The sequence below is a fragment of the Marinobacter sp. MDS2 genome (assembly GCF_030718085.1).
GTDB lineage: Bacteria > Pseudomonadota > Gammaproteobacteria > Pseudomonadales > Oleiphilaceae > Marinobacter.
On record NZ_JAVAJF010000001.1, the window covers coordinates 401,035 to 453,262 of the forward strand.

The following is a 52,228-nucleotide window of genomic DNA, read 5'->3' on the forward strand; positions in this document are numbered from 1 at the left end:
ATAGAGGGCAGCGTTGCTCTCTCGGCGGGTGTGGCGACGACGGTGCGCGTCCTGAATGATGCCGTTCAGTTGCTTGAACAGCCCTTGCACGCACTCCACCGGCGCGGCTTCAAACTCTCTCAAGCTCACGTTCAAGGTCACACCGTAACCGCCGCGAATCGCAAACTGCAGGCGCACGCCGGGGTGCCGGTCGGTGACCTTGGCCTCGAACAGAATCGGGTCGATCTGGATGCCGTTTACGTCGTTCCGGAACCGCTCACCCACCTCGACCAGTCCGCTTTTGGAGACGGCCTGCGCCAGCACAACCGCCACCTCTCGTTGCGTCAGACTGACCGGCTTGTTGGTTTCGAGAATTGCCATGCGTGCTCCTACGTGTGTGCGGCCCAGTTGCCTCGACGGGCGACTGGGCGGGCCATTCGATTGGGGCGAACGACCGAATCAATCGGGTGAAACGTCAATGCCAGACTGTCCGCCTTATCGGGCGACGGTATGCCGCGCGATTTCATATCCTTTTTGGACTCCATCTGAATGCGCAGCTTCTTGTCGTAGCCGTACTCGATGCTGGTGAGGTCGTCCTTGAGTTCGCGGTCGCCGGCGGGCAGGTCGGCGTCCTTGAGCCAGATTTTGATTTGCCCCCACAGCCACGCGCGAATGTTGACGAACTCCGCCGGTGCCGGAGCGGTGCCAGCGGGCTGAACGTCGATCACCGGCAACTTAAACCGCTTGAGCTGATCGACCACGCCGCCGCCCACACCGGGGCCGTCAACACAGATTGCGGCCACGCCGCCTTTGTCGAGGTACAGGTCGCGCACTTTGTCCGCCACCTCGATGGTGTCCAGCCCTCGATAGGCGTACTGATAGTGAATCTTTGGCCCTTGGCGCAGCGTAATCACCGACTGGTCGTTGCCGAATCGCGCCACGTCCACGCCCATAATCAGCGGGTAATGCGCAAACACCCGAGGGTCCTGGGTGCGCTCTTGCGCCTCCGTCACCTCTTCGTCTGAAATGAACTGGCTTTCAGATACCCTCGGGAACTCGCCGCGCACCCGCACTCGGAAGAAATCCGAGTCTTCGCCATAGTCTTCGCGCCACTGCTCAATCTCGGTTTTGTTGGTCATGCGACAAGTGCGCGAATCCACCTGTCGCGTATTCCAGCGATGGCGCATGCCTCGGAAGCATTCGCGGAAACGGCCGGTGTTGCGCACCGGGTTGCCGTACACGAACCAGAACGCCCCCGGGGTCGTCATGGCTCCTTCGGTGACCTCCCAGATCACGTCCGCCACGGTACTGGCTTCGTCGTAGATCACCAGCACGTCTTCGGCGTGCAAGCCGGCGAACGAATCCGAATTGTTCTCACTCCACGCAATCGCCGTCACGCCCCACGTTTCAGGGCTCTCAATGGCGTAGAAACGGGTGGCCGTCCAGTTGAACCAGTGCTTGTTGATCGCGCGCTGATGCCAGACCGACAACTCCCGCCAGGTCGTGCTGTTCAGCTGCGCCTGCGTACCGGCCGTGATGCGTCCGGCACAGTGCGGGCGGGTGCTGCAGAACCAGAGAATGATCCACGCGGTTTCGGCCGATTTGCCGATGCCGTGACCGGACGTGGTGGCGTCTCGCATCGCAAGCGGCTTGCCGCTCAGGATGTGGTCGCGTATGTCGTTGAGCTGATTTCGCTGCCACGCATCGGGGCCGTCGGGGTATTTTTCCAGCGGCGTGCCCGGTACACCCCACGGGAACGCCAGCAACACATACCGTAGCGGGTCGTCCCAGCACTTCGCGATTTCTTCGCGCAGCCGGCGCTCGTTCAGATCACTCATCCAGCTCTCGAACGCGGTTGATGCCCGCTAGAAGCGCCTCGGCCAGCGATTCGTTCTTCTGGCGGTTGTCCTTCTCGTAAGAGCCCAAGAACTTCATGAGCTTGTCCAGCGCGCTGCCCTTGTCCGAAATCTTGTACTCGGTCACGGTCACCAATTTGCCGTCGTCACCCATCGGCATTTCCCGCACCTTGATGCCGGCAATGGCCGCTGCCACGTCATCATCCAGCTCCTGAATCGGGATCGGGTGGCCGCTGTTGGTGAACAGGCGGCGCGCATCGAACAGGCCAATGCGGATGATTTCTTTCAGTACCCGCTCCTGCGTGATGTCCGCCTTCTCGGCCACCTTGTCCGTTTTTTCGCGCAGGTACGATTGCGTGTACGGGTGGTTGAAATACTCGCACCCCATGGCCTCGCACACTTTCTGGCTGGCCCGTGGGTGCAGTGCGCCGTAACACTTGGTCGCATCGCCGCGCACTTCGTCCGGGCCGCCCCGGTACAGGTCGCCAAACTCCCGCATCTTGGCCTTGGTGGATTCTCTGGGGTTCGCGGAAAGAGCCATTAGTGCATCCGGTTAATCAGGATCATCAGAACCTGGAAGACGGCGGTTCGATACCCGGTGGTGGTGACTTGCAGTTGCAGTGGCACGGCCTCGCCCTCTTCCGTCGGGTTGGCCGTCAGCCACACCTTGACGCGATCCTGATTGGCCACTTGCCCTATCGCTTGAACGTCCAAGGACGCGGAGTGCTCGGTGACCGCCCACGAATCCTGCGCAATGCCGTCGCCTTCCAGCGCCAGCCAGTCGGTCAGGTCAAAATCAAAATCCATGACCTCGCCCGCCTGCAACACAAACGTCTTGGCAAATCCTGACGGGGTAGCGGGCCGGCGCACGGCTGCGGTTCGGCGCGCCGGTGCCGGCTTGTCGAACGGGTAATTGGTGGCCGGCAGCACCGTAACAATGCGCGTAGCGGTGCCGACGTTGCCGGTGTTGTCGGAGACGCTGTAGGTTATCGGGTAGCTGCCGGAGCGGGTGGTGTCCACCGTGCCCGTAGCCACAACCTGCCCGGTCAGAACGCCGTCCACGTTGTCGGTGGCGGCGTAGCCCGGCTCGGACCATGTGTCGCCCACGGTCAGCGTGATGTTGCCGCCCACCAGCGTGATGACCGGAGCCGTGGTGTCGTCCGGCACGTACTCGACGACGGTCACCGTTCGCGTGGTGCTGGCGCTGTTGCCAGCGTCGTCTGCAACCGTGTAGGCCAGGGTCTGCGCGCCCAGTTGGTTCTCGTCAATCGTGCCGGTGACCTGCACTGACATCGTGAGGTCGCCGTCGGCGTTGTCGGTGGCGGTGTAACCGGGCTCCACATACGGCGTACCCTGCACCAGCGTGACGTTGCCGCCGACCAAGGAGATGGTTGGCTTAACCGTATCCGCCAACGTGGTGGAGCGGAACGTGCCGCTTTGGCGGTTGCCCACCGGGCCGATGTGCAGCGTGGTGGTGACCGCCGTGCCGTAGGTGTCCGCCGAGGTGTGCTGAACCTGGATGCGGTCGTTCAACCGCACCGTGCCCGGGTCGGCGGTGAACACGCTCCAGTCGTTGCCCGCGTTGGTCGATTTTGACCACAAACCGTTGACGACCTCCACCGGGATGTCCACCCCGGCATCGACCTCGGTCACCGTGATGACGTTGGACGTTTGCGCCAGACTGCGCGCCACCGAGTTTTTGGCCGTGAAGGTGAACGGGGCCGGCTGCAAATCCGCCACGCTTTCGAGGCCGGTGGTGTCGATGGTGAGGTAGTGGATTACCCCGTCCGTCGCGACGAACCAGACCGGGAAAATGGCCTCCAGGTCGGTTTGGAAATTGCCGTGCTGATCGAAACTGCCCGAGGATTTCTGCGCAATCAGTTGCTCGGTCGCCACCGGCAAGCGGCTCCACTGTTCGAACAGATATGGCTCAATCGGATCGACCAACGTGGCCAGATTGCGGTTGCTGCCGACCACCAGCTGCGCGGTCGTGGACGCCAATTGTTGCGTGATGACCGGGCCAGCGGTTTGCACCGCCGAGGGGTTGCCGGACGCGTCCTGATGCACAAAATGCGCGTAGTAGGTGGTCGAGAGTGGCAGGCCGGTGTAACTGCGCGTCTGCGCTCCGGTGGCGCTGACGGCCTGACTGTCGCCGTTGGCGATCACGTCGCCCTGGGTTTCGGTGGCGTTGGACGTTAGCCAGATGAACAGCGTCCCGCCCGACTCGTCGGTGTCCACCCCGGTATCCACCGCGTCCGGGCCAGCCAGCACGAGGCTTGGGTTGGACAGGATTGGGGCCGTTTGGTCGGCGGGGCCGATCTGATAGCTGATGGTTTCGTTGTTGCCGTTGGCCTGAACGTGGCGCAGGGTGTGCAGCCCGTTCGGGCCGGTGGTCACACCGTCCGCGCCCACCGTCAACTCGCCCGGGTATTCCAGCTGGTCGCCGGCCACCGGCGTGGCGGTAAACGCGGCATCCCCGGCCCAGCTCGTCAGGTCAATGAACAGCCGCCCGGTTTCCGGGATGAGGCTTGCCGACACGCTCGCCATTACACGGTCCCCAACTCAATCGTCACGGTGCCAAACAGCAAGCCCGTGGCGGTGCCGGACGATGGCAGCGCGGGCATGGTGCCGGTCGCTGTGCCGCCGTGCTTACTGCTACCGTCCACCGTGTCGCTGATCGTGACTGCCACCGTGATGCTGTTGCCGTTGCTGTCGGTGATGGTGACCGGGCTGACCGGGGCGCTGTCGTAGTCGCTGTAGGTCAGCGTGAAGCTGGCGCCGGGCTGGAGGTCGGCGGAGAGGGTGACTGTCGGTGTTGGAACTGGATCACCGGTATAGCCAAACAGCAGAATTTGCGGTGACGCATCGCCGGCCTCGACATATGTCTCAAATTCGCCAGCGGCATTAACGGGCGTTGACATGAAGGGCGACGTAGTGCTGCTCTTGATTCGTCCGCCATCGTTGTTTGGCGTCCAGGCGCTGCCTTTTGCTCGCAGTTCGATCTTGGTATCGGAAGCGCTCGTCTCGCCCCAGCCAAATACGAAGGACGCCCCCGGGAACGAAACGTTTGCGTCCGCCCACAACCCGTCAGAGGTCACGCTTACCGCCGTTCCCGGCAGAGCCGTCACCGGTGAGGTGTCATATCCGAGGATTGTTCCTGAGATCGAGTCGGTGCTATAAAACTCGTTGGCCTCGTTCAGGGGGGTTAGGTGAATCCCCGCCGAGTTGTACGGCCTTGATAAAGCCCCACCTGCCTCGGCGGGCGCCCAGGTGTTTTGGCCCTTGCCGATTATGAGCGTGGCGCTAAGTGGCACCGAAGCGTTTGCCACCGTAAGTTGCTCAACTCCGGCCACGTGCGCCTGCGTTGGTAGGGCCCCATCAACATCAAAGGGGATAAAGTCTGAGTCGGTGTATGCCAAAACAAAGAACCGAACGCCGGCCTCGAAATACAAATCCACCAGGCCGCCAGTGAGGCTAACGAAACTCGGATAACTGTATCGGCCAAGCGCATCCTGATGGATATGCGCGTTCGCTTTTCCGTTATCCCGAAGACCGACCCAGCGGTTTGACGAGCTTGTGTTTTCGATAAGGATGATCGCGCCGGTTGCGCCCGCCGCGACACCAAAAGAGGCGAGGTCGATGCCGGTATTCCACGCACCAGAGCCGTCGGTGGCTCCCGTGGCGGTAAGCCCCGTGATTTCCGTGTAATCTACGCCAACAATGCTCATTGAACTGTCCCCAAAACTAAGCCGGCTGTATTGATGAGGTTATCCTCACCGTCGAAAATGAACGCCGAAACCGTCTCGCCCGCGCCGAAGTCGCCGTAATTCAGTTGGATTCGGATGGAATCGCTCGCCCACTCTTTAATTAGGCAGTCTTGGACTTTCGAGCACTGATCCCAGCTCGCGGCGTTTCCGAGCATAACCCTTGCCGGGTAGTCGTCGTAGACCCCGTTACAGTGTCGGAATTGGTGGCCACCCGGACTGCGGGCGGCATAGTCGGAGACGTGAGGACCAAGCCCAATACCAGCGGTGATTTCTGAGCGGGGTTTGCCGAGAGGTTGCGGGCCGTACACGTCCAGCACCCCATTGAGGCGCATCTTGCCGACCAAGGTATCGTCGTCTTTGCACACCAATGAGGCCGCCATATGCTCCCACGTGGCAACTTTTTGTCGGAGCCCAGCGATGATCGCTGCTCGGCTTCCGTTCGGCCGCCATTCGCCGGCATCTGTTCCGATGATGACGTTATTGCCAACCGTCATGCGGGCTTGGGCAGGCACGCCGGCGTTCGTCTCGAATCGCCACCGCTTGCTCGCAGCCCACACCAAATACGTTACACCGTCGCCGGTCGCAATCGCGCCAGATTGGACGCCTTGAATCGTGCAGCCGGCTTGAAAGTCGGTACTTGAAAACCCTTCTTTTTCGAGTGAGATAATCTTGTTAACGGTATCTACGAAGGTAATCCGACCACCGACAGTATTGCCGGTAGCAGAGGACGTAATAATTACGTCTTCGCCAATCTCTGGGCCGTTGCCACCGATGAAAGGCCCGTTGGTGATTGACTCGTAGGATGTAGATACCAATTTCATAATGTCGGACGACTGCCAGCTCTTATAGGAGATATAGGCTCGGTCGGTCGTCTTGGGTGCGGGCGAGCCGCCCTGACCTACCGGTGCGGTCACTGGGTGACCGTCCGCCGAAGCGACATACGCAAACCCCGCTCGGGGGAAGACAACATCTTCGCGGTCGGCGGTGTGACCAGTATCGGACATGTCATACGCACCGGAGTTTGTAACCAGCTCACCATGCGCAAGGGACTGCTCTTGGATGGTTTGCAGCACCCCGTTTAACCAAAGGCGGTCGCCTTCTTGGTATTGCAACTGAGAAGCATGAGGTCGCGTACCGAAATTGAACGTGCCGTCCGTCAGTATGCGAATGTCCGCTCCGTGGTCTACGCTGCCACCCACGGCAGACCACGAGAGAGCTTCGCCGCCGCCCCCACCGCCCCCGCCTGAACCTGCGCGGCTGCCATCGCGCAACCCGGCCTTGGTCGCAATGATCGGCGCGGAATTGGCCTTGACGGTCTTCGGCGTGAGGTTGCGCAGTACGATGTTACTGGGCATTCGGGCCTCCCTCGGGCAGTTGCAGGCTGGCCAGTCGGGCGCGGTGGTATTCGTCCTCGCGCTGCTCGGCGCGGCGGGCGCGGGCGTCTCGCTTGCGAGCGAAATAATAGTTCACGCCAAACGTCGCGATCCCAAGCGCCAGCGTGCCGGCCATCATCCATTGGTTGAACGTCAGCACGCCGAAGGCGAAGCCGAATCCGTTGGCGCTGTACGATGCGGCCGGGGCCAGCGTTTCGGCTTTCAGTTGGACGCCGTGGGCGTTTTCAAACAGACTTCTCAAACTCATCGGCCGAGCCCCTTCAGGAGCCCGCGCTTGTCCACGCTGCGCGCGGTGTTGTAGCCAAGGTAGCCGGCCCCGAACAACCACCACAATTCCTCGGGCAGTGCGGCGAGCCAGGCTTGCATACCAGCGGCGATGTGCTGCGCCAGCTCCGGCTGGAACGCGTGCAGAATGCCCATCGGGATGGCCGATAAAATCATCGCGTACATGACGTACAAGAACGACGGTCGGGCGCGGCTGGTCCAGCCGTCCTTGCTGTTGGCTTCGGCCAGAATGGCGCTCATGCGCGTTTCCAGCTCTTTCAGCTCGCCGTTTTGTTGCATCTGCAACAATTGGGCTTTGGCCTTCTCCCGTTCAGCGGGGTCGGGCCAAATTTTGTCGATGAGCTTGCCGCCCACGTCCAGCAGGCCGTCGATGACGGGAATGGAAATGGCCATGTGCGCTCCTAAAGGCTAATGCGGTGATCCAGCCAGCCGAATACGAACGCTTCGTTGCGCTCACGAGCCTCTGCAATCTCAATGTATCGGGCGCCCTGAAGGCAGTTCAGGGCTTTGAGCAGAACCGACTCGCCGTGGTGTTGGCGGTGGTCGAGGTAATCTTTCAGTGCGCCGAGGGTGCCGTTACCAACCAAGCCGTCCACCACCACATCGTCGTAGTGCTTCGCCTGGTTGTTCAGGGCGTTCAGGCTGCGCTGCAAAAACAGGCCGGCGCGGGCGACACCCATGTTGACGCCGGTATCCAGCAGCTCGTGCGCCACTTTCGGGCTGAGCTGCGCCACGCGGTCGAAGTTGGGGGCGGACCAGTATTGATCTTTGTAGATCGCCACCGCCAAGGTGCGCGGCATGTACTGCATGGGGCCGTCGTAATGATGCAGCCGGGCCACCTTCTCGGTGATGCCGTACATCGTCGCGCCGCCCAGGTCGTTCGGGTCATCGACAAAGCCGCCTTCGCGGTCAATCAGCTCGTCAATCACAACGTCTAAACGGCTCATGGCGGCCTCCAAACCAAAAACCCCGGCGTGCGATGCAGTGGCCGGGGTCGTGTTGATCGGAAAAAGGGCCGCACTTACTGCGTCGGCCAAGGGTCCCAGGTAGGGGATCGAGCACAAAAAAACCCGCACGGCGTAAGCCTGCGGGCTTTTCGGGGGAACTTTCTGACTCTACGAGGCAAGCTACCTCACAATCCGAAACGCGTCAAGCCCTTTACGCCGCCTTGGTGAACGGGGCGGTGTCGCTCAGGGCCGCCTCCAGACTTTGATAGCCGTCGTACACCCGTTTCTGGAACGTCGATACCGTGCAGCGCAGGGCTTGGGCGCACGCCGCGTCGTCCCAGTGAATCTCTACACGCCGCTCGCTGAACGGGTCCACGGCCACTTTCGTGCGGTTGCGGTAGAAACGGTCGAACACCAACGCGTCCCGCTGTCGGTCGCTCAGATTGCGCAGCAACACGCAGGCCATCAGGTGCAGGTCGCTGAACCGCTGCATCCGGTCCACCTTGGCCGCCAGGGTGCAGACCTCGCTGTACCCGGACGACTTCGGGATTTGCCCTTTGAACTCCACCAGCGCCCCGATGACGCTGCGACTCTCCCGCGCCACCGCGTCGTTGTCAGACAACAGCACGTCCAGAAACATATCCACTGCCAGTTCGGCTTGCCTGCGCAACGCTCGTGTACTGTCCGTTCGTTTTTGCATCGCCATCGTGTTTAGCCTCGCATCGCGTTAAAGATTGCCCGTAATGTCCGCTCGTCCATCTCGCTTTGTTGTTTTAGCCAGCCCTCCAATGTCTGTCGTGTGATCCGTTTGCGTCGATACTGCGCCCAGCGTTGTCGGGCTTCGGCTTCCAGCGCTTGCCAGCGGGCCAGGCACTCGGCCTTATGCTGCTCCACGCCGGATTCGGTCATGCGCGCCGCTCTTCCAGCGCAAACACTTCATCCGTCAGCACCCGGCGCACCGGCGTCTCCGGCACCCACTCGTCGGGCAGGTCTTTGGGGCGAATGGGCGCGTGAAATTGATCCTGACGCTTCAGGTGCAGCACGTACCAGCGAAAGCCAATGGCTCGGCACAGCGTTCGGTCCAGCCAGTCTTGCGTCAGGCGTTCCAGCTTGCGCGAGCCCAGCCACGCCGCTCGACTGCCGGAGCCCCACGCCATGGTGACTTTCAGCACCGCATACGACTCGCCTTTGAGCCGGTCGATCTGTATCCACACGCCAATCACGCCGGTATCAATCCGTTTTTGGGGGCCGCGTGCCGTGGGCGGAATCGACAAATCGCCGTTGCGGCGGCGGTTCAGGTTGCGCCAGGCTCCGGTCAGCGTCTTCTGGTACTCCTGCTTGTTGTAGACGGTCACCCGCCACAGGTTGTTGACGTAGCTGATCCCGCGCGGCAGGTACAGCACCTCGCCGTTCACGACGGTGCGGCGCCAGCCGGGGCGGGGCTGGGTAAAATCGGGCGTCATGGCAAAATCCCTTGCGATAGAAAGGATGCTATCGTTACCGATTCCGCGCGCGGGTTCAACGGCGTTCACGCTGCCTCCCGCTGCTTCTGCAGCTCTTTGGTCATGGCTCGATACTTCGCCTTGATCGCCTTCAGGTCGTCGATGGTGTAGTGCTTCGCCGCGTGCGGGCCTTCCAGCCACGCCACCGTTTCCGCACCAAGGCGCTGCACCAGTCGAATGCGGTACTCCACGGTGTTGCCACTGAGGTGCTGGTTGCACTTCACGCACTGCGCGTGACAGTTCAGTTCTTCAAAGCGCAGCTCCGGGCACGAGCCGACCGAGCGATAATGGCCCGCGTCCATCCGGCTGCCGGTCAGCAGGTCGGCATCGCTCGGGTAACGCCCGCAGGAAATGCACGGCTGGTGACAATCTCGGGCACGCACGTACTTGTTGAACTCCGCTTGCGCCTCTTTGGTCCAGTCGCCCTTGGTCTTCAGGCGCGCTTTCTCCGAGCGCACCCAGCGCCGGGTTTCTTTGGCCACCTGCTCGCGGGCTTTCTCAAGGCCGTGCTTGGCCATGCAGTCGTAACCGCAAAAGCCCGCCTTCTCGACGGCCGTGCTCGCCTTCGCCGGCGGCAACTCGGCTCGGCACGCCTTCAGGCGGCACTTCCTCACTCCGCGTCCTCCATCGCCGTCTGCGCGTAGTTGCGCCAGGTCAGGTCCACCACCTTGGTGCGGCGGCGGGGCTCGCGCTGAATGCGGCCGCCCTTGGCCAGAAACTCGGCGGTCTGGCGCTCAATCTCGGCCTGCTCGGCGCGTTTGGCTTTTTTGATTGTGGGTTGGCTCATGCGGCCTCCATTTCTTGCGGGAAGAACACCATCACCCCTTGCTGGGCGTAGCTGGCTTGAACGTGCTGCAGGTAGCGCGACAACTGCGGCTTGGTCATGTTGGACGTGACCGGCATGTAACGCATGGCCTTCAACTTTTGCTCATACGTCAGGTTGCGCAGAATGCTGTTGTCGTACATTTCCCGAAAATCCGGGTCTTCGGCTCGCAGGATCGGCACCCCGAAGCGCAGCTTGCACTCGCACTTGACGTTCTCCGGCGTGTCCGCGATCTGCAGGGCAATGTCGTTGTACCACGCGTGTGAGATTGCGTTCTGATCCAGCGAGCGGCCCACGCCCGCCTTGGTGCGCAGGCGCAGAAACTTGTGCTCGCGGTACTCGGCTTCCACGTCGCGCAGGGCTTTGCGCAGGCTGGGCTCGGAGTTGATAACGATCTCGTTCATCGGTAATCACTCCCCACCTGACCGGGCTCGTTGCTGCCGGTGCAGGTGTGTCGGTGATCGGTGGCCTTCGGGCAGCGTTTATTGCCGCATTCAGAACACACCACCATGGTCGTGAACATTATCGGCAAGCCGGACGCCGGGCACTTCTCGGTCTGCGCGCAGCGGCGGCAGCAGGGGTTAGTGTTGGTCATGCCGCCTCCGGTCCAGTCGGGCTGGGTTGAGTGCGCCGGTCGGTGCGCACGTAGCGCCGCCCGTCCGCGTGCAGGGTGACCTTTTCCAGCCGCACCAGCTCGCCCAGCTCCGGGCGCACGTCTTTCGGGTAGCGCCCGAGCGCCAGCGCCAGCCCGGCCAGACTCATCGGGCCACGGTTCAGCTCGCGCAGGATGGCCTGCATCAGTACCTCGTTCATGACAACCTCCCCGCCACGAACAGGCAGTTACCGCTCAAAATGGCCGACAGCAACATGCCCGGCGTGTCGTCGCCCAGGAAGCAGCCCACGGCCAAACACGCCAGCGCGATGCCGAGAATCACGAGCATCACGCGAAACAGTGTGGTGTCTGTCTTCGTCATCAGTCGTTCCTCCCGAACATGCCCCACGCGATAATCAGCGCCACGCCCAGCACCAGCACGGTGCCGGGGCTCCACTGCGTCATCTCGAATCCGTATGACATCACGCCACCCTCCCCGTCATTGCCGTCACTAGATCAACCGGTCTACCGTTTTCCATAATGCGAACCTCCGAAGGTAAAGGGCGCATCCGACTGCACCCGTTTGCCGGGCTGGTGCCAGGTGTCGCGTTCCATGGGCACCAGCGCCAACTTTTGAGTGACTGAAGAATCCTCGCAGCGGTGCATTTCACATTCGCCCAGGTGGACGCCGTGCTGTAGGTGAGTGCCGGCTTGGCAGTGTTTGCAGGTCATGCCACGTCCTCCCCAACAGCACCCACGCTCGGCAGCAGGTCATACGTGCCATCGGCGTTGCGGCGTACCACCCGTTCCCGCTCCATCTTGCGCAGCAGTACGCCGGTGTGGTGCTTGGGCAGGCTCAACAGCTTGGCCAGGTCGTCCCGGGTGGCCGGCATCAGTGACAGTGACAACTCGACGCGCTCTTGGTCGGTCATGGCCTTATGATCTCCTGTGCTCATTGGGTATCGCCTCCTTGGCATAAGTCGGGGCGGTATTCGTGCAGCGCCACGGTCATGGCTTCGTCGGCCACCATGGTTGCGAACAGGGTTTCCGCGTAATCCAGACCGCGATTCATGGCCGCGTTTCGCTCGGCTTTCGGCAGGGCGGGCAGTGATTCCATATCCATCGCCAGGCTCTCGCGCCCATCCAGTCGATCCGCGAGACTGCGAAAAAACCACGCCAGACGAACGCGCCAACCGGGCCGGTCGTTCATCACGGCCTTGCGGTCCTGAACACGAAAGCGATACCAGTGCGCGGTGCTGAACGCCTTGTTGTAGAGTTTGATTTTCATGCCGCCACCCCCTGCTCGCGTCGTTCGGCGGCCAGTGCGTCCAGCATCCACTTCGGAGCGTTGACGATGCGGTACACGTACACCAACTGACCGGCGCGCTTCTCGGTCCATTGCCGCACGTCCAAGCAATAACCCTCGGGTGCGTCTTTGCGGTAATCGCGCAATCGGGCGGTCACCTCTTTGGCTGGGTGTAATCCGAGCGCGGCGGTAATGTCCAGCTTGGTGCGGGCGTTGCCGTCGAGCATCAGGCGCAGCACTTCGCCGTTGACGGTGTTTTTTCGTGGCAATCGACTCATAGCTGCATCCCCCCTTTGTTGCGCGACTTGCCTTGGTACTGCTCACGCTCTTGCTGTTCCGCCAGTCGGCGCTTGGCCTCAAAATCAATCTTGTGATCCAGCGCCACGAACCGAGAGTAGTGGCCTTGGAATTCCAGACCTTCGCTGCCGCGCTCACCCATGCGGATTTTTCCGAAAATGATTTCCGTCATGGGGTCCGGGTTGTCCGGGTCGGTGTAGTAGCCTTCCCGGTACGGGAACAGGATCACGTCGGCGTCCTGCTCAATGGAGCCGGATTCGCGCAGGTCGCTCATCATCGGTCGCTTGTCGTTGCGGGATTCAACCGCACGGGATAGCTGCGACAGGGCAATCACCGGGCACTTGAACTCCTTGCCCAGCGCCTTCAGGCCGCCGGAAATCTTGGTAATCTCCTGCACGCGGTTCTCGCCCTTGCCGCTCATTAGCTGCAGGTAGTCCACCATAATCAGGCCCAGCTTCCCGGTCTTGCGGCGGACCTCGTGGCAACGCGCCCGCATTTGCGCCACGCTTAGGCCGCCTCGGTCGTCTACGTGCAAGTTGGCGCGTTGCACCAGCTGGCTCGCGGCGGTGAACCTGGACCATTCCTCGCCAGTCAGGGTGCCCCGGCGTAACGAACCGAGATTGATCCCGCCCAGTGAGGCGGTCATTTTCTCGATGATTTGGGTGGCGCTCATTTCCATGGAGAACACAATGCTCGGCACTTGGTCGCGCACCGCGTTGTGTTCCACGATGTTCATGGCGAACGTGGTGTTGTGCGTCACCGTGTAGTCGTCGGTGATATACAGGCAGGACGGATGCGAAACCTTGATGCACTGGGCAAGGTCATCGCGCACGTACTCAATGCTCCGAATGACCGGGGTGCAGCCGCGCTGTCGTCCTTCGCCAAGGTGCTTTTGGACTCGGCTGGACTCGATCAGGTTTTCCATTTTCGGGAAGTAGATTGAGCAGATGTGCGCATCACGGCCAGCGAATGATTCGCCGTTGGCCGTGTACTGGATGTTGCCCTTGCGTCTCAACGACGCCACACCGCCGAGGGAGCGCACAATCGCCTGGACCTGAACGGCCAGCTTCTCGGACGACGTTGAGAATTGCAGGCTTCGGTTTTGGCTCCATCCGTCGGATTCTATTAGCCCCAGGAGAACCTGTGTTCTCGTTGCCTTGTCGGCGCTGATCACCCGGTCAGGTATCGTTTTGTTCGCGGAAAGTTGATTTATTCCCAGGGAGCGAACCGCATTCAGTACGGGGTTTGCCTGCGCAGTCCCAATAATCCGGTAGTCGTACTTGCTGATGCGTTTAATGCTGCACCCTGCAGGCAGGCAGCTTTCCACTTTCTCGACAATCCAGGGCTCCCCGGTGCTAAACCGAACACCACTGCCGCACAAGCTGCCGTCGCCAATCAGAAAGCCTATCAACCACGGATCAATGGGCAGCTCGGTCCGGGCTCCAAAATTGCCGTTATGAGTAACCAGCCTGATCCGGTTCTGGTAGCGCTCACGCTGGATCATCTTGGCTATCGCCTCAGTCGTCAGTGTGCGCTGGCCATCAAACTTGCAGCTTTCAACTGTCCAGAGGTGTTCAAGGTCGCACTCGACCTGACGGCCATCTGACAGAGTAACCTTGTAAATCGGTCGGACGCCTTGCGGAAACAGCCCCGTAACCTGCGAGTCCGCACCGTCCACAGAGGCCAGGCGGTCACCAAGACGAACGTCGGCCATCTGCTTGAACCGGCCATCTGACAGCAAAACCTTTGCGGTCAGAGGTTGTGCCTTGCCCATGGACGGCCTGCCAGCCACGATAATCAGGTCGCCCGCCTGCATCCCGTTCAGTCGGTCGTCCAAGTGCTCAAAGCCGGTAGACAGCCCAATCAGCGCACCGCCTGAGTCGTTCCGGCGCTGCATTTCTTCCAGGAACTCTTTGCTGGCCCGCTTCATATCCCACAAGCTGTCGTCGGTTTGGTCGGTCTGCGCCCCTTCAAACTCGGCCAGTATCTTTTCGTGCGCGATTTTGGCGTCGGTTTCTTCGTCCAGAATCACCCGCGCCTGCAAGGCGGCCGTGTAGAGGTTCCGCTTGAGGCCGCGATTGCTGAGAATGTCGCAGTAGGCAGGCAGGTTTTCGATGCTCGGGCGGTTGCTCTGCTCCACGATTTGCGCCAGCAACTCGCCAGCGTTGACCGCGCCGGCAGATTCCATGCGCTCGGCCACCGTCAGCAGGTCTACCGCTTTGTTTTCTTGCAACAGGTCGTAAGCGGCTTGCGCGTATTGCTGCAGACTGCCGCTGAAGTCGGACGGCTTGATCTTGTCGAACACCTGAGCGGCGTAATCGGCGCGCAGGGTCAGACTTAGAACGGCGGCTTCGTAAACGTCGATGCTCATACCGCCTCCTTGAGATGATCCGTGCGGCGGTCGTCACCTTGGTGGTAATTGCCCTCGATCACCTTGGTCATGTTGGTTTCGTTGAGCAGCCAGTCAAAGCCTGGGCGCCAGTCGAAGCCGTCCTTGGTGCCGGTGAGCGGTTTGGATTGGCGAACGTGCACGAAATACTTGCGCCAAAAGTTCAGGTCGTTGCCGTAAGAGCGTTCGCCCCACTTTTGCTTCCAACGCGCCTTGATCGTTCTGCGGCGCTTATCGTTCAGCACGGCTACGCTGGGCAAGAACTCTCCCAGCAGGTCGTTGTAGAGGTCAACGATGCCTTGGTAGTTCGGGGTGTCTCGCTCGACGGTCGCCGCCGGGGTGTCATCGGCAGATGACGGAGGGTTGTTTGTATCTGTATCTGTATCTGTATCTGGGGCGTTACACTGCGTTACATCGTCGTTACAGGCGTTACGGCTACTGCTTTCTTTGTTACCGGATTCGTTACACTCTGTTGATTTGCCAGCCTTTTTCTCTCGATGACGACGCACGCGCTCACGGCTGTCATCGTGACGTTTTGGCTGCCGCTTATCCCATCCGGCCAACTCGTTGCCTAGCAATACTTTGCCTTGCATTGCCTCGCGGATAGCCAGAACCGCGTCCGACTCTATGTCCAAGGCTGCCGCCACGTCCTCGTCGTCCCATCCCTCGATAGATCCCCTTGGTTCGTTCTCGCTGGCCTGCACCATCATGTGCAGGTAGACCGACATTACGTCACCAATGCGCTGGCCGGATTTTCGAGCAACAGCGCGCCATTTCGGATCGTTCGGCATATCGTGCCAAAGTCTTACCCAATTCATACCAGCCCCCGCTTGCGCTCAATTTCACGAATTTCAGCCGGGGTGCGCAGCTTGTTGCGTTGCTGGATATACCCGCCTTGACGGCACGCCAGCCGCTTCCACCGGTCGGTGATCGGGCCGGCATCTTCCAGTCGCATGAGCAGCCCCAGCGCGCCAATGCGCAGGTCCAGCCAAACTATTTGCGCCTTGCGGTAAATCGTGTTCTTGGTCATAATTACCTCACTCGTTTGAGTAACCCGCCTAGCTGTTCACGCAGCCGTCATGGCGGGTTTTTTATTGCGTGATTGTCAGGCCAGTTTTGCGCCATGGCCCAGGGCAACAGATTCGCAATTGTCATTGCGGCGATGCGTCGGCCGGGCAACTCCCAACCCCTTACGCATCTGTGAAATGCCCTCCACCAAGAACCCCGCTTTTAACGGAGAGGACACTTCCAGATACGTGCTCGTCTTTCCGAGCTGTCAACACGTCACCCTGGGTTGCGAAGGATCGGCTGACCACATGCCGGTGGGCGCTTCGGGCCGTGCTGCTGCTGATTCTCTGGCCGGGCTCCCACACCCGGTTGCATACACACCCTCAGTCAGCTCGGGCGCCCGCCTATTGCCGCCGGCGGGTGGCGGGATGTTCGCCCTCTAATCAGTGCTTTTTCAGTGACTCAAAAGGCACAGCGACCGCCCGGAGTTCGGGCTGGCCGCTGGCAAGGGTTTGTTCAATAAATTGCTCCGGGCTCACGCCGATGAGGCTCGCACACCGCTCAAGGCGCGCCCGTTCGTTGTCTGAGAAGTCCACGACTACTTGATTGTTGTCAGGCATTTCCATTTCTCCAGTGACTCGAAAGTGCGTTCTTATTCCGCACCAACGGCGGTACGATTAGGTTCTGAGTTTTGGGCGGCCAGCGCGGCTTCGAGCTGCTGCACGGCCTCCATGATTTGGTCGTGAATGTAAGTGCTGGGTTGTGCCTTCGCGGCTTGCGCGGCGGCATCCAAACGGGCTTTTTCACTGTCCGAAAAAACCACTTTGTAGGCGTGCTTCCTTATGTCTCGTGGGTCGGCGTACATAGTTATCACCTCTTTACGCTGCGGCCTTACGGCCCACCGGCTTGATCTCGTAGGCTTCTACGCGACCGTCGTCGTGGGTGCAGACCATGATGCGGCGGCCCGAGCGGAGCATGGACCACACCGCGCCTTGCGTGACGCCAATATCGGCAGCCACTCGGGCTTGGGTTTTGTCTTTCAGGTACTCTTTCAGACTTTGCTCGGTCATTCGGTGTCCTCCTTCAATAATCCAGATACTAGCACTGTTGGTTTTTTTTGCCAAGAAAATACCAGCGTGATTAATGGGAGTTCACCACCAATGCCGCTATTATTCGCGCCATGACTAAGCGACGCCCTCTAAACGAAGAAGAACGCGCCGATGCCGAGCGCCTGAAAGACGTGTACAAGCGGAAAAAGGCGGAATACCGATTGGCCGGTAAAAAGCTCACCCAAGAAAGCATGGCGGGCGAGCTGGGCTGGTCGGGGCAGACGGCAGTAAGCCAATACATGGCCGGAAATATCCCGCTCAACCTGGAAGCGGCGGCGATGTTTGCCCGGTTTTTCGATGTACCGCTTGAGAATATTTCACCGCGCCTTGCCAACTTGTTGCCAAATGCGTCACAATCCGAAAAACAACAAGGAAGCTCACGATTGTCTGACGACGATACTGAGCGAGTACCACTGATCTCATGGATGGAGGCCGGCACCACGCAACCGACAACCGGGGATCATGCTTCGGAGACGCGAATTTTGTGCCCAGTTCCCCACAGCAATAAGACGTTTGCCTTGGTCGTCGAGGGCGAAGCCATGAAATCCCCCGGCGACCGCTATTCCTTTGACGACGGTGACATTATTCACATTGACCCCGCTGGCCAGCCCCGGCAAGGCTCCATCGTGCTGGTGCGCAATCCCCAGGACGAGGCGGCCATTTTGCGGCAACTGATGATCGACGGCGGGCGGCGCTACCTGAAAGCCCTGAACCCCGCATGGCCCGATGCCATCATTGAGTTTCCGCCCGGAGCGCACATTGTCGGCGTCGTCATCTGCAAAACGGTGTCGTTCGCCGCCTAGTCGCCTCCCCCTCGAAAAGCCCGCCGCGTGCGGGTTTTTTTTCGCCCTCAAAAAAAATACCAACATTAATTAGCAAAATCCTTGAAGCTCTATAATAGCGCTGCTAGTATTCTTTCCGACAACACGAAAATTCGGAAGGGCACGAACATGACCACCATTCAACGCATCACCATTCAAGGCAGTCAGCGCCCCGTTAAAGGCGCTCGCAAAACCGCGCCCCGCTTGACGCACGTCGAGCTGGCCGACAATAACCCGAAGGACAACGCCCAGCGCCTTGCTGATTACATCGGCAAGCGCACGGCGATGGAGCGTGCAGCATGACCCCGAAACAAGAAATCCTCGCCATTTTCGAGCTGGCCATGGACATCAGCGAGCTGACCACCGAGGCGCAAGTGATTGCCGCCAACAGCGGCGCCACCGGCATCAGCGTGACCGTCTTCAAGGACACCACCGAAGTGGATTGGCAGATGAACCTGTACGAGTGGAGCCACGACGAGTGTTTCCCCGCCAAGCTGCGCTTTTTGCGGCACCGGCTGGAAGAACTGAAACAAGAGGCGCTGGCCCAGCGCACCAAGCGGGCCGCGTAAGGAGGGTATGACCATGGGAATGACTGCAGCGCAACACCAAATACAGCTCGACGCCGCCGCCGACCTGGAACGGCTGATCGAACGCAACACCGAGGCCATGCGCGCCGAATTGCAGGGCGGTGGCTACTACGCGCTGGAATACCGCAAGGGCTACCGCGTAGTGAAGGACGTGTACGACCGGGACAACGTGATCGACCAGATGATCGAGCTGGACAGCGACGACTTCAATATTGCCGTAATGATGATAACGCTCGGAGAAGTTGAAGGCGTTAAGCGCTTGCTGGACCTGAAAGCCCGTGCGATAGAACAGCTGATCGGGCTGGCCAAGCTGCACGAGGACGCCGAGTACACCATGGAACTGATACGGGGGCGCGCCGCATGAACATCGACCTTCGTGCAGTCAAAACCGAGAAGATAAAGCCCCCGTTTCCGCTGCCGCATGTGAGCCGAAAGGCGCTGCGCCGGGTGAAGAACCCACTGCCAGCACCAAAAACATGCCGTTACTGCGGGCCGGAAGTGCCGGTACTTATCGAGCACCATAGCGTCGTTTACGGCGGTCGCTCTTACGGTGACTGGCCGTATGTGTATCGGTGCCTTCACTGCCGCGCCTACGTGGGCCTGCACCCGCACACCGACCTGCCGCTGGGCACGCTGGCCGACGAGGAATTGCGGAAGGCCAGAAAGCAGAACAAGGCCATCTTTAATCGCCTTATGGCACAAGCGGTACTGTCCCGAAGTGAGGCGTATCAGTGGCTTGCCGAGGCTATGTCGATCCCGGTTGGCGAGTGCCATTGGGGCTGGTTTGAGATTGAGCAGTGCGAGCTGGCTGGCCAGCTCTGCGAACAGCGGTTAGCGGAGGTGTTGGCATGAGCAACCAACTTGAAGTCATCCAAAACGATATTTATTTAGCCAAAGGCGCGTTTGAGGCGGTGGCCACCGAGAATGGCCTGAACTTTGACCGCGAGGCCGGCTTTGCCATTCAGGCCATCCAAGCCAGCCCTTACATGCTTGGCGTGGCCATGAAGAATCGGCAGTCGGTTTACAACTCCGTGACCAACATCGCGGCCATTGGTATCAGCTTGAACCCAGCCAAGAAGCAAGCGTATCTGGTGCCGCGTGACGGCAAGGTGTGCTTGGACATTAGCTACATCGGGCTCATGGATTTGGCCATGGCGACCGGCTCTATCCGATGGGCGCAAGCGGAGGTGGTTCACGACAACGACACGTTCTTTCTGAACGGCATGGACCGCACGCCCTCGCATAGCTTTGATCCGTTCAGTGCCGACCGGGGCGAACCTAAAGGCGTGTACGTCGTGGTTAAAACGGCGGACGGCGACTACCTGACGGAAACCATGAGCATTGCCGAAATCAACGCCATTCGCGACCGCTCAAGCGCCTGGAAGGCATGGGTAGACAAAAAGAAGTCGTGCCCGTGGGTGACGGATTGGCCGGAGATGGCCAAGAAAACCGTGGTCAAGCGCGCTTACAAATACTGGCCGAAAACCGAGCGGCTGGATCAGGCCATCCATTACCTGAACACGGACGGCGGCCAGGGTATCGAGCTGTCTGGCCAGCCTGAGCCTGCCATGGAAGCCAGCCCGTGGGCCGCGCGCGCCGAGCAGGCCGACAGCACCGAGGCGCTAACCCGAGTCTGGAACGAAGGCGTGAAGGCGCTCAATAAATCCGGCGACCTCGAAACGTACAAAGCGTTCCGGGAAGCGGTAAAACGGCGCGGCGACGACCTGAAGAAATTGGAGTCGCGCACCTATGAGGGGGAGACAGTGCAATGAGCATCTATCAGGGGCTTGAAAAATTCCAAGTGCGCGGCCTGACCGTGTGCATCATTGAGTGCCAGCAAGGGTCCGAGCAGTGGCACGCCGCGCGAGCGGGGGTGATTACCGCCAGCATGTTTTCCACCATCCGAGCGCTGGTTGGCGGGCTGGACAGTCGCCAGCAACTCTATGTGGACGCGATTCTGGCGGGTAAGAGCGAGGCCGACGCCTTGGCGATTGCCGGCTACAAGGCCGCCCCGAAAGCGCAGGCGGTCCAGAAAGCGCTGAACGGCGAGAAGGTGGGCAGCTACAGCGAGGCCGCCCTGAACTACGCCTTCCGGCTGGCGTGCGAACGCATCACCGGCAAGCCGCTGGACGAAGGCTTTAGCACGTACCAGATGAAGCGCGGCAACCGGTTGGAGCCGGACGCACGGGCGCGCCATGAACAAAAGCTCGGCCAGCTCATTCACGAAGCCGGCTTTGTGGTCACCACGGACGGCAAGTTTGGTGCCAGCGCGGACGGCCTGATTGGCGACACCGGGGGCAGCGAGTACAAGTGCCTAGTCGCGCCTGAACGCATCCGCTCCATCGTGCTGGACGGCGACATTAGCGAATTCATGGATCAGGTGCAGGGCTGCTTGTGGCTGACCGGGCGCAAGTGGTGGCACTTCTGCCTGTACTGTCCTGACCTGGCGGTGGCCGGCAAAGACCTGTTCGCGTTCAAGGTTGCACGAGACGACGACTACATTGACGCCTTGGAGCAAGACTTGCTCGCGTTCGATGCGGTGGTTGAAAGCTACCGGGCGCAACTGGAAAGCGCGCCGACCGAGCACAACGGTCTGCAATTCGATGTGGCCATCCCTGAAGCACAACCTCAAGCCGAGCCGCAGAGTGCAATCGGCATCTTCGGAGCATAATTGCCATGCAAGAACTTATCGCCATTAACAACGTCCCCGCCCTCGTTGAAGTGAACTTTGACGAACTGAAGGCCACCTTGTCGCTGGAACTGAAAAAGTACGAGGGCATTCTGGTGACCGCCGACACGGTGAAAGGGGCCAAGAAGCTGGCCACCGAACTGAACGCCACGAAGGCCGCCATCAGCAAGCGCCGCAAAGAAGAAGTCGCCAAGGCGTCGGCCCCGGTCAAAGCCTTCGATGCGCAAATGAAGGAGCTGGAAACGATGGTCGAAACCGGCCGCCAAGCCCTGCTCGCCCAAGCCAAGGTGTTTGACGACGAGACTCGGGCGCTGGCTGTAGAGCTGCTACAAGCCCACCGCGCCGAGCGTTGGGCCGACAAGGGTGTGCGCCCGGAGTTTCAGCGTGCCGAGTGCGACCACCTCGCCCTCGTGACCGCTGTGACCGGCACCGGAAAGCTGGCCGCCGGTGCGCGCACCAAGCTAGACGCTTTGGTAGACGAGGACAAGCGCCTGCAGGATCAAACCGATATGCGCCTGCTCAAGCTGGAAAACGAAAGCTACAAGGCCGGCCTAAGCGCCCCATTGAACCGGGGTCACGTCGAGCACTTCCTGTTTGACGAGGAAACCGCCTACGCCGGCAAGCTGGCCGCCCTTATGGCCTCGGAGCTGGACCGCGAGCAAGTCGCCCAGCAGCGAATGCGCGAAAAGATGGCGCGCGAACAGGAGGCCCGTCAAGCCGAAGTGGTCACCAAAGCGCCGCAGGAAAGCGCCGCAACAGTCGTTGAGCAGATCAATTCCGAGGATAGCGAGCAGTACGTGGCCAGCCAGGGCGGCGAAACCTTGGAGCCATCTGCGCCGGCCGCGAGCGCCCCCCGTGACGCTGGACGCGTGCCCGTTACCGTGGCCTGCACCTTTGCCTTGGAAGTGAGCGCCAGCGTCACCGACGAGGCCATTCAAGCAGAGCTTCGGCGCGTACTTGAAGCGGCCGGAATTACCACGCTGGACACCATTGCCGTGCATCGGCAGCAGGAGGCCGCATGAGCAAGCCCTACAAAATGACCCCGGCCCGCTTTCGGAAGCTGGTGAAGATTGCCGAGCAAGGAGGCAGTCGAGCGGACGCCTTCAAGGCGCTCGGCATTACCCGCACCACGTTGCTGGCCGTGTGCAAGCGGGAAAACCTAATGTCCTGGCTGGACGAGCACATTCCGAAGAAGCAAGGCTTCGCAGGCAGTCCCTACGCCGGTCAGGATCAGCGCTCGAAAGTCGATGGCGGCGAAATCCACTGGCTCAAGCCCGAGCAGGTGGCGCACCTGCCGCTGAACGTAGACCGCGCTTTGCCGCACGTCAAAGCGGCCACGATGAAATGGAGAGCTGCCGCATGAGCAAGAAATTCACCCTCACCCCGGAGCGCTTCAAAACGCTGGTGAGCGTCGCCGAAAACGGCGGCAGTCGAGACGACGCCGCCAAGGCATTGGGCATTACCCGCCCGACACTCTGGCGCGCGTGTAAGCGTGAGCTTCTAGAATCGTGGCTGGAACAGAACATACCCAGCCGCCAAGGTGCGGGCGGCGGGCCAAAGCCGGGGCCGCGACCGTACCGGCGGAAAGAGAAGCCGAAGCCCGTTGTCGCCCCGCTTGTTGTGCCGAGCGACCCAAAAACTCAATGGCTGACCAAATCATGGAGAGCTGCCGCATGAACCGCTTTAACCAAGACTTTGCCGCGACATTCCTTTCGCCCGAGGATCAGCGGGTGATTAACGATCCCGAGGCCATCCGGGCGGCGACCGACAAGGACTGCCGGGCTGTGAACCGGTGCGAGGACGAGCCGAAAACCTACACTGTGGTGAACGGGGAAATTAAGCAGATTGGGGGTGAGGTGTGAACGAGATACCGCATTTTATCTGGCCCAGTGACCAAGACCGGGCCGAGAACGACGAACTGAACCGTGTGTGTGAGTACGCGGAAGAACTGCTAGACCAACTTCAGGGTGACGCGGAGCCGGAGTCTATCTGTCCGCGATGTAAAGGCAAAGGCCGTCACGTAACTGGCCCGATAGACTGCCCGGCCATTCAGGTCTGCCGAACGTGCTCGGAAACGGGTTGCGCGCACCCACAACCACCAAGCGCCGGAGTGCCGGAGGGGTGGAAGCTGGTGCCTGAGTTTATGACGCTCGATTTCCACGGGCTGGAAATGATCAAGGTCATGACAGGGGACGGGGAAGATGAAGAGGACTTTACGGAGTGTGTTTTGTGGGTAGGCGGCATACATGGTGACGATGGGGAGCAAGAATCCTACGGCCTAAACATCGCGTGCGCTGAATGCTTCCAAGAAGGTTTCGTGACCGTTGTTCCGTTCGATGCCCCACAACCACCCAAGCAGGAGGGCTCTGACGATGAGTAACACCCCAGAAACAATCTACCTGATACCCGGCGAGTGTTTGCTGCATGGTCCTGACTCGCTGGTTTGGAGCGATGACCCCGCGCCGGATGAGCATTGTGATCCGGCAGAAGCGGTTAAATATGTACGGGCTGATGTGCTTGAGCAGGCTCAGGCAAAGGTGGCGGAGCTTGAGGAATGGGCTGCACAACGACCTAACGCACATGACAGAGACTTGAGGATTGAGTATGCACGGTGGGCTGATGGAATTGGCCCCAGTAGCGGTGCCTTCATCCTTCGCAAGCAAGCCGAGGCGGTGGAGGTCATTGCGAATAAGCTGGAGGGCATGAATTTAACGCGGCCAGATGAATTTTTGAGGTCGAACGCCCAACGCCTACGCCAGCAAGCCGACGAAGCCGAGAAGGCGGGAGGTAAGAAGTGAGCAAAATCACACTGGCAGAATGGAAAGAAAAAAACTTCCCGGGCAAGGTGCCCAGCCTCAGAACGTGCCAGAATTGGGCCAATGAGGGGCGCATCCCGGGGGCGATGAAAATGGGCGGGTTGTGGTTTGTAAAAGCAACCGAAGATGGCGGGCGTTGTGAGCGGAGGGCGGAGAAATGAGCGAGCGGTTACTGAGAATATCTGAAGTAATGGAGCGCGTTGGATTACGTCGGACGGCAATTTATGACAAAATCAGCCGTGACGAATTTCCGCACCCCATTAAACTCGGCAACGTTTCTCGCTGGGTAGAGACTGAAGTTGATGCCTGGATAGCAGAAGCCATTGCCAGCCATCGGCAAACAGGCTGAGTTCAAGCGGATGAAAAAGCGGGTACATAAGCGGGTACAAACCGCGTACCCGAAACCGCCAAACCAGTAATGACAAAGGCTACAGCTCGAAATGCCAAAGAGGTTTATGAAACGGTATTTGCCGACTCCAGAAAAAGTGCAGTCTATGAAGAGCCTGCACTTTCTAGGCGATATCCTTCATGAGCCCAATTTGTGGCACATTAACCGTCACTGTGTGGCACGGGCCTTCCTGATTGGCATCTGGTTTTGCTTCATTCCAATGCCGTTCCAAATGGTTGCCGCTGCTTTTTTCGCCATTTGGTTTAACGCAAACCTGCCGCTATCCGTCGCTTTGGTTTGGATCAGCAATCCGCTCACCATGCCACCTATTTTCTACTTCAACTACAAAGTCGGCGCCTGGATACTGGACCGGCCAGTACTGCCCTTCGAGTTCCACGCTAACTGGCACTGGGTCAGTGACCGGTTATTTGAAATCGGCATTCCGTTATATCTGGGCTCTCTTCTGCTGGCAACGATCAGCGCCTGTATCGCCTATCTGGCCGTGCAATACCTGTGGCGTCGAAAAGTGCGCTCGGACTGGCAACTACGCCGCCACCTGAGAACCAAACGGCAGCGCAGCCAAGCTCAGGACTCCTGAACCAAGGTTCCTTGCTCTAACCGAAGTACTCGTCCCAAACTTTTGGCCATCCCCATGTCATGGGTCACCATGATAAAAGCCGTGCCTGAATTATCGCGCAGATCCTGAATCAGAGCTCTTATTCCTTCACCCGTGTGCTGGTCCAGGTTACCCGTGGGCTCATCCATCAACACACAATTGGGCTCATTGACCAGAGCTCGGGCAATGGCCACTCGTTGGCGCTCACCCCCCGACAGCTCTCCGGGCTTGTGGCGCAAACGCTGCCCCAGCCCGACACGTTCCAGAAGCGCTTCAGCCTTGGGTTTCGCCTGCCGGGGAGTCACTCCTCCCAGCGCCAGTGGCATCATGACATTCTCAAGTGCCGTAAATTCCGGCAGAAGATGGTGAAACTGATAGACAAAACCCAGATGCCGATTGCGGAATCGTGCACGACCGGCTTCCGACAGGCCGTGAATGTTCTGGCCACAGATTTCGATCTGGCCAGATGAGGGCTTGTCCAACCCCCCCAGAAGATTCAATAGCGTGGTTTTACCGGCACCGCTGCTGCCCACAATGGCAACCGTTTCACCGGCAGATACTTCCAACGAAATATCGGAAAATATTGTCAGCTTTTCCGGGCCTTCACTGTAGGTGCGTGTAACCTTCCGGCAATCAATCACTAACGGCGTGGCTGTATTGGTCATCGTTGCATCACTCATAGCGCAAAGCCTCCGCCGGTTCGACTCGCGACGCCCGCCAAGCCGGGTAAATCGTTGCCAGCAGGCTCATCGCCAGGCCGGCACCACTGATTACAGCCACATCCTGCCACTGCAACTGGGACGGTAAGTAGCTGATAAAGTACACATCGGCACTCAGGAACTGGTGCCCCATGGCAGCCTCAAGCCAGGCGATGAAGGCACTGATGTTCAGTGCACCCAGCACACCCAATGCTGTGCCAATCAAGGTACCAAACACGCCGATCACGGCGCCCTGAATAATAAAGATGCGCATGATTCGGCCGGGGGTCGCCCCCATGGTCCGCAGGATGGCGATATCCGCGGTTTTATCGGTGACCACCATGACCAGCGTTGAAACAATATTGAACGCGGCAACCGCCACGATAAACATCAGCAGCAGACCAATCATGGTCTTTTCCATACGGATGGCATTAAACAAGTTGCCGTGCGTGCGAGTCCAATCAGACACGTAGTAACGGCCTCCTAATCCAGAAGCCACATCATTAACAACCCGCGGTGCCGAGAACAAATCATCCATCAACAGGCGCAAGCCTTCGGCTTTGCCGCCGGTGCGCATCAGCCTAGCCGCGTCATCCATGTGAATCAGCGCGTAATTACCATCCAGTTCAGCACCGACACTGAAGATACCTTTTACCGTAAAGCGCTTCAGCCTTGGCAAAACGCCGGCAGGCGTTACGGAAGCCTCGGGCAACACCACCGTTAGCTTATCGCCGATGGCTAACCTAAGGCTGTTAGCCATCAAGCGGCCAATGATGATGCCGAACTCACCGGATTTGAGATCACCCAACCCGCCTTCAACAAAGTGGTTTTCAATGATTGAAACAGAGGCTTCCTGCTCCGGCAAAATGCCGTTCAGCATCACACCCCGCACGTTACCACCGCCGGTAACCATGCCCTGCCCCTGAATAAAAGGCGCTGCCGCCAGTACGTCAGGATTCTGCTCCACTCGACGATCAAGTTCTTCCCAGTCATTCAACGGCCCGGAAGCGCCCTGAATGGTGGCATGGGGAACCATGCCCAAAATGCGCTGTTTAAGCTCCTGATCAAAGCCGTTCATCACAGACAGCACAATAATCAGTACCGCCACCCCCAGCATCAGACCGATCATGGATGTGAGGGAGATAAACGAAATAAAGTGATTACGACGCTTGGCCGCGGTGTACCGCAAACCAATGTAAAACGATAAGGGTCTGAACATGGGGAGGTGCCTGTCGCTACCTTCGGGTCTGTCGTGGTTTAAGAAACTGCTAAACTACTTTGTACTATCAACATTTCTTAGCTATCCGGAGAAAGGATGCCAAGCCAAGATACTACGGGCTCAGTGCCCAGGTCGCCACAAGATCGTCGGGAGTTTTTCCGGATCCAGGATCGTATTGGGCTGGAAATCCGGCGACTCGAAGAAAACAATCCGGCAGATCCCGATCTTTTTAACGATACGCCTCTGGACTCACTGAAAGCCGAATACCGTCGGCTAGACCAAGACATAAAAAACCATCTGGCCAACCTTGCCGAACGCGACCGTCTGCTAACGGGCCTGATAACAACTCTGAATAGCAAGCTGGACACGCTGGCGCGCATTATCGCCTTTGAGCAAAATCCGTTGCAACCGGATGACTGGCAGGATGTGACACTGAGCGAAGGTGGCCTGGCCTTTTTTAGCCCCTCCGTCGCCTGGCAAACGGGGGATCGAATGGCCGTTCGCATGACCCTGCCCCCAGAGCTTTACCAGCCGCAAGCGATTGCACGGGTGATCGACTTGGAACGCAACAGCGCCGGCGGCGCGTGGGTTCAGACCGCTTTCACCGAGCTGAACGAAAGCGATCGTCAACAAATTGCTCGTCATGTGATGCGGTGGCAGATACGGCAGAAACAAAAACAGTAAACTCGCAATAAAGTGTTGGCTTTTAGCAAGCTTTTCACCATATTACGCTTTATCCATGTGCCCAAAACAGGCCGAAGCAAACTCAGTATTAACGGAGTCGATGATGAAAAAGAAACGCAACCTGCGCACAGCACTCGGCCTTGCAGCCCTGCTAACAGCCGGAATGGCTCCGGCAGTTCTGGCAGAAGATTTGGCGATTCCCGTCGGCAGCCAAGCGGATCGTAGTGCCATCAGCCTCCCCGCCAACGGCATGAGCCAGGCTTCGGTGCGACAGCGCTGGGGGAACCCGCTGGACATTCGCGGCCCAGTTGGTCAGCCGCCTATCAGCCAGTGGCACTACACAGACTTTGTAGTCTATTTCGAACGCGACCTCGTTATGCACACCGTGGCCAAACGCCAGAAAAACTAAATACATCGTTTTCAATGACAAGTTTCTTCGCTCTTGGCCTGACGTTCCGATAACGGTCAGCTAGAATGGCAGTTTTTGCGAACCAAGGTGGCTTAATACAGTGAGTTCCAAACGAGTTTTGCCTGCCGAGTGGGCACCCCAGAGCGCCGTCCTGCTGACCTGGCCCCATCCCGGAACCGATTGGGCTTCGGTCATGGCTGAAGTAGAGCCTGTTTTTCTGGCAATCGCCAAGGCCACCCTCCGTTTCGAGCATCTGGTTATTAGCTGCGAGTACGTTGCCCGGCTTCAAGAGCTCGGCGACGAACTCAACTCATGGGCCGAAAGCAACCAGTTGCCCGGCAGAGTGATCACTGTGCCGGCGCCCGCCAACGACACCTGGGTGCGGGATCACGGCCCCATCACCGTTGAGACAAATGACGGCCCTACCCTGATCGACTTCAAGTTCAATGCCTGGGGTGAAAAATTTAACTGGGAAAAAGACAACGCGCTCAATATGCATTTAGCCGGTGCACGCGTGTTCGGCAAACACTCCATGCAAAGCGTGGACTTCGTACTGGAAGGCGGCTCCATCGAATCTGATGGTCAAGGGACACTTCTTACCACCAGCGAATGCCTGCTCACGCCCTCCCGCAATCCGGCCATGGACCGCACCAGCATTGAGCAGTTGTTAACGGAAATGCTCGGCGCTGAGCGCATCCTCTGGCTCAACCACGGCTATCTTGCCGGCGACGACACCGACAGCCACATCGATACGCTGGCCCGTTTCTGCGCGCCCGACCACATTTGTTACGTAGCCTGCCCGGATGTCGCTGATGAGCATTACAGCGCACTTGCCGCCATGGAAGAAGAGCTACAGGGTTTCTGCCAGAAGGACGGAACGCCCTACAAACTAACGGCTCTGCCTTGGCCCGACGCCATTTTCGACGAAGACGGCGAGCGCTTACCGGCAACCTATGCCAACTTCCTGATCATCAACGAAGCCGTGCTACTGCCGACTTACGATGTGCAACAAGATCAAGAAGCCATACGCGTTATGGGTGACATATTTCCTGATCGGGAAATCATTCCCATCAACTGTCGCCCGCTGATTTACCAGCATGGCAGCTTACACTGCGTCACCATGCAGATTCCGGCAGGAGTTGTAGAGGTATGATCCACGGAAAAACCCGTAGCCAGCTCACTGTTGCAGCTATCCAACAACACTGCAGTGATGATAAAGCGGTCAGTCTGGCTACGTCCGAACGGTTAATTCGTGAAGCCGCCAAACGCGGCGCGCAACTGGTTGTGCTGCAGGAACTGCACGCCACTTTGTATTTCTGCCAAACCGAAGACACCGATATTTTCGAGTTGGCCGAACCGATCCCCGGGCCAACCAGCACGTATTTATCCGCCCTGGCGAAAGAACTCGGCATCGTACTGGTGGGCTCGATCTTCGAGCGCCGAATGAACGGCGTGTACCACAATACCGCGGTTGTTTTTGAAACAGACGGCAGCCTTGCCGGCATCTACCGGAAAATGCACATTCCTGACGACCCCGGTTTTTACGAGAAGTTCTATTTCACCCCGGGAGACGCAAACTTTAACGACGGCACCAGTGGGTTTACGCCCATTCAGACCTCTGTTGGCAAATTGGGCGTTTTGGTGTGCTGGGATCAATGGTATCCCGAAGCCGCACGCCTGATGGCACTGTCTGGCGCAGAACTCCTGATTTACCCGACAGCCATTGGCTGGGACATCACCGATGACAAAGACGAGCAAGCTCGCCAGCTCGATGCTTGGGTTACCGTGCAGCGGGGCCATGCGGTGGCCAATAACCTGCCGGTGATCGCTCCGAACCGGGTCGGCACGGAGCCTGACCCTTCGGGACAAACCGACGGGATTCTTTTTTGGGGCAACAGCTTCATCTGCGGCCCGCAAGGCGAATTTCTTGCCCGTGCCGACGAGCAACAAGAAGATATCCTGATCACCACACTGGATCGCAACCGCTCTGAATCCGTTCGCAGAATCTGGCCGTACCTGAGAGACAGACGAATCGATGCCTACGGCGACATTCTAAAACGGGTCAGGGATTAACGAAGGTATGAAGCAAAAGCTGGACAAGGTTGTTAACGAACTCAACACCATTTTGCTGGGGAAAGAGCCTCAAGTGCGCCTTGCTTTGTGCGGTTTGCTCGCTCGTGGCCACTTGCTGATCGAGGACATTCCCGGCATGGGTAAAACAACTCTGTCCCATGCACTGGCCAGCATCATGGGGCTGAGCTATCAGCGCATCCAGTTCACCAACGATTTGCTGCCTGCCGACGTGCTGGGTTACTCCATGTACGACAAGCAGGCCAACAACCTGGTATTTCACCCTGGGCCTATTTTCGCACAAGTGGTACTGGCGGACGAAATCAACCGGGCGTCTCCGCGAACCCAAAGTGCGCTGCTGGAGGCCATGGAAGAACGACAAGTCTCGATTGAAGGGGAAACGCGCCCTCTGCCTTCACCGTTTTTCGTGATTGCCACTCAAAACCCGATCGAACAAGGCGGTACCTTTCCGTTACCCGAATCGCAACTCGACCGTTTCCTGATGCGGCTGAAACTGGGCTACCCGGACCCCAAGGCTGAACGAGAACTGCTGGAAGGTGAAGACAGAAGAGCGTTGACTGCCCGCCTTGAAGCCATTTTGCCTCAAGCGGAGCTCGAACACGCTCAAGCCGCCGTTGGAAAGGTCTCGGCCAGCCCCGCCCTGCTCGATTACCTGCAGCGGTTATTGGAACAAAGCCGCCGGATGCCGGGTTTGATGTACGGGCTATCGCCTCGCGCCGGTCTGGGATTGTTGCGCGCGGCAAAAGCCTGGGCGCTCATGGCGGGAAGAGATCATGTACTGCCAGACGACCTTCAAGCGGTGTTCCCTGCTGTGGCCGAACATCGCCTTGAGCAAGGCGAAACCGGCAAGAGCCATGAACGGGTCCGTCAGCTTCTGAGCACGGTCTCTGTTCTTTAAGCTGAGCCACCCCCTACATAGCCAGCTTCAATGAACGGTATATTGTGAAACAAATGGCAGCCATTCAAAATCATGATAGCCTTTCACCACACTTCGAACACTGAGCTCACGTAATGAGCTCTCATCAGACCAAACTATTAGCGAGATTTCGATGAGCACAACCCAGCACTCCCGCCTGATCATTCTTGGCTCCGGCCCGGCCGGCTATACCGCTGCAGTTTACGCAGCCCGCGCTAACCTGAACCCAACTTTGATTACCGGCATTGAAGTGGGCGGGCAGCTTACTACCACCACCGACGTTGACAACTGGCCCGGCGACAACGATGGCGTTCAGGGTCCGGAGCTAATGCAGCGCATGCAGAAACATGCCGAGCGCTTCGAAACATCCATTGTTTACGACACCATAAACGAAGCCGACCTGCAAAACCGCCCGTTCCGCCTCAAAGGCGATAGCGGTGAATACACCTGCGATGCCCTGATCATCGCCACCGGTGCTTCGGCCATGTATCTGGGCCTGGAATCTGAAGAAAAATTCAAAGGCCAAGGCGTATCAGCCTGCGCAACCTGCGACGGTTTCTTCTACCGGAAGCAGAAAGTTGCTGTCATCGGTGGTGGCAACACCGCGGTTGAAGAAGCACTGTACCTGTCGAACATCGCAGATGAAGTCACTCTGGTGCACCGTCGCGACAAACTGCGTTCTGAAAAAATTCTTCAGGACAAGCTGTTCGAAAAAGCCGAAAACGGCAACGTCAACATTATCTGGAACCACACTCTGGAAGAAGTGCTCGGCGATGGCACCGGCGTTACCGGGATGCGTATCAAGAGCACTGAAAACGGCAACACGCAAGATCTGGATTTGGCGGGCGTGTTCATCGCCATCGGCCACAAACCGAATACAGACCTGTTTAGCGGTCAGCTGGACATGGAAAACGGCTACCTGAAAATCAAATCCGGACTGGAAGGCATGGCCACCCAAACCAGTATTCCCGGTGTCTTTGCGGCCGGCGATGTGGCAGACCACGTTTACCGTCAGGCGGTAACCTCGGCAGGCTTTGGCTGCATGGCCGCCCTGGATGCAGAGAAGTTCCTGGATCAGCAAAACTAAGGCGAACCCGTCGATATGACGTCGTTACCATGGATCGAGCCAGACAAGCTCTGGTTCCCTCCTGCTGAAGAAGCTCTGGAAGACCCCGACGGCCTGCTGGCCGTCGGTGGCGACCTGTCTTCTGACAGGCTCCAATTGGCTTACCGGAACGGCATCTTTCCGTGGTTCAGCGATGACCAACCCATCCTGTGGTGGTCGCCTGACCCAAGGTGCGTGCTGATCCCCGGACAGGTCCACGTGTCCCGCAGTCTGCGCCGTACCCTCAACCAGCGGCGTTTCCGCATCACCTCAGACCAGTGCTTTGGCCGCATCATCCGGCTTTGCGCCTCTATTCGAGCTGAAGGCACCTGGATTACCGATGAAATGATCGACGCCTACTGCGAACTTCATCGCCTGGGCATTGCCCACTCTATTGAGGTGTGGAACCAGAACGGCGATCTCGCCGGCGGAATGTACGGCGTTGCGTTGGGGCGGTGTTTCTTCGGAGAATCCATGTTTTCGCTCGAAACCAATGCCTCAAAAGTACTCATGGTTCACCTTGCACACCAACTGAAAGAATGGGGCTATGAGCTCATGGACTGCCAGGTTGAGAGCAGCCACTTGCTATCTATGGGTGCAACAACCATTTCCCGCGCCGATTTTTTATCTATACTCAAGGCATGTGTAGACGCCCCGCCAAAAGCGCCCAACTGGAATTTTACATGGCAGTGGCCTCGTTAGGAGAAGCGCATGAGTAATCTCCGAACGCTTGTTTTCTTTGCGACCCCCGCCCACGATTGCAGCTACCTTCCTGATCGTGAAGCCACCACCATGTTTGTTGACCCGCGGGCGGACATTGACAAAAAACTCTACAGCCAACTCACCGCCCTTGGTTTTCGTCGTAGCGGCTCACACTATTACCGACCTCACTGCGAGTCATGCTCGGCTTGCGTGCCTGTGCGCCTGAAGGTCGATAAATTCCAACCGGACCGCAGCCAGCGCAGAGTGCTCAGAAAGAATGCCGACCTTACATGCCGCCTGGTACCAGCGGCATACAACGAACGCTATTACCGCTTGTACGCGCACTACATCGAAGAACGCCACGAGGATGGCGACATGTACCCTCCCACTCGGGAACAGTTCACATCGTTTCTGGTTGAAGGCTCCACCGACTCCTGGTTCCTGGAAATCATCCTGAACGATGAGTTGATCGGACTGGCCGCCATCGACTTGCTTGACGACGGCCTGTCTGCGATTTACACCGTCTTCGCTCCGGAACACGAACACCGAAGCCTCGGTACGTTTGCGGTGCTTTGGCAAATTCAAGAAGCCAAGGCACGAGAGTTACCTCACCTATATCTGGGCTACTGGATCAAAGCCTGCAAAAAAATGAACTACAAAACCCGCTACAGACCCATCGAAGCACTGCAAGACGGTCAGTGGCATGAAATGAGAAGTACCTGATTTTTGCCAAACGACAAGAATTCAGGCAGAATTGCGCAATTTAAAATCACCGAAAGTATTCCGAACGAGGTTTTTACTGAATGGCGAAATCAGATGTCATTGAAATGGAAGGCGTTATTCTAGACACGCTTCCAAACACCATGTTCCGCGTTGAGCTGTCAAACGGCCACGTTGTGACCGCACACATCTCAGGAAAGATGCGCAAGAACTACATCCGCATCCTAACTGGAGACAAGGTCAAGGTAGAGTTGACTCCCTATGACCTGAGCAAAGGCCGCATCGTTTACCGCGCCCGTTAATGCTCTCGTGACATCTGAAAAGCCCCGCTAATGCGGGGCTTTTTTGTTACTTCAGATGGCTTCTGCCGGTTCATCCTCGTATTCAAAAACCAGCTCGTCATTCTCAAGCTGGATGAACACATCCCCGCCCTTCTCCGATAGCTTGCCGAACAATATCTGCTCCGCCAGAGGTCGCTTGATCTTGTCCTGGATCAAACGCGCCATTGGCCTGGCGCCCATGGTCGAATCGTAGCCTTTCTCTGCCAACCAGGACTTGGCCGCCTCACTCACATGCAAGACCACATGCTTCTCGTCAAGCTGCGCCTGAAGTTCTGTCAGGAACTTGTCCACGACGTGGGTAATCGTGGATTTTTGCAGATCGCCGAACTGGATTATGCCATCCAGACGGTTCCGGAATTCAGGCGTAAAGGTCTTGCTGATCACCTCCATGCCGTCAGTGCTGTGATCCTGCTCACTGAATCCAATGGAACGACGAGCCATGTTTTCGGCACCGGCGTTGGTGGTCATCACCAGAATCACATGACGGAAATCCGCCTTGCGGCCATTGTTATCGGTCAGCGTGCCGTGATCCATAACCTGCAGCAGCAGGTTGAACACTTCCGGGTGCGCCTTTTCGATTTCGTCCAACAGCAGAACACAGTGGGGATGCTTGTTTACGGCTTCTGTCAGCAGACCACCCTGGTCATAACCGACATACCCTGGGGGCGCGCCAATCAAGCGAGACACCGTGTGGCGTTCCATGTATTCCGACATGTCGAAGCGAACCAGCTCGATACCCAGAACCTTGGCCAACTGCTTGGTCACCTCGGTTTTACCTACCCCGGTCGGCCCCGCAAACAGGAAGGCTCCTTCAGGCTTCTCGGGCGCCTTCAAACCAGCGCGAGCCAGCTTGATCGCGGTTGACAGAGATTCAATAGCCGGATCTTGCCCGAACACCACCATTTTCAGGTTACGCTCAAGGTTGCGCAAGAGATCCTTGTCGCTGGTGGACACATTCTTCGGCGGGATCCGCGCAATGCTGGCGACCACATCCTCGATATCAACCACTTCAACCGACTTCTTGCGCTTGTCTTCCGGCTGGAGACGCTGACGCGCACCAGCCTCATCGATCACGTCAATAGCCTTGTCCGGCATATGCCGGTCAGTGATGTATCGGTCCGCCAGCTCGGCAGCAACCCGAAGCGCCTGATCGGTATAGGTCAGGTCATGGTGTTTCTCAAAGCTTGGTTTGAGGCCCTTGAGAATCTGGTAGGTATCCTCAACACTAGGCTCGTTGACATCGATCTTCTGGAAGCGACGCGCCAAAGCGCTGTCTTTCTCGAAGATGCCACGGAATTCCTGATAGGTCGTCGAGCCAATACACCGCAACTCACCGGAACTCAGCATAGGCTTGAGCAAATTGGACGCATCCATCACCCCACCCGATGCCGATCCTGCACCGATAATGGTGTGGATTTCGTCAATGAAAAGAATGGCATGCTCTTGCTTCTTCAAATCACTGAGCAAACCTTTCAGGCGTTTTTCGAAGTCGCCACGGTATTTAGTGCCGGCCAAGAGAGCCCCCATATCCAGGGAGTAGACCACAGCGTCCGAGATAATCTCCGGCACCTCTCCATCAACAATTCTGCGAGCCAGACCTTCCGCAATCGCGGTTTTACCCACGCCGGCCTCACCAACCAGCAACGGGTTATTCTTCCGGCGGCGTGCCAAAATCTGCACAACCCGCTCCACCTCGGTCTCACGACCAATCAACGGGTCAATACGGCCCTCACGGGCCTGCTCGTTCAGGTTTGCGGCGTAATTTTCCAGAGGACGCGCGTGACCGCTTTCTTCACCCGCCTCTTCTTGAGCCGCATGGTCGGCGCCCTCTTGGTCCTCAGCACCCTGCACACGTGAAATGCCATGGGACACAAAGTTCACCACATCAATGCGTGCAATATTCTGCTTCTTGAGAACATAAACCGCCTGGCTTTCCTGTTCGCTGAAAATCGCGACCAGCACATTTGCGCCAGTTACTTCTTTCTTGCCAGAAGACTGAACGTGGAATACCGCCCGCTGCAGCACACGCTGAAAACCGAGTGTTGGCTGGGTTTCCCGGTCGCCGTCACTGGACGGAATCAGAGGCGTGGTGGAATCCACAAACTCAATCAGTTCGTCCTCAAGCTGTTTGAGGTCTGCACCACAAGCTTTCAACACTCCCACTGCCGATTCATTATCCAGAAGAGCCAACATCAAATGCTCCACGGTCATGAATTCATGGCGCTTGTCGCGGGCATTTTTGAAGGCTGTATTCAGCGTAAGTTCAAGATCTTTACTCAGCATGGGCTACCCCTAGGTCTGTCAGTCCGCGCGTTCTATCTCGCAAAGCAACGGGTGTTCGCATTCTGACGAATACTGATTCACCTGCGCCGCCTTCGTTTCTGCGATGTCGCGGGTATATACCCCACATACGGCCTTTCCTTGCGTATGGACGAGCAGCATCACCTGCGTCGCCTTCTCTTCGTTCATGCCGAAGAACGTCATCAACACTTCCACCACAAAATCCATCGGGGTGTAATCGTCATTCAGGAGCAGCACCCTAAAGCGGGCGGGACGCTTCAGGGCCGGCTTCTCGGGCGCTACACTCACCCCATCTTGACGCCCGGGCTGGTCGTCCTCCCCCTGATTAAATATTAGTAGAGAATTTTCAATTGTCCGCATGGTTCTATGTACCGATTATTCGGATGGCTATCTTAATGTGGTTACCCGGCCAGACATTTTCAAGGCTGGCGCCCATGCAAGCACGGGTTAACGAATCCTGTGAACATGATACCGATTCCATACCCTGATGAAACACTTATTCAATCAGCTGTGATCCTTGACTCAGAAACCTGATTGGTCGACAGTTAATATCGTATGTAATTTAATGTAACAAAATGCAGCAGAAGTTTATCAGCAGAAAAACACTCCAATAATAAAAGAGACAGCAAAGGGACGGGGGAGTTCATCATGCCGAGGGGCAAGGTCAAGTGGTTCAACAACGCCAAGGGATACGGCTTCATCATTGAAGATGGCTGCAGCGACGATCTGTTCGCGCACTTTTCTTCCATTCAGATTGAGGGCTACAAAACCCTCAAGGCGGGACAAGCGGTCACGTTCGAGAAAAAACCGAGCGATAAGGGCGTTCATGCCGTAAACATCGTTCCGGATCTGGCACCTGGTGACAGAACATCCGCCGGGCAAGATGCCCAATCCGGCAATAATCGCGACGGGTATCCACCCAGAGCCGCCAACGCCTGAACCGGTTTCGGCGCAGCTAAACCTTCGCCCTGCCGGTATATACCGGTGGGAATCCATTCCCATACTTTTTTCATTGCCTGCATTGCAGTACGCTTGTCAGCTCGGTCAACCCGCAACTGACAGGACTCTGTGAATGGCGGACATCATCCTGTTTAACAAACCCTTTCAGGTTCTCAGCCAGTTCACGGACGAGCGAACCGAAAACCCTCGGTCAACGCTGGCAGAATGGATCAAGCAGCCAGGCTTTTACCCGGCCGGGCGACTTGACTATGATTCCGAGGGGCTTCTTCTACTCACCAATCACGGCCCCTTGCAACACCGTATTGCGTCACCGCGTAACAAAATGCCCAAAACCTATTGGGTTCAGGTAGAGGGCGATATCTCGGGCGACGCAATTGATCGGCTTTCCCAGGGGGTAAATCTGAAAGATGGCCCTACCCGCCCGGCAAAAGCACGGAGAATGGCGCCCCCCGACCTTTGGCATCGCAACCCACCCGTTCGGCATCGGGAAACCGTCCCTACCAGCTGGATTGAACTGACCATCAGCGAAGGTCGCAACCGACAGGTACGCAGAATGACCGCAGCCGTTGGCTACCCAACGCTTAGGCTGGTACGTTATCAGATTGGCGATTGGACGCTCGACAAGCTGCAACCGGGCGAGTTCCGGATGGAACAAGTACACCTTCCCGACACCCCGACAGCGCCTTCAAGACAGAGGCATCGGTCTGGCACTCGTGCACCAAAAGCGCGCCGACCCAACAGGAGATCTGCATCAAAATGATTTGGAAGCCTCACGCAACAGTGGCCGTTATCGCTGAAGATGACCAAGGCCGCTACTTACTCGTGGAAGAACTCAGCAACGGCCAGGTAGTTTTCAATCAACCGGCCGGGCACATTGAAGAAGACGAACTGATTCTCGATGCTGCCTGCCGGGAGACACTGGAAGAAACCGGATGGGAAGTGGAGCCCACCTACTTTCTGGGCATTTACACTTACAAAGCACCGGCTAACGGCGTCACCTACCACCGATTTTGTTACGCAGCCAAACCGCTCCGAAAGATCACGGACAAACTGGATGACGGTATCATCGCCCCGCACTGGCTGACGCTGGACGAGATTCGTGAACTGGGAAGCAAATTACGCAGCCCTCTGGTCCTGCAATGCATCGAGGATTACCGAAACGGTCGGCAATTCCCCCTTGAAGTCGTGATAGACGGACAGACGTAACCCTCACAAGGTGCTAAAATCGCCGCTTTCTAACCGGTTACCAGTAGGCTCATGACTCCAAATCCTGATTCCAAAGCCCCAGAAAACACCCGTGTCATCGTCGGCATGTCCGGCGGTGTCGACTCTTCGGTTGCCGCTTGGTTATTGAAAGACCAGGGCTACCAGGTGGAAGGCCTGTTCATGAAGAACTGGGACGAAGATGACGGCACGGAATACTGCACCGCGATGACCGACCTTGCCGACGCGCAAGCCGTAGTCGATGCCATCGGCATCAAACTGCATACCGCCAGCTTCGCCGCTGAATACTGGGATCGTGTGTTCGAGCACTTTCTCTCTGAGTACAGTGCCGGCCGCACGCCCAACCCCGACATCCTGTGCAACAAGGAAGTCAAGTTCCGGGCCTTTCTGGACTATGCCGTTACCCTGGGCGCAGATTACATTGCAACCGGGCACTATACCCGCCAGCGCCCGCTGAATGATGGCAGCGGCAAGGCCGAGCTGCTGAAAGGGTTAGACCCGAACAAAGACCAGAGCTACTTCCTGCACGCCGTGTCTGGCGACCGCATTGCCCGCACCCTGTTCCCGGTGGGTGAACTGGAGAAACCCGAAGTGCGCCGCATTGCCGAAGAGCAAGGGTTTATCACCCACGACAAAAAAGATTCCACGGGCATCTGTTTCATCGGCGAGCGCAAGTTCACCGACTTTCTTAAACAGTACCTGCCCGCCCAGCCTGGCAACATTGAAACTCCGGATGGCGAAGTGATCGGCAAACATCAGGGCCTGATGTACCACACGATTGGCCAGCGCCAAGGTTTGGGAATCGGTGGGCTGGCCAAATACGGGGATGACCCTTGGTACGTTGCCGAGAAAGACTTAAGCCGAAATGTACTCATAGCGGTACAAGGCAAGCATCACCCATTGCTGTTTTCTCGTGGGCTGGTGTCCGGTCCGATTGACTGGATTGCCGGCGAAGCACCTTCCGGACAGTTCCGCTGCAAGGCCAAAACCCGCTACCGTCAACCGGATCAAGATTGCGAAGTCACCGTCATTGACGGCGGCGTAAAAGTCGTCTTCGACGACGCCCAGCGGGCAGTGACACCGGGTCAGTCCGTCGTATTTTACATCGACGACGTGTGCCTGGGCGGCGGTGTCATCGAACAAACCTGGCGCGACGACGAAGCTCTGCCCGCTCGCCTGAATCAAGACGGCTGCCTCGAGGCACGTTCATGAGCCGCACCCTGCACGACCAGACTCTGGCTTTGGCTGGATTATTCCAGGCTGCCTCTTTGGTGCAGCAAGTCGCCCACAAAGGCACCTGCGACGAAGCAAGCCTTGAAACGTCATTGCGGTCACTGTTCGCCACCGACCCGGCGACCACACTCGACGTGTATGGTGGCGAGTTGTCGGATATTCAGGAAGGCCTGAAAGCCCTTTCAACCTCCCTGGCGCAACAAAGCCGCTCTCAGGACGTGGAGACACTCCGCTATGTGCTGAATCTCGTTCAACTGGAATCCAAACTGAAAAACAGCCCGGATATCCTGAATGTGATTGGAAGCCGCATCGATCAGGCGCGCCACACGGCCAGCCACTTCGGCTATAACCATAGCAACCTGATTGGCAACCTGGCCTCGATCTACACCGACACCATCAGCACCTTCCGCCTGCGCATTCAAGTCAGCGGCAACCCGCAAGTCCTGCAGCAGGACGAGAACGCTGCTAAAGTTCGCGCCCTGCTTCTTGCCGGCATTCGTTCCGCGGTGCTCTGGCGTCAATGTGGCGGCCGCCGCTGGCAGCTTATTTTCTCCCGGAGAAAAGTGATCAACCACGCCCGAGAGCTGTTGCGCTGATTCGCAACGCGGGCTGGTGTATCATAGAGACTCTAATTTTCTTATCCGATTCTTTGATGAACTGAGAGGTTTTCGATGGAACTCAACGCCCTGACCGCCATTTCACCGGTCGATGGACGCTACGGCAGCAAAGTCAGCGTATTTCGCAGCATCTTCAGTGAATATGGCCTGATCCGTAACCGGGTAACCGTCGAGATCCGCTGGCTACAGAAACTGGCTGAACACCCGGCGATTACCGAGGTACCGGCCTTTTCTGCTGAAGCCAATGCCTTTCTGGACAAGATGGTCAGCGAATTCAGTCTGGCAGACGCGGAACGCATCAAAGAAATCGAGCGTACCACCAACCACGATGTTAAAGCGGTTGAATACCTCATCAAAGAGAAGATTGCAGAGGTTCCCGAGCTTCACGCCGTCACCGAATTCGTGCATTTCGCCTGCACCTCTGAAGACATCAACAACTTGTCTCACGCCCTGATTCTACGCGAAGGCCTGGATCATGGGTTACTGCCGGGCATGGAACAAGTCATCGATAAACTGGCCGAGCTGTCCAAAGACCACGCCGAACAGCCCATGCTGTCACGTACTCATGGCCAGACAGCCTCCCCGACCACGGTCGGCAAAGAACTGGCTAACGTGGTTTACCGCCTGCGTCGTCAGCTCAAGCAGATCAAATCGGTGGAGCTGCTGGGCAAGATCAACGGTGCCGTTGGCAACTACAACGCTCACCTGTCAGCGTACCCGCAGGTGGACTGGGCCACGAACGCCAAAGAATTCATTGAACGCCTCGGCCTCGACTGGAACCCGTACACCACGCAGATTGAACCCCACGATTACATCGCGGAACTTTACGATGCCATCGCGCGCTTCAACACCATTCTGATCGATCTGGATCGTGATATCTGGGGCTATATCTCTCTGGGTTACTTCAAACAGAAAACGGTGGCTGGCGAGATCGGTTCTTCCACCATGCCTCACAAGGTCAATCCGATCGACTTCGAAAACTCGGAAGGCAACCTGGGCATTGCCAACGCCATTTTCGGGCACTTGTCTGCCAAGTTACCGATTTCCCGCTGGCAGCGTGACCTGACCGACTCTACCGTACTTCGCAACCTCGGCGTTGGCTTTGCCCACAGCCTGATTGCTTACGAAGCCACCCTGAAAGGTCTGGGCAAGCTGGAAATCAATCCGGTTCGTTTGGGCGAAGACCTCAACAGTGCGTGGGAAGTATTGGCGGAACCCATCCAGACCGTGATGCGCCGTTACAACATCGAAAAGCCTTATGAAAAGCTGAAGGATCTTACCCGCGGTAAAACCATGTCGGCGGAGGTGATTCAGAATTTCGTAGAAACACTGGAGATTCCGGAAGAAGCGAAAGCAGAGCTTCGCGCCCTGACACCGGAAACCTACATTGGCAATGCCGTCGAACAAGCCGGCAACATTTAAATCTGGAGCAGCACCATGGATATGCTTGGCGGACTGACAGCGTCTGAGTTCCTGCGCGATTACTGGCAGAAGAAACCTCTTGTCATCCGTCAGGCCTTCCCCGGCTTCCAGTGCCCGGTGAGTCCGGATGAACTGGCAGGTCTGGCCTGTGAAGAAACCGTGGAATCCCGCATCGTTATCGAAAACGATGCGGGCAAGCCCTGGCAACTGCAAAACGGCCCGTTCTCGCCGGAACGATTCAGCGCTTTGCCCGAACAAGACTGGACCTTGCTGGTTCAGGGTCTGGATCACTGGGTTCCGGAAGTATCCGATTTGCTGGAGGCATTTCGCTTCATCCCGAACTGGCGGCTGGATGACATCATGGCCAGCTATGCCCCAAAGGGTGGCAGCGTAGGGCCTCATTACGACCAATACGATGTATTCCTGCTGCAGGCCGAAGGCCATCGACGCTGGACCTTTGGTGGCCATTGCGACCACACCTCACCCAGAGTTGAGGGCACCCCCCTGAGGATTCTCAGCAGCTGGGACGGCGAAGAAACCGTCACTCTGGCACCGGGCGACATGCTTTATCTCCCCCCCGGAATCGGCCACCACGGTGTTGCCGAAGACGACTGCATTACCCTGTCCATTGGCTTCCGAGCACCAACGATTGATGACTTGCTGACCGGCTTTACCGACTTCCTGTGCAATCAAGAGAAAGCTTCAGAGCATCTGGGCGACCCCGATCTGACCGTTCAGGACAACCCCGGCACCATTGCCCCAGACGTGATTGATCGCCTGGATCAAGTGATTCGCGAACAGATCAGTGACCGGCGCAAACTGGCACTCTGGTTTGGCCAGTACACCACGGCCCCGAAAAGCCTCGACATCGTTGTGCCTGCCGAAGAGCCTGCGGCACCGGAAGACCTGGCCGCCGCCATTGAAGCCGGCGAGCAACTGCGCTGGAACGAAGGCTCCCGGTTCGCGTACCACGAGTTTGAGGGCGAAACCGCCCTATTTGTGGACGGCGAACAGTATTTACTGAAAGGTGATGCTCAACCAATCGCAGCTCTATTGTGCTCCGGCGCCCGTATCGATCAATCCAAACTGGCCACCTTTGCCAGCGATGAAGCGCTGGTTGGTCTGTTGACGACACTTTACAACCAAGGCTCCGTGTACTTCGAGTAAGCAATGCGTCCAAAATTCCGAAAGTACAGTTGGCAACTGGCACCCGGCTCCATTCGCGATATCCGCCAACGGGTGTTTATCGACGAACAACAAGTCCCCCCTGAACTGGAGTGGGATGACACCGACGAGATTGCCGACCATTACCTGGCGGTAGACCGGAACAACCAACCCATTGCCACCGCTCGGTTGTTTTCCGCCCTGGAAGAAACCGGGTACATCGGGCGTATGGCGGTCCTGCCGGAATATCGCGGGCGCGGCATTGGTGAAGCCCTCATTCAGCACCTGTTAAAAGAATCCGCCGGCCGTTATCAGGAACTCAGGCTTTCGGCCCAGCAACACGCTGTCGGTTTTTACCAGCGCTGCGGCTTTCATGTTTGTTCATCCCCCTATGACGACGCCGGCATTCCCCACCTGGATATGCGCTGCTTAGCCCCGGCGCTTGCTCATCATGGGCTCGGCCATCGCTCTCAGCCGCTCATCCTCGGCGTTGATGCCGAAAGCTGGTTGTTCAATCAGGAAAGCACCTTTATAGAACTGATGGACTCGTTGGTGGGCCAGGCGAGACAACGCCTGTGGATTTATGACCGCATGCTGGATCATGATCGGTACGACCGCCACCAACTGCGGGAGCTGATTTCCGCTGTTGCCCGCCATCACCGCCTAAGCGAGGTTCGCATCCTGATTCACGATGACAAGCCCTTGGTGCAAAGACGTCATCGCCTGATCGAACTGATGCGACGATTGCCCAGCCGCATCGAGCTTCGTGTGCTCAACGACGACTACCCGCACGAAGACCAGCCCTTCGTCGTGGTGGACCGTGACGGCCTGATCTGCCGCCACGACTTCAACAAGCCTGAAGGTTTCGCCAATTTTGCTGCCGGACGGCGGTTGAAGTTGAAAGAAGAGGCGTTCCAGCGCATGTGGGAGACAGCCCAATCGTCTCTCGAGCTGCGCGAGCTACCGATCTGACCCCAGTGCCTGGGGCGATTCAAACTGAGCGCCGAAGGGCGCAAATTCATCGTCTACCTCTTCGGCAACTTCCGCGATCAGCTTTCTCAGCCACTGATGGTCCGAGTTGTGCTGCAGCAGCGGACTCCACGCCATTTTGAGTTCGAACGGAGGGATCTCAAACGGGGGCACCTTCACCACAAGGTTCGGATTATCTTTCTGGAGCCAGGCAGCTCGTGACGGCAAAGTCGCGATCAAATCATGCTGCTCGGCCAACAACATTGCCACCTGATAGTGCCGTGTGAACACCGAGATCTGGCGTTTACGCCCCATCAAACCCAGAGCTTCGTCCACCCAGCCCAATCGCTGCACATCCTTCGGGTTCACCCCGACACCCACACCAAAGCCGGTTTTACTGACCCAGATATGGCTTGCGTCCAAGTAGGTATCCAAAGTGAAAGGCTCGACCAAAACCGGATTGCGGGCATTCATCAAACAGGCGAAATATTCGGTCCAAAGCGTTTTCTGGTGGAACGATTGGGGTATTTTATCGAACCGGTTAATGGCCATATCCAGCCGCCCCTGCTCCACGTCGAGAAAGCTGACATCACTGGGTGTCAGCACATCCAGGGTCACGTGCGGCGCTTCCTGACGAATGCGGCGCAATACCCGAGGCATAAGGCAGGATTCCGCGTAGTCACTGGCCATAATTCTAAACACCCGCTGGCTGTTCTCTGCCGCGAAGGGTGTTTTTTCCTGAACCGCCTGCTCAATATTGGAGAGAATCGAACGCACCAACGGCTGCAACTCCTGGGCTCGCTCTGTCGCCGTCATTCCTTCGCTGGTTCGCACCAGTATCGGATCGCCGAATAGATCCCGTAGCCGCCTCAAGCCATTACTCATAGCCGGCTGGGTAATGCCGAGATGGTTTGCCGCTTTGGTGACATTCCGTTCCCTCAACAGCACATCGAGGTACACCAGCAAATTAAGATCCACTCGGGAAATATCCATCAACGACACCTTTAGGTCAGAAAACCGGAACACAGAAACCGCGCTCATTCACGCGAACAATATACCGCGTTATCAAAATTCATTAAATCTATGCCCCCTTTCGCCGTCACCGGAACCATCCGGACGAACCAAGAGATTTCTGCTAGTCTTTCAGACTGTTATATCGCAGAATTCGTTGGCACGCCGACCCAGCCCTCGTTCGCCAACCTTTATTTGGAGCCACGCCCTGAACATGGAAGCAACCACCATCGTCATCATCCTCGCGACCATCGTTGCTCTGTCTTTAGTGATCATCGTGGTCAGCCAAATGCGTGAAAAGTCACGCATCGAACGCCTGCGAAAAATCCGGGAGCAACAAGACAGCTACAAACGAGCCGACCGGCTGCTGACCGAGATTCCAGGACAATACCTGAACTCCGGGCTAAAGCTTATTTTGCTTAAACAAATGGAAGATGCGTGTAGAAATCTGGCCGCTCTCAAGACCGACAAGCCCGTTGACCCGTGGCTCAATACCGTCAAACAAACCCGGCAACAGGTTGTAGACAAAACGGACAACCATCCACCCGTCAAGATCGACTCGCCCGAAAAAGCCCAACACATCAAAGAGCACCTGACCAACCTCTTCAAGCTAATCGAAGGCATGCATAAAAGCGGTCGAATAGATGCGCCCACTGCCAAACAAAACCTTAAGTATGTGTTGTTTCTGATCCACAAAACCCACGCGGACCTGCACGTATTCCAGGCAAGGGAACACGTTCGCCAGAACGACATTCGCAAAGCCATCCATTCCTATCATTCAGCCAGTATGGAAATGGTTAAATCAAAGGATAACCCTCTGGCGTTGAAAGCCGTGAAAAGCTTCAGAACCCGGATTAAAGAACTCGAGGCAAGCCTGCAGGACGATGACATGGTTGCCGAACACGGCACCAAACTGGATCAGGAATGGGACAACATGCTGCAAGATGAAGAATCGTGGAAAAAACGAAAAGACTTCGATAACTAAACCGAAGACAGAGCGCAAGACAAGGACTCCCAGCCACCGTGTTTAACAGGTTCAAAAAACGGCTTTCGTATCGACTGACCCGAGATACCGTTCTGGTAGCCATGGCATTGGGGTTGCTGTTGAACCTGATGCAAATAACCCTGGACTACTTCACTGCCCGGGAGGCGATGGATCAGGAAGTTCACGCGCTACTCGAGATCAGCCGCAGCCCGGCCTCACAGATCGCCTACAACATTGATGTCCGCCTTGCCGAAGAGCTGCTGGACGGTTTGTTGCTGCACCCGGCCACGATTGACGCCCGGATCATCGATAACGACCACAAGACCATGGCGGCTTCGAGCACGCCCAGCGTAAGTTCACCCTACAGGTGGATCAGTGATTCGTTGTTCGGGCACAGCCGCACGTTTGCCGAAACCCTGCAAGTACCCCAGCTGAGAGATCTATCCCTTGGCCGCCTGGTCCTCACCATCGACACCTACCATTATGGTCTGCAGTTTCTGAAGCGGGCGGGTAACACGCTGTTGATCGGCATGCTGAAAAGCCTGGTGTTAACGTTGGCACTTCTGGCTATTTTTTACATTGTGCTGACACGCCCTATGATGGGCCTGATCGGTGCCTTGGGGCAGGCAAACAACAGATCTCCGGAGAAGGTTCGTCTCCCCATTCCCGAGAACCATGAACACGACGAGATCGGCGCGATGGTCGGGATCATCAACGAACACCTTCATAATATGGAGGTCAGCGTTGAACGACTCCGTTCGGCAGAACGTACCATGAAGAATTATTCGACTCATCTGGAACATGAAGTCGAAGAACGGACCCGCGAGATATCCGAGAAAAACGCCGCCCTTCAGCGCGGTAACCGGGCGCTTGTGAAAGCGAAAGAGGACGCTGTGCGACGGGCTCGTGCCCGGGCTAACTTCCTCGCCAGCATGAGCCACGAAATACGCACTCCGCTGAACGGCATGCTGGGGATGCTTGGGCTGGCGGTCGAAGACGAAAGCGACCCACGGCAAAAAAGTCGTATCGAAATTGCTTCGAAAGCGGGCGAAAACCTGCTGGATCTCCTCAATGACATCCTGGATATCTCGAAAGTCGAAGCAGGAAAGCTGAGCCTTGAAATCATCCCGTTTTCAGCAAGGGAACTGATCAGTGAATGCACGGCTCTGCACGCTCAGCAGGCTCGTAGCAAAAGCATTGCTTTGGTCAAACAGATCGACGGCGACCTACCCGCCTACTTCCTCGGCGACCCGACCCGGACCCGCCAGGTGCTCAATAATCTTCTGAGCAACGCCATAAAATTCACCAATCAAGGTAAGGTCAAGGTTCGGGCCAGCTATTCATCCGGAAAACTTCGCATCGAAGTCATCGATACCGGCATCGGAATGTCGCAGGAAGGCCTGCACAAGATCTTTTCGCCGTTCTCGCAAGCCGATTCGGATACCACCCGCCTCTATGGCGGTACCGGGCTGGGTCTGACCCTCTGCCGGCAGCTGGTTGATCGCATGAACGGCCGGATCAAAGTAGATTCATCACCCGGAAAAGGCACCCACTTTACCGTTACCCTGCCTTTACCCATTCATGATGAACCGATTCAGGACAGCGCGCCCGCCGAGGAAATACCTTCCGGTGCCATTCCGTTGTTGAAGATTCTTCTGGTGGAAGACAATCATGTAAACCAGCTGGTCGCGAGCGCAATTCTAAGGCGGCTGGGACATAAGGTCGATACCGCGGAAAACGGAGCACTCGCCATCGAAGCCCTCAAACGAGAGAGCTACGATCTGGTACTCATGGATTGCCAGATGCCGGTTATGGATGGCTACGAAGCCACTCGTGAGATACGACGCAATCCGCTCTGGAACGATCTCCCGGTGATCGCCGTGACGGCCAACGTGATGCAAGGCGACAAAGAAGCGTGCTTTGACTCCGGCATGAACGACTACATTACCAAACCCTATAACCGCGAAGAGCTAAAAGCCGCTATTGTGCGCTGGGCTCCACCCGCTCCAGAATCTCAAGAAGATCTCTGAGCTCGCCCCGCAGCGAGGCTACGCGCCCCGGATCAACATCAAGACCGCACATCAGACGCTGGGGTACCGCTACGGCCTCAGCGCGCAACAGGCGGCCGCCGGGTGTCAGAGCCACCCGCACCACCCGCTCGTCGTCTGGCCCGCGCGTGCGCTTGACCAGAGAACGCTCTTCCAGCCTTTTCAGCAGCGGTGTCAACGTACCGGAATCGAGCCGCAAACGCTCTCCGAGCTCTGACACTTTAGGTGCCCGGTCCTCTTGATCTTGCTGCCAGAGCACTAACATCACCAAATATTGCGGATAGGTCAGGCCTAGCTCTTTCAGCAACGGCCGGTAGCGTGCCGTGACGGCCCTATTGGCCGCGTAGAGCGCAAAACACAGTTGATTGTCCAGCGCCAGCAGCTGATCAGCACCCGGTATTTCAGAGCAACTTTTCGATGTCATTCCGAATGTCCGCAGGTTTGACCGTCGGCGCATAGCGACGCACCACCTGACCATCTTTATTGACCAGGAACTTGGTGAAATTCCACTTCACTTTCTCGCTACCCATCAAACCTTTTGCTTCTTTTTTCAGGAAGCGGTACAGCGGGTGAGCACCGTCGCCATTCACGTCAATTTTCGCAAACATAGGGAAATCCACCCCATAGTTTAAAGAGCAAAACTCGGTGATGGACTCGTTGCTACCCGGGTCTTGATTCATAAACTGGTTGCAAGGGAATCCCAACACCTCAAACCCTTTGGCGCCCAGTTCGGTGCGCAGCTCCTGAAGCCCTTCAAATTGCGGTGTAAAACCACACTTGGATGCCGTGTTAACAATCAGAAGCACCTTGCCCTTATAGTCGGCCATCGCCACGTCGCTGCCTTTCACATCCCTGGCACTGAAATCATAAATAGATTCGTTCGCCATACCATTAGCTCCTGTTATCGTTAGATCGCTGAAATTAGATTGTGCACAATTTAATTGCAAAAAACCAGATCGGCGAGAGTCGGCAGATCACGCTACCCAGCATTCACTTCAACATTCGCTCGCAAACTCGCCTGAATTCGCCACAATTGAACACATTTGCCCCTGTTCCCCCAGCCCCTCACTCCGCTAGAATAGTGGGCTTGTGTTATCTCGCATATCTCTTCCAGACCGTTAGCTAAGGATCTCTGCACGCCATGCATAACTTCTCCAAATCCGCCAAACTCGACAACGTGTGTTACGAAATTCGCGGCGTGGTTCTCAGGGAGGCGCGCAGACTGGAAGAAGAGGGGCACCGTGTACTGAAACTCAACATCGGAAACCCTGCGGCGTTCGAACTGGATGTGCCGGAAGAAATCCAGCAGGACGTTATCTATAACATGCCGCAAGCACAGGGTTACGTGGAATCGAAAGGCTTGTTCTCGGCCCGTAAAGCAGTGATGCATTACTGCCAGCAACGCGGCATCGCCAAAGTCGATATTGACGACATCTATCTGGGCAACGGCGTCAGTGAGTTGATCGTTATGTCCATGCAGGCCCTGCTCAATACCGGCGACGAAGTGCTCATTCCTGCCCCGGACTACCCGCTCTGGACGGCTGCCGTCACGCTATCAAGTGGCAAGCCCGTGCATTATCGCTGCGACGAACAACAAAACTGGTTCCCGGACATCGAAGATATCAAAAAGAAGATCACGCCGCGCACCAAGGCCATTGTCTTGATCAACCCGAACAACCCGACCGGTGCGGTGTACTCGATCGAGTTGTTGCACCAGGTAATCGAGCTGGCCAGAAAGCACAATCTGATCGTGCTGTCCGATGAGATCTACGACAAGATTCTCTACGACGGAACCGTGCATACATCCACCGCGTCTCTGGCGGAAGACGTACTGTTCTTCACTTACAACGGTTTGTCCAAGAATTACCGGGCCGCTGGTTACCGGGCGGGCTGGATGATCATCAGCGGCGCCAAACATCGGGCCAAGGATCTGATCGAAGGCATCGAAATGCTTTCCAATATGCGCCTGTGCGCCAACGTGCCGGCGCAGCTTGCGATTCAAACCGCATTGGGCGGATACCAGTCCATCAACGATCTGGTGGCTCCCGGAGGACGGCTTTACGAGCAACGTGACACCGCATGGCGCATGCTGAACGACATTCCCGGAGTCAGCTGTGTGAAACCTCAGGGAGCACTTTATCTGTTCCCGAAGCTGGATCGGAAGCATTTCCCGATTCAAAACGATGAGAAGCTGGTGCTCGATCTGTTGTTGCAGGAAAAAATTCTGCTGGTGCAAGGCTCCGCATTCAACATCGATGACCAACAGCATCTTCGCGTTGTATTCCTGCCGCGCAAAGAGGCACTGGCAGATGCCATGGGCCGCTTGGGCAACTTCTTGGAACATTACCGCCAGTAACCGGAGCAAACATGGCCGACATTCACGTGGAAGAGTTTTACAAGGACGTTGCCATTGCCTTGGTTCAACTGTACGCCGCCTTTCCGCGGCGTGTCAGCCTGTTCGTGGAAGACATAGCCGGGCCTGATGATCCTGACGATTTCGGGTTGCACAGCAAGCGACACATGGCGTGCTTCGGCGCCCTGCTCTGGCTGTCCGAAGAAGGGTTTCTGCGCTACGTGGACACCATCCGACAAGAGGCGCTCGACCAAGCGGTTTTATCCCGGAGTGCATTCACTCGCCTGAGTGCCCCGGCACCGCAGGCATTGAGCGAAAGCCTTGACCCGAACACGGGCCAAGCCGGGCTACCCGGCTCTGTCGAACGGGATAGATCAACCTACATACATCTTTTGCGCACTGCGCTAAAAAGCGGCAGCTCCAGCCAGATAAGCCTGATTGTGCAATCAACCTTCTTCCTCGACCATAACCTTCAGACGGTTCACTAAATCACCGCCTACCTCTTGAAGACGTGAACCCTGCCCACATATATCGGTCAGATAGAAAACGACGTTTGGCGTAATCTTAAACAGGAAACTTCTATGCGCATTTTGTTGTTTCTGGCCACTAACCTGGCCGTCATTCTGGTAGCCAGCTTTACCCTGCGCCTGCTCGGGGTAGACAGCTATCTTGCCCATCAGGGCATTGACTACAGCTCTCTGCTGATTTTTGCCGCCGTGTTCGGATTTGCAGGCTCATTTATTTCCCTGCTGATCTCCAAGCCGATGGCTAAGTGGAGCACCAAAGCCCGGGTTATCGAATCACCCCGCACCCCTGAAGAACGCTGGCTGATGGAAACGGTCGCGATTCTCGCTCAAAAGGCGGGCATCGGCATGCCGGAGGTCGCGATCTTTCCGGCCTCGCAATCGAATGCCTTCGCCACGGGCTGGAACAAGAACGATGCACTGGTCGCAGTCAGCGAAGGCCTGCTTCACCGCTTCAATCAGGATGAAATTCGTGCCGTACTGGGCCACGAAATTGGCCACGTAGCAAACGGGGACATGGTCACCCTGTCTTTGATCCAGGGCGTGGTCAATACCTTTGTCATTTTTGCGTCCCGGGTGATCGGTTCGTTCGTGGATCGGGTTGTATTCAAAAACGAAGACGGTCACGGCATCGGCTTTTTCATCGTAAGCTTCGTGGCCGAAATCGTGCTGGGTATTCTCGCGAGCACCATCGTGTTCTGGTTCTCTCGCCGCCGGGAATTTCGAGCCGATATCGCGGGTGCGCAATTGGCCGGTCGCGGTGCCATGATCAACGCTTTGGCGCGTTTGAAACAGGAAAGCGAGGTGCCGGATCAAATGCCGGATACGCTGCAAGCCTTCGGGATCAACCGAGGTTCTCGCTCCGGTCTGGCCGCGCTGTTCATGACACACCCGCCGCTGGAAGACCGGATTGCCGCACTGCAAAAGGCATCCCTGTAATCGTCCGTGAGTATCCCGGAAACAAGAAGGGGGCGCGTTTGCGCCCCCTTCTTGTTTGCAGATGAAGATGGTGAATCAGATTTTGAGTTTAAACCCCATTGCTCTGAAACGATCCTGCAGAGATTTACTGCTTCCCTTCAAATGAATCTTCAAGCTGGAACATTCTCGGCGCACGGGATAATCCCGGCGCAATCGATCAAAAGCCTCAGCGCGCGTACCGCCCTCTTCTTTCATCACCCGTCGCAATCGCAGGTCGTCTTTTCTCGGGTCGTAACAAGCACCAAGGGCAAGGCGCAACGCTTCGTCTTCAATGGCATTGCGCGTAAACGACATATTGCTCAAGGCTGGCTCTGGCAAAAACTGTCCGGCTTTCTTACGCACGGGCAGGCCCAGGAACCGGCACAAAGCCTGATACACCATTT

74 protein-coding genes (2 of these 74 running past the window's edge) are annotated in these 52,228 nt (G+C 57.4%); 38 read left to right on the top strand and 36 right to left on the bottom strand.

Translation table 11 applies throughout. From position 1 onward, the window contains the following. The 28 genes from Q9245_RS01820 to Q9245_RS01955 all read right to left on the bottom strand — a co-directional run. Nucleotides 1–360 carry the 5' portion of a hypothetical protein gene (locus tag Q9245_RS01820; protein ID WP_305895559.1) on the bottom strand. The gene continues 36 nt to the left of window position 1, outside the view, so the window shows 360 of its 396 coding nt (coding positions 1–360); it begins with the start codon at nt 358–360; the stop codon falls past the left edge of the window. A gap of 8 nt (nt 361–368) precedes the next feature. Beyond that, nucleotides 369–1,619 (bottom strand): terminase, encoded by a 1,251-nt coding sequence (locus Q9245_RS01825; RefSeq protein ID WP_305895560.1) that lies wholly within the window; start codon nt 1,617–1,619, stop codon nt 369–371. Nucleotides 1,620–1,809: 190 nt separating this feature from the next. After that, nucleotides 1,810–2,376, bottom strand: coding sequence for a terminase small subunit (locus tag Q9245_RS01830; RefSeq protein ID WP_305895561.1), 567 nt, complete (start codon nt 2,374–2,376; stop codon nt 1,810–1,812). Then, entirely contained in the window at nt 2,376–4,382 is a 2,007-nt protein-coding gene (locus Q9245_RS01835; RefSeq protein ID WP_305895562.1) for a DUF5011 domain-containing protein, read from the bottom strand. Before Q9245_RS01835 ends, Q9245_RS01830 begins: the two co-directional genes overlap by 1 nt. Continuing rightward, nucleotides 4,382–5,563, bottom strand: coding sequence for a hypothetical protein (locus Q9245_RS01840; RefSeq protein ID WP_305895563.1), 1,182 nt, complete (start codon nt 5,561–5,563; stop codon nt 4,382–4,384). Before Q9245_RS01840 ends, Q9245_RS01835 begins: the two co-directional genes overlap by 1 nt. Continuing rightward, nucleotides 5,560–6,957, bottom strand: a complete 1,398-nt coding sequence (locus Q9245_RS01845; RefSeq protein WP_305895564.1) for a hypothetical protein — start codon at nt 6,955–6,957, stop codon at nt 5,560–5,562. Before Q9245_RS01845 ends, Q9245_RS01840 begins: the two co-directional genes overlap by 4 nt. Next, nucleotides 6,947–7,243, bottom strand: coding sequence for an HP1 family phage holin (locus tag Q9245_RS01850; protein ID WP_305895565.1), 297 nt, complete (start codon nt 7,241–7,243; stop codon nt 6,947–6,949). The genes Q9245_RS01845 and Q9245_RS01850 overlap by 11 nt, the downstream gene beginning before the upstream one ends. After that, nucleotides 7,240–7,674, bottom strand: coding sequence for a holin family protein (locus tag Q9245_RS01855; RefSeq protein ID WP_305895566.1), 435 nt, complete (start codon nt 7,672–7,674; stop codon nt 7,240–7,242). Before Q9245_RS01855 ends, Q9245_RS01850 begins: the two co-directional genes overlap by 4 nt. Nucleotides 7,675–7,682: 8 nt before the next feature. Continuing rightward, a complete protein-coding gene (locus Q9245_RS01860) occupies nt 7,683–8,228 on the bottom strand; it encodes a glycoside hydrolase family 108 protein (RefSeq protein WP_305895567.1) in 546 nt (181 codons plus the stop codon). 211 nt (nt 8,229–8,439) lie between these two features. Further along, nucleotides 8,440–8,934, bottom strand: a complete 495-nt coding sequence (locus tag Q9245_RS01865) for a hypothetical protein (protein WP_305895568.1) — start codon at nt 8,932–8,934, stop codon at nt 8,440–8,442. 5 nt (nt 8,935–8,939) lie between these two features. After that, nucleotides 8,940–9,137 (bottom strand): hypothetical protein, encoded by a 198-nt coding sequence (locus Q9245_RS01870; protein WP_305895569.1) that lies wholly within the window; start codon nt 9,135–9,137, stop codon nt 8,940–8,942. Continuing rightward, on the bottom strand, nt 9,134–9,760 hold the full coding sequence (locus Q9245_RS01875; RefSeq protein WP_305895570.1) for a hypothetical protein: 627 nt from the start codon (nt 9,758–9,760) through the stop codon (nt 9,134–9,136). Before Q9245_RS01875 ends, Q9245_RS01870 begins: the two co-directional genes overlap by 4 nt. Then, nucleotides 9,757–10,344: a recombination protein NinG gene (locus tag Q9245_RS01880; RefSeq protein WP_305895571.1), complete on the bottom strand. Its 588-nt coding sequence runs from the start codon at nt 10,342–10,344 to the stop codon at nt 9,757–9,759. The genes Q9245_RS01875 and Q9245_RS01880 overlap by 4 nt, the downstream gene beginning before the upstream one ends. After that, nucleotides 10,341–10,517: a hypothetical protein gene (locus Q9245_RS01885; protein ID WP_305895572.1), complete on the bottom strand. Its 177-nt coding sequence runs from the start codon at nt 10,515–10,517 to the stop codon at nt 10,341–10,343. The genes Q9245_RS01880 and Q9245_RS01885 overlap by 4 nt, the downstream gene beginning before the upstream one ends. Further along, on the bottom strand, nt 10,514–10,957 hold the full coding sequence (locus tag Q9245_RS01890; RefSeq protein ID WP_305895573.1) for a hypothetical protein: 444 nt from the start codon (nt 10,955–10,957) through the stop codon (nt 10,514–10,516). Before Q9245_RS01890 ends, Q9245_RS01885 begins: the two co-directional genes overlap by 4 nt. Beyond that, complete coding sequence (locus tag Q9245_RS01895; protein WP_305895574.1) at nt 10,954–11,148, bottom strand: hypothetical protein; 195 nt, start codon at nt 11,146–11,148, stop codon at nt 10,954–10,956. The genes Q9245_RS01890 and Q9245_RS01895 overlap by 4 nt, the downstream gene beginning before the upstream one ends. After that, a complete protein-coding gene (locus Q9245_RS01900; protein ID WP_305895575.1) occupies nt 11,145–11,366 on the bottom strand; it encodes a hypothetical protein in 222 nt (73 codons plus the stop codon). The genes Q9245_RS01895 and Q9245_RS01900 overlap by 4 nt, the downstream gene beginning before the upstream one ends. After that, nucleotides 11,363–11,527, bottom strand: a complete 165-nt coding sequence (locus Q9245_RS01905) for a hypothetical protein (RefSeq protein WP_305895576.1) — start codon at nt 11,525–11,527, stop codon at nt 11,363–11,365. Before Q9245_RS01905 ends, Q9245_RS01900 begins: the two co-directional genes overlap by 4 nt. Before the next feature lie 143 nt (nt 11,528–11,670). Continuing rightward, nucleotides 11,671–11,877 (bottom strand): hypothetical protein, encoded by a 207-nt coding sequence (locus Q9245_RS01910; RefSeq protein WP_305895577.1) that lies wholly within the window; start codon nt 11,875–11,877, stop codon nt 11,671–11,673. Further along, the gene (locus Q9245_RS01915; RefSeq protein ID WP_305895578.1) at nt 11,874–12,101 is read right to left on the bottom strand and encodes a hypothetical protein; all 228 of its coding nucleotides are present in this window, start codon (nt 12,099–12,101) and stop codon (nt 11,874–11,876) included. Before Q9245_RS01915 ends, Q9245_RS01910 begins: the two co-directional genes overlap by 4 nt. Continuing rightward, nucleotides 12,098–12,433 carry a hypothetical protein gene (locus Q9245_RS01920; protein ID WP_305895579.1) on the bottom strand — a complete coding sequence of 112 codons (336 nt, stop codon included), beginning with the start codon at nt 12,431–12,433 and terminating at the stop codon, nt 12,098–12,100. Before Q9245_RS01920 ends, Q9245_RS01915 begins: the two co-directional genes overlap by 4 nt. Next, entirely contained in the window at nt 12,430–12,729 is a 300-nt protein-coding gene (locus Q9245_RS01925) for a hypothetical protein (protein ID WP_305895580.1), read from the bottom strand. Before Q9245_RS01925 ends, Q9245_RS01920 begins: the two co-directional genes overlap by 4 nt. After that, entirely contained in the window at nt 12,726–15,119 is a 2,394-nt protein-coding gene (locus tag Q9245_RS01930; RefSeq protein ID WP_305895581.1) for a DnaB-like helicase C-terminal domain-containing protein, read from the bottom strand. Before Q9245_RS01930 ends, Q9245_RS01925 begins: the two co-directional genes overlap by 4 nt. Further along, nucleotides 15,116–15,955 (bottom strand): hypothetical protein, encoded by an 840-nt coding sequence (locus tag Q9245_RS01935; protein WP_305895582.1) that lies wholly within the window; start codon nt 15,953–15,955, stop codon nt 15,116–15,118. Before Q9245_RS01935 ends, Q9245_RS01930 begins: the two co-directional genes overlap by 4 nt. Then, on the bottom strand, nt 15,952–16,167 hold the full coding sequence (locus Q9245_RS01940; RefSeq protein WP_305895583.1) for a hypothetical protein: 216 nt from the start codon (nt 16,165–16,167) through the stop codon (nt 15,952–15,954). Before Q9245_RS01940 ends, Q9245_RS01935 begins: the two co-directional genes overlap by 4 nt. 421 nt (nt 16,168–16,588) lie before the next feature. Further along, nucleotides 16,589–16,765, bottom strand: a complete 177-nt coding sequence (locus Q9245_RS01945) for a hypothetical protein (protein ID WP_305895584.1) — start codon at nt 16,763–16,765, stop codon at nt 16,589–16,591. Nucleotides 16,766–16,797: 32 nt separating this feature from the next. Further along, entirely contained in the window at nt 16,798–17,010 is a 213-nt protein-coding gene (locus Q9245_RS01950) for a hypothetical protein (RefSeq protein ID WP_305895585.1), read from the bottom strand. A 13-nt stretch (nt 17,011–17,023) separates the two neighbouring features. Then, nucleotides 17,024–17,215 (bottom strand): Cro/CI family transcriptional regulator, encoded by a 192-nt coding sequence (locus Q9245_RS01955; RefSeq protein WP_305895586.1) that lies wholly within the window; start codon nt 17,213–17,215, stop codon nt 17,024–17,026. Between the two features lie 110 nt (nt 17,216–17,325). On the opposite strand from Q9245_RS01955, the gene Q9245_RS01960 reads away from it, so the two are divergent. From Q9245_RS01960 to Q9245_RS02035, 16 genes are all read left to right on the top strand, one after another. Beyond that, complete coding sequence (locus tag Q9245_RS01960; protein ID WP_305895587.1) at nt 17,326–18,057, top strand: LexA family transcriptional regulator; 732 nt, start codon at nt 17,326–17,328, stop codon at nt 18,055–18,057. A gap of 147 nt (nt 18,058–18,204) precedes the next feature. Next, the gene (locus tag Q9245_RS01965) at nt 18,205–18,378 is read left to right on the top strand and encodes a hypothetical protein (RefSeq protein WP_305895588.1); all 174 of its coding nucleotides are present in this window, start codon (nt 18,205–18,207) and stop codon (nt 18,376–18,378) included. After that, nucleotides 18,375–18,644 (top strand): hypothetical protein, encoded by a 270-nt coding sequence (locus Q9245_RS01970; RefSeq protein WP_305895589.1) that lies wholly within the window; start codon nt 18,375–18,377, stop codon nt 18,642–18,644. The genes Q9245_RS01965 and Q9245_RS01970 overlap by 4 nt, the downstream gene beginning before the upstream one ends. 13 nt (nt 18,645–18,657) lie before the next feature. Then, entirely contained in the window at nt 18,658–19,026 is a 369-nt protein-coding gene (locus Q9245_RS01975) for a hypothetical protein (protein ID WP_305895590.1), read from the top strand. Continuing rightward, entirely contained in the window at nt 19,023–19,514 is a 492-nt protein-coding gene (locus Q9245_RS01980) for a zinc-finger-containing protein (RefSeq protein WP_305895591.1), read from the top strand. The genes Q9245_RS01975 and Q9245_RS01980 overlap by 4 nt, the downstream gene beginning before the upstream one ends. Continuing rightward, nucleotides 19,511–20,434 (top strand): recombinase RecT, encoded by a 924-nt coding sequence (locus Q9245_RS01985; RefSeq protein WP_305895592.1) that lies wholly within the window; start codon nt 19,511–19,513, stop codon nt 20,432–20,434. The genes Q9245_RS01980 and Q9245_RS01985 overlap by 4 nt, the downstream gene beginning before the upstream one ends. Beyond that, nucleotides 20,431–21,333, top strand: coding sequence for a lambda exonuclease family protein (locus Q9245_RS01990; RefSeq protein WP_305895593.1), 903 nt, complete (start codon nt 20,431–20,433; stop codon nt 21,331–21,333). The genes Q9245_RS01985 and Q9245_RS01990 overlap by 4 nt, the downstream gene beginning before the upstream one ends. Before the next feature lie 5 nt (nt 21,334–21,338). Further along, nucleotides 21,339–22,373 (top strand): DUF1351 domain-containing protein, encoded by a 1,035-nt coding sequence (locus Q9245_RS01995; RefSeq protein WP_305895594.1) that lies wholly within the window; start codon nt 21,339–21,341, stop codon nt 22,371–22,373. Next, nucleotides 22,370–22,714, top strand: a complete 345-nt coding sequence (locus Q9245_RS02000) for a hypothetical protein (protein ID WP_305895595.1) — start codon at nt 22,370–22,372, stop codon at nt 22,712–22,714. The genes Q9245_RS01995 and Q9245_RS02000 overlap by 4 nt, the downstream gene beginning before the upstream one ends. Then, complete coding sequence (locus Q9245_RS02005; RefSeq protein WP_305895596.1) at nt 22,711–23,028, top strand: helix-turn-helix domain-containing protein; 318 nt, start codon at nt 22,711–22,713, stop codon at nt 23,026–23,028. The genes Q9245_RS02000 and Q9245_RS02005 overlap by 4 nt, the downstream gene beginning before the upstream one ends. Then, on the top strand, nt 23,025–23,213 hold the full coding sequence (locus Q9245_RS02010; protein ID WP_305895597.1) for a hypothetical protein: 189 nt from the start codon (nt 23,025–23,027) through the stop codon (nt 23,211–23,213). Before Q9245_RS02005 ends, Q9245_RS02010 begins: the two co-directional genes overlap by 4 nt. Then, nucleotides 23,210–23,731, top strand: coding sequence for a hypothetical protein (locus Q9245_RS02015; RefSeq protein WP_305895598.1), 522 nt, complete (start codon nt 23,210–23,212; stop codon nt 23,729–23,731). The genes Q9245_RS02010 and Q9245_RS02015 overlap by 4 nt, the downstream gene beginning before the upstream one ends. Continuing rightward, nucleotides 23,724–24,149 carry a hypothetical protein gene (locus Q9245_RS02020; RefSeq protein WP_305895599.1) on the top strand — a complete coding sequence of 142 codons (426 nt, stop codon included), beginning with the start codon at nt 23,724–23,726 and terminating at the stop codon, nt 24,147–24,149. Before Q9245_RS02015 ends, Q9245_RS02020 begins: the two co-directional genes overlap by 8 nt. Next, nucleotides 24,146–24,328, top strand: coding sequence for an excisionase (locus tag Q9245_RS02025; protein WP_305895600.1), 183 nt, complete (start codon nt 24,146–24,148; stop codon nt 24,326–24,328). The genes Q9245_RS02020 and Q9245_RS02025 overlap by 4 nt, the downstream gene beginning before the upstream one ends. After that, nucleotides 24,325–24,516, top strand: coding sequence for an AlpA family transcriptional regulator (locus Q9245_RS02030; protein WP_305895601.1), 192 nt, complete (start codon nt 24,325–24,327; stop codon nt 24,514–24,516). Before Q9245_RS02025 ends, Q9245_RS02030 begins: the two co-directional genes overlap by 4 nt. A gap of 91 nt (nt 24,517–24,607) precedes the next feature. Then, complete coding sequence (locus tag Q9245_RS02035; RefSeq protein ID WP_305895602.1) at nt 24,608–25,153, top strand: DUF2062 domain-containing protein; 546 nt, start codon at nt 24,608–24,610, stop codon at nt 25,151–25,153. Here the strand turns inward: Q9245_RS02035 and lolD are convergent. Continuing rightward, nucleotides 25,141–25,851, bottom strand: coding sequence for a lipoprotein-releasing ABC transporter ATP-binding protein LolD (gene lolD, locus Q9245_RS02040; protein ID WP_305895603.1), 711 nt, complete (start codon nt 25,849–25,851; stop codon nt 25,141–25,143). The genes Q9245_RS02035 and lolD overlap by 13 nt on opposite strands. Then, on the bottom strand, nt 25,844–27,088 hold the full coding sequence (locus Q9245_RS02045) for a lipoprotein-releasing ABC transporter permease subunit (RefSeq protein WP_305895604.1): 1,245 nt from the start codon (nt 27,086–27,088) through the stop codon (nt 25,844–25,846). The genes lolD and Q9245_RS02045 overlap by 8 nt, the downstream gene beginning before the upstream one ends. Nucleotides 27,089–27,184: 96 nt before the next feature. On the opposite strand from Q9245_RS02045, the gene Q9245_RS02050 reads away from it, so the two are divergent. From Q9245_RS02050 to infA, 9 genes are all read left to right on the top strand, one after another. After that, entirely contained in the window at nt 27,185–27,772 is a 588-nt protein-coding gene (locus Q9245_RS02050; RefSeq protein ID WP_305895605.1) for a PilZ domain-containing protein, read from the top strand. Nucleotides 27,773–27,875: 103 nt separating this feature from the next. Next, on the top strand, nt 27,876–28,181 hold the full coding sequence (locus Q9245_RS02055) for a hypothetical protein (protein ID WP_305895606.1): 306 nt from the start codon (nt 27,876–27,878) through the stop codon (nt 28,179–28,181). Nucleotides 28,182–28,281: 100 nt separating this feature from the next. Beyond that, nucleotides 28,282–29,334: an agmatine/peptidylarginine deiminase gene (locus tag Q9245_RS02060; protein ID WP_305895607.1), complete on the top strand. Its 1,053-nt coding sequence runs from the start codon at nt 28,282–28,284 to the stop codon at nt 29,332–29,334. Beyond that, the gene (locus Q9245_RS02065) at nt 29,331–30,254 is read left to right on the top strand and encodes a carbon-nitrogen hydrolase (protein ID WP_305895608.1); all 924 of its coding nucleotides are present in this window, start codon (nt 29,331–29,333) and stop codon (nt 30,252–30,254) included. Before Q9245_RS02060 ends, Q9245_RS02065 begins: the two co-directional genes overlap by 4 nt. 7 nt (nt 30,255–30,261) lie before the next feature. Beyond that, nucleotides 30,262–31,170 carry a MoxR family ATPase gene (locus Q9245_RS02070; protein WP_305895609.1) on the top strand — a complete coding sequence of 303 codons (909 nt, stop codon included), beginning with the start codon at nt 30,262–30,264 and terminating at the stop codon, nt 31,168–31,170. Nucleotides 31,171–31,321: 151 nt separating this feature from the next. Continuing rightward, nucleotides 31,322–32,275, top strand: coding sequence for a thioredoxin-disulfide reductase (gene trxB / locus Q9245_RS02075; protein WP_305895610.1), 954 nt, complete (start codon nt 31,322–31,324; stop codon nt 32,273–32,275). Between the two features lie 15 nt (nt 32,276–32,290). Further along, on the top strand, nt 32,291–32,995 hold the full coding sequence (aat, locus tag Q9245_RS02080) for a leucyl/phenylalanyl-tRNA--protein transferase (RefSeq protein WP_305895611.1): 705 nt from the start codon (nt 32,291–32,293) through the stop codon (nt 32,993–32,995). A gap of 9 nt (nt 32,996–33,004) precedes the next feature. Continuing rightward, on the top strand, nt 33,005–33,718 hold the full coding sequence (locus Q9245_RS02085) for an arginyltransferase (RefSeq protein ID WP_305895612.1): 714 nt from the start codon (nt 33,005–33,007) through the stop codon (nt 33,716–33,718). A gap of 80 nt (nt 33,719–33,798) precedes the next feature. After that, a complete protein-coding gene (gene infA, locus Q9245_RS02090) occupies nt 33,799–34,017 on the top strand; it encodes a translation initiation factor IF-1 (RefSeq protein ID WP_044386042.1) in 219 nt (72 codons plus the stop codon). Nucleotides 34,018–34,068: 51 nt separating this feature from the next. Here the strand turns inward: infA and clpA are convergent, their stop codons facing one another. Beyond that, a complete protein-coding gene (clpA, locus tag Q9245_RS02095) occupies nt 34,069–36,339 on the bottom strand; it encodes an ATP-dependent Clp protease ATP-binding subunit ClpA (RefSeq protein ID WP_305895613.1) in 2,271 nt (756 codons plus the stop codon). Between the two features lie 18 nt (nt 36,340–36,357). Next, a complete protein-coding gene (gene clpS / locus Q9245_RS02100) occupies nt 36,358–36,717 on the bottom strand; it encodes an ATP-dependent Clp protease adapter ClpS (protein WP_114333516.1) in 360 nt (119 codons plus the stop codon). A 288-nt stretch (nt 36,718–37,005) separates the two neighbouring features. On the opposite strand from clpS, the gene Q9245_RS02105 reads away from it, so the two are divergent. The 8 genes from Q9245_RS02105 (at nt 37,006) to Q9245_RS02140 (ending at nt 43,949) form a co-directional block, all read left to right on the top strand. Next, nucleotides 37,006–37,296, top strand: coding sequence for a cold shock domain-containing protein (locus tag Q9245_RS02105; RefSeq protein WP_305895614.1), 291 nt, complete (start codon nt 37,006–37,008; stop codon nt 37,294–37,296). Between the two features lie 133 nt (nt 37,297–37,429). Continuing rightward, nucleotides 37,430–38,077 (top strand): pseudouridine synthase, encoded by a 648-nt coding sequence (locus tag Q9245_RS02110; RefSeq protein WP_305895615.1) that lies wholly within the window; start codon nt 37,430–37,432, stop codon nt 38,075–38,077. After that, nucleotides 38,074–38,523 (top strand): NUDIX hydrolase, encoded by a 450-nt coding sequence (locus Q9245_RS02115; RefSeq protein ID WP_305895616.1) that lies wholly within the window; start codon nt 38,074–38,076, stop codon nt 38,521–38,523. The genes Q9245_RS02110 and Q9245_RS02115 overlap by 4 nt, the downstream gene beginning before the upstream one ends. 51 nt (nt 38,524–38,574) lie before the next feature. After that, nucleotides 38,575–39,753: a tRNA 2-thiouridine(34) synthase MnmA gene (mnmA, locus tag Q9245_RS02120; RefSeq protein ID WP_305895617.1), complete on the top strand. Its 1,179-nt coding sequence runs from the start codon at nt 38,575–38,577 to the stop codon at nt 39,751–39,753. Then, the gene (gene hflD, locus Q9245_RS02125) at nt 39,750–40,370 is read left to right on the top strand and encodes a high frequency lysogenization protein HflD (RefSeq protein ID WP_305895618.1); all 621 of its coding nucleotides are present in this window, start codon (nt 39,750–39,752) and stop codon (nt 40,368–40,370) included. The genes mnmA and hflD overlap by 4 nt, the downstream gene beginning before the upstream one ends. A gap of 75 nt (nt 40,371–40,445) precedes the next feature. Next, the gene (gene purB, locus Q9245_RS02130; protein ID WP_305895619.1) at nt 40,446–41,813 is read left to right on the top strand and encodes an adenylosuccinate lyase; all 1,368 of its coding nucleotides are present in this window, start codon (nt 40,446–40,448) and stop codon (nt 41,811–41,813) included. A 15-nt stretch (nt 41,814–41,828) separates the two neighbouring features. After that, entirely contained in the window at nt 41,829–42,980 is a 1,152-nt protein-coding gene (locus Q9245_RS02135; protein WP_305895620.1) for a cupin domain-containing protein, read from the top strand. A 3-nt stretch (nt 42,981–42,983) separates the two neighbouring features. Next, nucleotides 42,984–43,949 carry a GNAT family N-acetyltransferase gene (locus tag Q9245_RS02140; protein ID WP_305895621.1) on the top strand — a complete coding sequence of 322 codons (966 nt, stop codon included), beginning with the start codon at nt 42,984–42,986 and terminating at the stop codon, nt 43,947–43,949. Here the strand turns inward: Q9245_RS02140 and Q9245_RS02145 are convergent. After that, nucleotides 43,938–44,939, bottom strand: coding sequence for a LysR family transcriptional regulator (locus Q9245_RS02145; RefSeq protein WP_305895622.1), 1,002 nt, complete (start codon nt 44,937–44,939; stop codon nt 43,938–43,940). The two genes, Q9245_RS02140 and Q9245_RS02145, sit on opposite strands and share 12 nt — an antisense overlap. 232 nt (nt 44,940–45,171) lie before the next feature. Here Q9245_RS02145 and Q9245_RS02150 point away from each other — a divergent pair, with 232 nt between their 5' ends. After that, nucleotides 45,172–45,942, top strand: coding sequence for a hypothetical protein (locus Q9245_RS02150; RefSeq protein WP_305895623.1), 771 nt, complete (start codon nt 45,172–45,174; stop codon nt 45,940–45,942). Nucleotides 45,943–45,980: 38 nt separating this feature from the next. After that, nucleotides 45,981–47,972, top strand: a complete 1,992-nt coding sequence (locus tag Q9245_RS02155; RefSeq protein ID WP_305895624.1) for an ATP-binding protein — start codon at nt 45,981–45,983, stop codon at nt 47,970–47,972. Here the strand turns inward: Q9245_RS02155 and Q9245_RS02160 are convergent. Together Q9245_RS02160 and Q9245_RS02165 are read right to left on the bottom strand one after the other, a co-directional pair. After that, nucleotides 47,923–48,414 (bottom strand): MarR family winged helix-turn-helix transcriptional regulator, encoded by a 492-nt coding sequence (locus Q9245_RS02160; RefSeq protein WP_305895625.1) that lies wholly within the window; start codon nt 48,412–48,414, stop codon nt 47,923–47,925. The two genes, Q9245_RS02155 and Q9245_RS02160, sit on opposite strands and share 50 nt — an antisense overlap. Next, nucleotides 48,392–48,877: a glutathione peroxidase gene (locus tag Q9245_RS02165; RefSeq protein WP_305895626.1), complete on the bottom strand. Its 486-nt coding sequence runs from the start codon at nt 48,875–48,877 to the stop codon at nt 48,392–48,394. The genes Q9245_RS02160 and Q9245_RS02165 overlap by 23 nt, the downstream gene beginning before the upstream one ends. Nucleotides 48,878–49,131: 254 nt before the next feature. On the opposite strand from Q9245_RS02165, the gene Q9245_RS02170 reads away from it, so the two are divergent. The 3 genes from Q9245_RS02170 to htpX all read left to right on the top strand — a co-directional run bounded on the left by Q9245_RS02170 (nt 49,132) and on the right by htpX (nt 51,806). After that, nucleotides 49,132–50,346: a pyridoxal phosphate-dependent aminotransferase gene (locus Q9245_RS02170; protein WP_305895627.1), complete on the top strand. Its 1,215-nt coding sequence runs from the start codon at nt 49,132–49,134 to the stop codon at nt 50,344–50,346. A gap of 11 nt (nt 50,347–50,357) precedes the next feature. After that, entirely contained in the window at nt 50,358–50,831 is a 474-nt protein-coding gene (locus Q9245_RS02175; RefSeq protein WP_305895628.1) for a hypothetical protein, read from the top strand. Nucleotides 50,832–50,924: 93 nt separating this feature from the next. Further along, nucleotides 50,925–51,806: a protease HtpX gene (htpX, locus tag Q9245_RS02180; RefSeq protein ID WP_305895629.1), complete on the top strand. Its 882-nt coding sequence runs from the start codon at nt 50,925–50,927 to the stop codon at nt 51,804–51,806. 75 nt (nt 51,807–51,881) lie between these two features. On the opposite strand, the gene pdxB is transcribed toward htpX, so the two are convergent. Continuing rightward, nucleotides 51,882–52,228, bottom strand: the 3' end of a protein-coding gene (gene pdxB / locus Q9245_RS02185) for a 4-phosphoerythronate dehydrogenase PdxB (RefSeq protein ID WP_305895630.1). 808 nt of this gene lie beyond the right edge of the window; 347 of the gene's 1,155 nt are visible here — the last part of the coding sequence; the start codon falls outside the window, past its right edge; it ends in the stop codon at nt 51,882–51,884.

Excerpts from the sequence above, each read along its gene's own strand:
- Q9245_RS02035 (WP_305895602.1), top strand. The coding sequence starts at position 24,608 with ATGCCAAAGAGGTTTATGAAACGGTATTTGCCGACTCCAGAAAAAGTG.
- trxB (WP_305895610.1), top strand. The coding sequence starts at position 31,322 with ATGAGCACAACCCAGCACTCCCGCCTGATCATTCTTGGCTCCGGCCCG.
- Q9245_RS01910 (WP_305895577.1), bottom strand. The coding sequence starts at position 11,877 with ATGACCTGCAAACACTGCCAAGCCGGCACTCACCTACAGCACGGCGTC.
- Q9245_RS01980 (WP_305895591.1), top strand. The coding sequence starts at position 19,023 with ATGAACATCGACCTTCGTGCAGTCAAAACCGAGAAGATAAAGCCCCCG.
- Q9245_RS02045 (WP_305895604.1), bottom strand. The coding sequence starts at position 27,088 with ATGTTCAGACCCTTATCGTTTTACATTGGTTTGCGGTACACCGCGGCC.
- clpA (WP_305895613.1), bottom strand. The coding sequence starts at position 36,339 with ATGCTGAGTAAAGATCTTGAACTTACGCTGAATACAGCCTTCAAAAAT.
- Q9245_RS02175 (WP_305895628.1), top strand. The coding sequence starts at position 50,358 with ATGGCCGACATTCACGTGGAAGAGTTTTACAAGGACGTTGCCATTGCC.
- Q9245_RS01900 (WP_305895575.1), bottom strand. The coding sequence starts at position 11,366 with ATGAACGAGGTACTGATGCAGGCCATCCTGCGCGAGCTGAACCGTGGC.
- Q9245_RS02030 (WP_305895601.1), top strand. The coding sequence starts at position 24,325 with ATGAGCGAGCGGTTACTGAGAATATCTGAAGTAATGGAGCGCGTTGGA.
- Q9245_RS01985 (WP_305895592.1), top strand. The coding sequence starts at position 19,511 with ATGAGCAACCAACTTGAAGTCATCCAAAACGATATTTATTTAGCCAAA.
- aat (WP_305895611.1), top strand. The coding sequence starts at position 32,291 with ATGACGTCGTTACCATGGATCGAGCCAGACAAGCTCTGGTTCCCTCCT.
- Q9245_RS02020 (WP_305895599.1), top strand. The coding sequence starts at position 23,724 with ATGAGTAACACCCCAGAAACAATCTACCTGATACCCGGCGAGTGTTTG.
- htpX (WP_305895629.1), top strand. The coding sequence starts at position 50,925 with ATGCGCATTTTGTTGTTTCTGGCCACTAACCTGGCCGTCATTCTGGTA.
- Q9245_RS01895 (WP_305895574.1), bottom strand. The coding sequence starts at position 11,148 with ATGACCAACACTAACCCCTGCTGCCGCCGCTGCGCGCAGACCGAGAAG.
- Q9245_RS01965 (WP_305895588.1), top strand. The coding sequence starts at position 18,205 with ATGACCACCATTCAACGCATCACCATTCAAGGCAGTCAGCGCCCCGTT.
- Q9245_RS02085 (WP_305895612.1), top strand. The coding sequence starts at position 33,005 with ATGAGTAATCTCCGAACGCTTGTTTTCTTTGCGACCCCCGCCCACGAT.
- Q9245_RS01925 (WP_305895580.1), bottom strand. The coding sequence starts at position 12,729 with ATGAGTCGATTGCCACGAAAAAACACCGTCAACGGCGAAGTGCTGCGC.
- Q9245_RS01905 (WP_305895576.1), bottom strand. The coding sequence starts at position 11,527 with ATGACGAAGACAGACACCACACTGTTTCGCGTGATGCTCGTGATTCTC.
- Q9245_RS02070 (WP_305895609.1), top strand. The coding sequence starts at position 30,262 with ATGAAGCAAAAGCTGGACAAGGTTGTTAACGAACTCAACACCATTTTG.
- Q9245_RS01855 (WP_305895566.1), bottom strand. The coding sequence starts at position 7,674 with ATGGCCATTTCCATTCCCGTCATCGACGGCCTGCTGGACGTGGGCGGC.
- Q9245_RS02105 (WP_305895614.1), top strand. The coding sequence starts at position 37,006 with ATGCCGAGGGGCAAGGTCAAGTGGTTCAACAACGCCAAGGGATACGGC.
- Q9245_RS01865 (WP_305895568.1), bottom strand. The coding sequence starts at position 8,934 with ATGGCGATGCAAAAACGAACGGACAGTACACGAGCGTTGCGCAGGCAA.
- Q9245_RS01915 (WP_305895578.1), bottom strand. The coding sequence starts at position 12,101 with ATGAGCACAGGAGATCATAAGGCCATGACCGACCAAGAGCGCGTCGAG.
- Q9245_RS02170 (WP_305895627.1), top strand. The coding sequence starts at position 49,132 with ATGCATAACTTCTCCAAATCCGCCAAACTCGACAACGTGTGTTACGAA.
- Q9245_RS01845 (WP_305895564.1), bottom strand. The coding sequence starts at position 6,957 with ATGCCCAGTAACATCGTACTGCGCAACCTCACGCCGAAGACCGTCAAG.
- Q9245_RS01890 (WP_305895573.1), bottom strand. The coding sequence starts at position 10,957 with ATGAACGAGATCGTTATCAACTCCGAGCCCAGCCTGCGCAAAGCCCTG.
- Q9245_RS02010 (WP_305895597.1), top strand. The coding sequence starts at position 23,025 with ATGAACCGCTTTAACCAAGACTTTGCCGCGACATTCCTTTCGCCCGAG.
- Q9245_RS01940 (WP_305895583.1), bottom strand. The coding sequence starts at position 16,167 with ATGACCAAGAACACGATTTACCGCAAGGCGCAAATAGTTTGGCTGGAC.
- Q9245_RS01835 (WP_305895562.1), bottom strand. The coding sequence starts at position 4,382 with ATGGCGAGCGTGTCGGCAAGCCTCATCCCGGAAACCGGGCGGCTGTTC.
- infA (WP_044386042.1), top strand. The coding sequence starts at position 33,799 with ATGGCGAAATCAGATGTCATTGAAATGGAAGGCGTTATTCTAGACACG.
- Q9245_RS01955 (WP_305895586.1), bottom strand. The coding sequence starts at position 17,215 with ATGACCGAGCAAAGTCTGAAAGAGTACCTGAAAGACAAAACCCAAGCC.
- Q9245_RS01850 (WP_305895565.1), bottom strand. The coding sequence starts at position 7,243 with ATGAGTTTGAGAAGTCTGTTTGAAAACGCCCACGGCGTCCAACTGAAA.
- mnmA (WP_305895617.1), top strand. The coding sequence starts at position 38,575 with ATGACTCCAAATCCTGATTCCAAAGCCCCAGAAAACACCCGTGTCATC.
- Q9245_RS01975 (WP_305895590.1), top strand. The coding sequence starts at position 18,658 with ATGGGAATGACTGCAGCGCAACACCAAATACAGCTCGACGCCGCCGCC.
- Q9245_RS01860 (WP_305895567.1), bottom strand. The coding sequence starts at position 8,228 with ATGAGCCGTTTAGACGTTGTGATTGACGAGCTGATTGACCGCGAAGGC.
- Q9245_RS02000 (WP_305895595.1), top strand. The coding sequence starts at position 22,370 with ATGAGCAAGCCCTACAAAATGACCCCGGCCCGCTTTCGGAAGCTGGTG.
- Q9245_RS02140 (WP_305895621.1), top strand. The coding sequence starts at position 42,984 with ATGCGTCCAAAATTCCGAAAGTACAGTTGGCAACTGGCACCCGGCTCC.
- Q9245_RS01825 (WP_305895560.1), bottom strand. The coding sequence starts at position 1,619 with ATGCGAGACGCCACCACGTCCGGTCACGGCATCGGCAAATCGGCCGAA.
- Q9245_RS01840 (WP_305895563.1), bottom strand. The coding sequence starts at position 5,563 with ATGAGCATTGTTGGCGTAGATTACACGGAAATCACGGGGCTTACCGCC.
- Q9245_RS01830 (WP_305895561.1), bottom strand. The coding sequence starts at position 2,376 with ATGGCTCTTTCCGCGAACCCCAGAGAATCCACCAAGGCCAAGATGCGG.
- Q9245_RS02110 (WP_305895615.1), top strand. The coding sequence starts at position 37,430 with ATGGCGGACATCATCCTGTTTAACAAACCCTTTCAGGTTCTCAGCCAG.
- Q9245_RS02065 (WP_305895608.1), top strand. The coding sequence starts at position 29,331 with ATGATCCACGGAAAAACCCGTAGCCAGCTCACTGTTGCAGCTATCCAA.
- Q9245_RS02165 (WP_305895626.1), bottom strand. The coding sequence starts at position 48,877 with ATGGCGAACGAATCTATTTATGATTTCAGTGCCAGGGATGTGAAAGGC.
- Q9245_RS02160 (WP_305895625.1), bottom strand. The coding sequence starts at position 48,414 with ATGACATCGAAAAGTTGCTCTGAAATACCGGGTGCTGATCAGCTGCTG.
- Q9245_RS01950 (WP_305895585.1), bottom strand. The coding sequence starts at position 17,010 with ATGTACGCCGACCCACGAGACATAAGGAAGCACGCCTACAAAGTGGTT.
- Q9245_RS01960 (WP_305895587.1), top strand. The coding sequence starts at position 17,326 with ATGACTAAGCGACGCCCTCTAAACGAAGAAGAACGCGCCGATGCCGAG.
- Q9245_RS02050 (WP_305895605.1), top strand. The coding sequence starts at position 27,185 with ATGCCAAGCCAAGATACTACGGGCTCAGTGCCCAGGTCGCCACAAGAT.
- Q9245_RS01930 (WP_305895581.1), bottom strand. The coding sequence starts at position 15,119 with ATGAGCATCGACGTTTACGAAGCCGCCGTTCTAAGTCTGACCCTGCGC.
- clpS (WP_114333516.1), bottom strand. The coding sequence starts at position 36,717 with ATGCGGACAATTGAAAATTCTCTACTAATATTTAATCAGGGGGAGGAC.
- Q9245_RS01870 (WP_305895569.1), bottom strand. The coding sequence starts at position 9,137 with ATGACCGAATCCGGCGTGGAGCAGCATAAGGCCGAGTGCCTGGCCCGC.
- Q9245_RS02145 (WP_305895622.1), bottom strand. The coding sequence starts at position 44,939 with ATGGATATTTCCCGAGTGGATCTTAATTTGCTGGTGTACCTCGATGTG.
- Q9245_RS02005 (WP_305895596.1), top strand. The coding sequence starts at position 22,711 with ATGAGCAAGAAATTCACCCTCACCCCGGAGCGCTTCAAAACGCTGGTG.
- lolD (WP_305895603.1), bottom strand. The coding sequence starts at position 25,851 with ATGAGTGATGCAACGATGACCAATACAGCCACGCCGTTAGTGATTGAT.
- Q9245_RS02055 (WP_305895606.1), top strand. The coding sequence starts at position 27,876 with ATGAAAAAGAAACGCAACCTGCGCACAGCACTCGGCCTTGCAGCCCTG.
- Q9245_RS01990 (WP_305895593.1), top strand. The coding sequence starts at position 20,431 with ATGAGCATCTATCAGGGGCTTGAAAAATTCCAAGTGCGCGGCCTGACC.
- purB (WP_305895619.1), top strand. The coding sequence starts at position 40,446 with ATGGAACTCAACGCCCTGACCGCCATTTCACCGGTCGATGGACGCTAC.
- Q9245_RS02150 (WP_305895623.1), top strand. The coding sequence starts at position 45,172 with ATGGAAGCAACCACCATCGTCATCATCCTCGCGACCATCGTTGCTCTG.
- Q9245_RS02115 (WP_305895616.1), top strand. The coding sequence starts at position 38,074 with ATGATTTGGAAGCCTCACGCAACAGTGGCCGTTATCGCTGAAGATGAC.
- Q9245_RS01970 (WP_305895589.1), top strand. The coding sequence starts at position 18,375 with ATGACCCCGAAACAAGAAATCCTCGCCATTTTCGAGCTGGCCATGGAC.
- Q9245_RS01885 (WP_305895572.1), bottom strand. The coding sequence starts at position 10,517 with ATGAGCCAACCCACAATCAAAAAAGCCAAACGCGCCGAGCAGGCCGAG.
- Q9245_RS01920 (WP_305895579.1), bottom strand. The coding sequence starts at position 12,433 with ATGAAAATCAAACTCTACAACAAGGCGTTCAGCACCGCGCACTGGTAT.
- Q9245_RS01935 (WP_305895582.1), bottom strand. The coding sequence starts at position 15,955 with ATGAATTGGGTAAGACTTTGGCACGATATGCCGAACGATCCGAAATGG.
- Q9245_RS01995 (WP_305895594.1), top strand. The coding sequence starts at position 21,339 with ATGCAAGAACTTATCGCCATTAACAACGTCCCCGCCCTCGTTGAAGTG.
- Q9245_RS01945 (WP_305895584.1), bottom strand. The coding sequence starts at position 16,765 with ATGCCTGACAACAATCAAGTAGTCGTGGACTTCTCAGACAACGAACGG.
- Q9245_RS02135 (WP_305895620.1), top strand. The coding sequence starts at position 41,829 with ATGGATATGCTTGGCGGACTGACAGCGTCTGAGTTCCTGCGCGATTAC.
- hflD (WP_305895618.1), top strand. The coding sequence starts at position 39,750 with ATGAGCCGCACCCTGCACGACCAGACTCTGGCTTTGGCTGGATTATTC.